This is a genomic window from Reyranella sp., assembly GCF_965229815.1.
In the GTDB taxonomy this organism is placed as follows: Bacteria; Pseudomonadota; Alphaproteobacteria; order Reyranellales; family Reyranellaceae; genus Reyranella.
In genome coordinates this window covers 339,282-395,169 of sequence record NZ_CBDDJN010000008.1, presented here as the reverse complement: position 1 = coordinate 395,169, position 55,888 = coordinate 339,282, and the positions used below count along the sequence as shown (strand labels likewise).

General features: G+C 68.8%; 55 protein-coding genes and 1 tRNA gene (2 of these 56 only partly in view). 28 read left to right on the top strand and 28 right to left on the bottom strand.

The features are described from left to right. The 3 genes in view from ACO073_RS29385 to ACO073_RS29375 are tightly spaced (at most 4 nt apart) and all read left to right on the top strand, a layout consistent with a single transcriptional unit that may run on beyond the window. Window positions 1-97: the end of an ABC transporter substrate-binding protein gene (locus ACO073_RS29385; RefSeq protein ID WP_422002865.1), read on the top strand. The gene continues 1,421 nt to the left of window position 1, outside the view; only the last 97 of its 1,518 coding nucleotides appear in the window; the start codon falls outside the window, past its left edge; it ends in the stop codon at window positions 95-97. Between the two features lie 4 nt (window positions 98-101). Continuing rightward, entirely contained in the window at window positions 102-1,043 is a 942-nt protein-coding gene (locus ACO073_RS29380) for an ABC transporter permease (RefSeq protein ID WP_422002864.1), read from the top strand. Then, entirely contained in the window at window positions 1,040-1,924 is an 885-nt protein-coding gene (locus ACO073_RS29375; protein ID WP_422002862.1) for an ABC transporter permease, read from the top strand. The genes ACO073_RS29380 and ACO073_RS29375 overlap by 4 nt, the downstream gene beginning before the upstream one ends. A gap of 56 nt (window positions 1,925-1,980) precedes the next feature. On the opposite strand, the gene ACO073_RS29370 is transcribed toward ACO073_RS29375, so the two are convergent. From ACO073_RS29370 to ACO073_RS29355, 4 genes are all read right to left on the bottom strand, one after another. Continuing rightward, window positions 1,981-2,232, bottom strand: coding sequence for a hypothetical protein (locus ACO073_RS29370; RefSeq protein WP_422002861.1), 252 nt, complete (start codon window positions 2,230-2,232; stop codon window positions 1,981-1,983). A 132-nt stretch (window positions 2,233-2,364) separates the two neighbouring features. Further along, window positions 2,365-2,928, bottom strand: a complete 564-nt coding sequence (locus ACO073_RS29365) for a GNAT family N-acetyltransferase (protein ID WP_422002859.1) — start codon at window positions 2,926-2,928, stop codon at window positions 2,365-2,367. Between the two features lie 13 nt (window positions 2,929-2,941). Then, window positions 2,942-3,562, bottom strand: coding sequence for a GNAT family N-acetyltransferase (locus tag ACO073_RS29360; RefSeq protein ID WP_422002858.1), 621 nt, complete (start codon window positions 3,560-3,562; stop codon window positions 2,942-2,944). 2 nt (window positions 3,563-3,564) lie between these two features. Next, a complete protein-coding gene (locus tag ACO073_RS29355) occupies window positions 3,565-4,824 on the bottom strand; it encodes an adenylyltransferase/cytidyltransferase family protein (RefSeq protein ID WP_422002856.1) in 1,260 nt (419 codons plus the stop codon). Between the two features lie 300 nt (window positions 4,825-5,124). Here ACO073_RS29355 and ACO073_RS29350 point away from each other — a divergent pair, with 300 nt between their 5' ends. Continuing rightward, a complete protein-coding gene (locus ACO073_RS29350; RefSeq protein WP_422002854.1) occupies window positions 5,125-6,054 on the top strand; it encodes a LysR family transcriptional regulator in 930 nt (309 codons plus the stop codon). On the opposite strand, the gene ACO073_RS29345 is transcribed toward ACO073_RS29350, so the two are convergent. The 6 genes from ACO073_RS29345 to ACO073_RS29320 form a co-directional block, all read right to left on the bottom strand. Next, window positions 6,051-6,476: an HIT family protein gene (locus tag ACO073_RS29345; RefSeq protein ID WP_422002853.1), complete on the bottom strand. Its 426-nt coding sequence runs from the start codon at window positions 6,474-6,476 to the stop codon at window positions 6,051-6,053. The genes ACO073_RS29350 and ACO073_RS29345 overlap by 4 nt on opposite strands. Further along, complete coding sequence (locus ACO073_RS29340) at window positions 6,473-7,417, bottom strand: ArgK/MeaB family GTPase (protein WP_422002851.1); 945 nt, start codon at window positions 7,415-7,417, stop codon at window positions 6,473-6,475. Before ACO073_RS29340 ends, ACO073_RS29345 begins: the two co-directional genes overlap by 4 nt. After that, window positions 7,414-10,089, bottom strand: coding sequence for a pyruvate, phosphate dikinase (ppdK, locus tag ACO073_RS29335; protein WP_422002849.1), 2,676 nt, complete (start codon window positions 10,087-10,089; stop codon window positions 7,414-7,416). Before ppdK ends, ACO073_RS29340 begins: the two co-directional genes overlap by 4 nt. A 2-nt stretch (window positions 10,090-10,091) precedes the next feature. Beyond that, window positions 10,092-12,143, bottom strand: coding sequence for a glycine--tRNA ligase subunit beta (gene glyS / locus ACO073_RS29330; RefSeq protein WP_422002847.1), 2,052 nt, complete (start codon window positions 12,141-12,143; stop codon window positions 10,092-10,094). Between the two features lies 1 nt (window position 12,144). Beyond that, window positions 12,145-13,041: a glycine--tRNA ligase subunit alpha gene (locus ACO073_RS29325; protein ID WP_422002845.1), complete on the bottom strand. Its 897-nt coding sequence runs from the start codon at window positions 13,039-13,041 to the stop codon at window positions 12,145-12,147. A 109-nt stretch (window positions 13,042-13,150) separates the two neighbouring features. Then, entirely contained in the window at window positions 13,151-13,444 is a 294-nt protein-coding gene (locus ACO073_RS29320; protein ID WP_422002843.1) for a hypothetical protein, read from the bottom strand. 53 nt (window positions 13,445-13,497) lie between these two features. Between ACO073_RS29320 and glpD the strand changes: the two genes are divergently transcribed. Continuing rightward, on the top strand, window positions 13,498-15,033 hold the full coding sequence (gene glpD, locus ACO073_RS29315; RefSeq protein WP_422002841.1) for a glycerol-3-phosphate dehydrogenase: 1,536 nt from the start codon (window positions 13,498-13,500) through the stop codon (window positions 15,031-15,033). A 95-nt stretch (window positions 15,034-15,128) separates the two neighbouring features. Continuing rightward, complete coding sequence (locus ACO073_RS29310; protein WP_422002839.1) at window positions 15,129-15,689, top strand: Spy/CpxP family protein refolding chaperone; 561 nt, start codon at window positions 15,129-15,131, stop codon at window positions 15,687-15,689. Window positions 15,690-15,762: 73 nt separating this feature from the next. Here the strand turns inward: ACO073_RS29310 and ACO073_RS29305 are convergent, their stop codons facing one another. Then, window positions 15,763-16,587: an aspartate dehydrogenase gene (locus tag ACO073_RS29305; protein WP_422002838.1), complete on the bottom strand. Its 825-nt coding sequence runs from the start codon at window positions 16,585-16,587 to the stop codon at window positions 15,763-15,765. A gap of 114 nt (window positions 16,588-16,701) precedes the next feature. Here ACO073_RS29305 and ACO073_RS29300 point away from each other — a divergent pair. The 6 genes from ACO073_RS29300 to ACO073_RS29275 all read left to right on the top strand — a co-directional run bounded on the left by ACO073_RS29300 (window position 16,702) and on the right by ACO073_RS29275 (window position 22,652). Continuing rightward, window positions 16,702-16,778: transfer RNA gene (locus ACO073_RS29300), tRNA-Pro, on the top strand. Between the two features lie 430 nt (window positions 16,779-17,208). Continuing rightward, complete coding sequence (locus ACO073_RS29295; protein WP_422002836.1) at window positions 17,209-18,660, top strand: ABC transporter substrate-binding protein; 1,452 nt, start codon at window positions 17,209-17,211, stop codon at window positions 18,658-18,660. Between the two features lie 105 nt (window positions 18,661-18,765). After that, the gene (locus ACO073_RS29290) at window positions 18,766-19,716 is read left to right on the top strand and encodes an ABC transporter permease (protein WP_422002834.1); all 951 of its coding nucleotides are present in this window, start codon (window positions 18,766-18,768) and stop codon (window positions 19,714-19,716) included. Window positions 19,717-19,726: 10 nt separating this feature from the next. After that, on the top strand, window positions 19,727-20,671 hold the full coding sequence (locus ACO073_RS29285) for an ABC transporter permease (RefSeq protein ID WP_422002833.1): 945 nt from the start codon (window positions 19,727-19,729) through the stop codon (window positions 20,669-20,671). 2 nt (window positions 20,672-20,673) lie between these two features. Further along, window positions 20,674-21,654, top strand: coding sequence for an ABC transporter ATP-binding protein (locus tag ACO073_RS29280; protein ID WP_422002831.1), 981 nt, complete (start codon window positions 20,674-20,676; stop codon window positions 21,652-21,654). Further along, window positions 21,651-22,652, top strand: a complete 1,002-nt coding sequence (locus ACO073_RS29275; protein ID WP_422002830.1) for an ABC transporter ATP-binding protein — start codon at window positions 21,651-21,653, stop codon at window positions 22,650-22,652. Before ACO073_RS29280 ends, ACO073_RS29275 begins: the two co-directional genes overlap by 4 nt. Window positions 22,653-22,662: 10 nt before the next feature. Here the strand turns inward: ACO073_RS29275 and ACO073_RS29270 are convergent, their stop codons facing one another. The 6 genes from ACO073_RS29270 to ACO073_RS29245 form a co-directional block, all read right to left on the bottom strand. Then, on the bottom strand, window positions 22,663-22,971 hold the full coding sequence (locus ACO073_RS29270) for a hypothetical protein (RefSeq protein WP_422002828.1): 309 nt from the start codon (window positions 22,969-22,971) through the stop codon (window positions 22,663-22,665). 106 nt (window positions 22,972-23,077) lie between these two features. Continuing rightward, window positions 23,078-23,842 carry a sulfite exporter TauE/SafE family protein gene (locus ACO073_RS29265; protein WP_422002826.1) on the bottom strand — a complete coding sequence of 255 codons (765 nt, stop codon included), beginning with the start codon at window positions 23,840-23,842 and terminating at the stop codon, window positions 23,078-23,080. Between the two features lie 154 nt (window positions 23,843-23,996). Continuing rightward, the gene (locus tag ACO073_RS29260; protein WP_422002824.1) at window positions 23,997-24,584 is read right to left on the bottom strand and encodes a DsbA family protein; all 588 of its coding nucleotides are present in this window, start codon (window positions 24,582-24,584) and stop codon (window positions 23,997-23,999) included. Next, a complete protein-coding gene (locus ACO073_RS29255) occupies window positions 24,581-25,360 on the bottom strand; it encodes an SDR family oxidoreductase (protein ID WP_422002822.1) in 780 nt (259 codons plus the stop codon). Before ACO073_RS29255 ends, ACO073_RS29260 begins: the two co-directional genes overlap by 4 nt. After that, window positions 25,357-26,505, bottom strand: a complete 1,149-nt coding sequence (locus tag ACO073_RS29250; RefSeq protein ID WP_422002820.1) for an iron-containing alcohol dehydrogenase — start codon at window positions 26,503-26,505, stop codon at window positions 25,357-25,359. The genes ACO073_RS29255 and ACO073_RS29250 overlap by 4 nt, the downstream gene beginning before the upstream one ends. 10 nt (window positions 26,506-26,515) lie before the next feature. After that, on the bottom strand, window positions 26,516-27,349 hold the full coding sequence (locus tag ACO073_RS29245) for a TauD/TfdA dioxygenase family protein (RefSeq protein WP_422002819.1): 834 nt from the start codon (window positions 27,347-27,349) through the stop codon (window positions 26,516-26,518). A 44-nt stretch (window positions 27,350-27,393) separates the two neighbouring features. On the opposite strand from ACO073_RS29245, the gene ACO073_RS29240 reads away from it, so the two are divergent. Then, on the top strand, window positions 27,394-27,873 hold the full coding sequence (locus ACO073_RS29240) for a GNAT family N-acetyltransferase (RefSeq protein ID WP_422002818.1): 480 nt from the start codon (window positions 27,394-27,396) through the stop codon (window positions 27,871-27,873). Window positions 27,874-28,015: 142 nt separating this feature from the next. Next, window positions 28,016-29,095, top strand: a complete 1,080-nt coding sequence (locus tag ACO073_RS29235; RefSeq protein WP_422002816.1) for a TauD/TfdA family dioxygenase — start codon at window positions 28,016-28,018, stop codon at window positions 29,093-29,095. Between the two features lie 172 nt (window positions 29,096-29,267). On the opposite strand, the gene ACO073_RS29230 is transcribed toward ACO073_RS29235, so the two are convergent. Next, the gene (locus tag ACO073_RS29230) at window positions 29,268-30,167 is read right to left on the bottom strand and encodes a LysR family transcriptional regulator (RefSeq protein WP_422002815.1); all 900 of its coding nucleotides are present in this window, start codon (window positions 30,165-30,167) and stop codon (window positions 29,268-29,270) included. A 73-nt stretch (window positions 30,168-30,240) separates the two neighbouring features. On the opposite strand from ACO073_RS29230, the gene ACO073_RS29225 reads away from it, so the two are divergent. From ACO073_RS29225 to ACO073_RS29200, 6 genes are all read left to right on the top strand, one after another. Further along, window positions 30,241-33,822 carry an ABC transporter ATP-binding protein gene (locus ACO073_RS29225; RefSeq protein ID WP_422002813.1) on the top strand — a complete coding sequence of 1,194 codons (3,582 nt, stop codon included), beginning with the start codon at window positions 30,241-30,243 and terminating at the stop codon, window positions 33,820-33,822. A gap of 16 nt (window positions 33,823-33,838) precedes the next feature. Next, window positions 33,839-34,231 carry a VOC family protein gene (locus ACO073_RS29220; RefSeq protein WP_422002811.1) on the top strand — a complete coding sequence of 131 codons (393 nt, stop codon included), beginning with the start codon at window positions 33,839-33,841 and terminating at the stop codon, window positions 34,229-34,231. A gap of 123 nt (window positions 34,232-34,354) precedes the next feature. Continuing rightward, the gene (locus ACO073_RS29215; RefSeq protein ID WP_422003185.1) at window positions 34,355-35,059 is read left to right on the top strand and encodes a glutaredoxin domain-containing protein; all 705 of its coding nucleotides are present in this window, start codon (window positions 34,355-34,357) and stop codon (window positions 35,057-35,059) included. A 32-nt stretch (window positions 35,060-35,091) separates the two neighbouring features. After that, the gene (locus ACO073_RS29210; RefSeq protein WP_422002809.1) at window positions 35,092-35,718 is read left to right on the top strand and encodes a D-sedoheptulose-7-phosphate isomerase; all 627 of its coding nucleotides are present in this window, start codon (window positions 35,092-35,094) and stop codon (window positions 35,716-35,718) included. 69 nt (window positions 35,719-35,787) lie between these two features. Continuing rightward, window positions 35,788-36,114 (top strand): hypothetical protein, encoded by a 327-nt coding sequence (locus ACO073_RS29205; protein WP_422002808.1) that lies wholly within the window; start codon window positions 35,788-35,790, stop codon window positions 36,112-36,114. A gap of 43 nt (window positions 36,115-36,157) precedes the next feature. After that, window positions 36,158-36,427 (top strand): hypothetical protein, encoded by a 270-nt coding sequence (locus ACO073_RS29200; protein WP_422002807.1) that lies wholly within the window; start codon window positions 36,158-36,160, stop codon window positions 36,425-36,427. Here the strand turns inward: ACO073_RS29200 and ACO073_RS29195 are convergent. Then, window positions 36,388-37,608 carry an AI-2E family transporter gene (locus ACO073_RS29195; protein ID WP_422002805.1) on the bottom strand — a complete coding sequence of 407 codons (1,221 nt, stop codon included), beginning with the start codon at window positions 37,606-37,608 and terminating at the stop codon, window positions 36,388-36,390. The genes ACO073_RS29200 and ACO073_RS29195 overlap by 40 nt on opposite strands. A gap of 122 nt (window positions 37,609-37,730) precedes the next feature. On the opposite strand from ACO073_RS29195, the gene ACO073_RS29190 reads away from it, so the two are divergent. Next, a complete protein-coding gene (locus ACO073_RS29190; protein WP_422002803.1) occupies window positions 37,731-38,474 on the top strand; it encodes an alpha/beta fold hydrolase in 744 nt (247 codons plus the stop codon). Continuing rightward, window positions 38,471-38,836 (top strand): DUF4189 domain-containing protein, encoded by a 366-nt coding sequence (locus ACO073_RS29185; RefSeq protein WP_422002802.1) that lies wholly within the window; start codon window positions 38,471-38,473, stop codon window positions 38,834-38,836. Before ACO073_RS29190 ends, ACO073_RS29185 begins: the two co-directional genes overlap by 4 nt. Window positions 38,837-38,871: 35 nt before the next feature. On the opposite strand, the gene ACO073_RS29180 is transcribed toward ACO073_RS29185, so the two are convergent. Beyond that, entirely contained in the window at window positions 38,872-39,258 is a 387-nt protein-coding gene (locus tag ACO073_RS29180; protein ID WP_422002800.1) for a hypothetical protein, read from the bottom strand. Window positions 39,259-39,419: 161 nt separating this feature from the next. On the opposite strand from ACO073_RS29180, the gene ACO073_RS29175 reads away from it, so the two are divergent. After that, complete coding sequence (locus ACO073_RS29175; RefSeq protein ID WP_422002798.1) at window positions 39,420-39,872, top strand: SRPBCC family protein; 453 nt, start codon at window positions 39,420-39,422, stop codon at window positions 39,870-39,872. Further along, a complete protein-coding gene (locus tag ACO073_RS29170) occupies window positions 39,865-40,197 on the top strand; it encodes an ArsR/SmtB family transcription factor (protein ID WP_422002797.1) in 333 nt (110 codons plus the stop codon). The genes ACO073_RS29175 and ACO073_RS29170 overlap by 8 nt, the downstream gene beginning before the upstream one ends. Here ACO073_RS29170 and ACO073_RS29165 read toward each other — a convergent pair. The 4 genes from ACO073_RS29165 to ACO073_RS29150 form a co-directional block, all read right to left on the bottom strand. After that, entirely contained in the window at window positions 40,172-41,371 is a 1,200-nt protein-coding gene (locus ACO073_RS29165) for a hypothetical protein (RefSeq protein WP_422002795.1), read from the bottom strand. The genes ACO073_RS29170 and ACO073_RS29165 overlap by 26 nt on opposite strands. A 565-nt stretch (window positions 41,372-41,936) precedes the next feature. After that, window positions 41,937-43,163, bottom strand: coding sequence for a Zn-dependent hydrolase (locus ACO073_RS29160; protein ID WP_422002794.1), 1,227 nt, complete (start codon window positions 43,161-43,163; stop codon window positions 41,937-41,939). Window positions 43,164-43,173: 10 nt separating this feature from the next. After that, on the bottom strand, window positions 43,174-44,442 hold the full coding sequence (locus ACO073_RS29155; RefSeq protein ID WP_422002792.1) for an amidase: 1,269 nt from the start codon (window positions 44,440-44,442) through the stop codon (window positions 43,174-43,176). After that, window positions 44,439-45,719 (bottom strand): amidase, encoded by a 1,281-nt coding sequence (locus tag ACO073_RS29150; protein ID WP_422002790.1) that lies wholly within the window; start codon window positions 45,717-45,719, stop codon window positions 44,439-44,441. Before ACO073_RS29150 ends, ACO073_RS29155 begins: the two co-directional genes overlap by 4 nt. Before the next feature lie 114 nt (window positions 45,720-45,833). Here ACO073_RS29150 and ACO073_RS29145 point away from each other — a divergent pair, with 114 nt between their 5' ends. Beyond that, complete coding sequence (locus ACO073_RS29145) at window positions 45,834-47,432, top strand: ABC transporter substrate-binding protein (protein ID WP_422002788.1); 1,599 nt, start codon at window positions 45,834-45,836, stop codon at window positions 47,430-47,432. A gap of 4 nt (window positions 47,433-47,436) precedes the next feature. Here ACO073_RS29145 and ACO073_RS29140 read toward each other — a convergent pair whose 3' ends face one another. Further along, the gene (locus ACO073_RS29140; RefSeq protein WP_422002786.1) at window positions 47,437-48,318 is read right to left on the bottom strand and encodes a DMT family transporter; all 882 of its coding nucleotides are present in this window, start codon (window positions 48,316-48,318) and stop codon (window positions 47,437-47,439) included. After that, window positions 48,315-50,639 carry a xanthine dehydrogenase family protein molybdopterin-binding subunit gene (locus ACO073_RS29135; RefSeq protein ID WP_422002784.1) on the bottom strand — a complete coding sequence of 775 codons (2,325 nt, stop codon included), beginning with the start codon at window positions 50,637-50,639 and terminating at the stop codon, window positions 48,315-48,317. The genes ACO073_RS29140 and ACO073_RS29135 overlap by 4 nt, the downstream gene beginning before the upstream one ends. A gap of 47 nt (window positions 50,640-50,686) precedes the next feature. On the opposite strand from ACO073_RS29135, the gene ACO073_RS29130 reads away from it, so the two are divergent. Then, window positions 50,687-51,412, top strand: coding sequence for a glutathione binding-like protein (locus ACO073_RS29130; protein ID WP_422002782.1), 726 nt, complete (start codon window positions 50,687-50,689; stop codon window positions 51,410-51,412). 14 nt (window positions 51,413-51,426) lie between these two features. Here the strand turns inward: ACO073_RS29130 and ACO073_RS29125 are convergent, their stop codons facing one another. Then, the gene (locus tag ACO073_RS29125) at window positions 51,427-52,254 is read right to left on the bottom strand and encodes a metallophosphoesterase family protein (protein WP_422002781.1); all 828 of its coding nucleotides are present in this window, start codon (window positions 52,252-52,254) and stop codon (window positions 51,427-51,429) included. A 25-nt stretch (window positions 52,255-52,279) separates the two neighbouring features. Continuing rightward, the gene (locus ACO073_RS29120) at window positions 52,280-53,731 is read right to left on the bottom strand and encodes an MFS transporter (RefSeq protein WP_422002779.1); all 1,452 of its coding nucleotides are present in this window, start codon (window positions 53,729-53,731) and stop codon (window positions 52,280-52,282) included. Window positions 53,732-53,840: 109 nt separating this feature from the next. Here ACO073_RS29120 and ACO073_RS29115 point away from each other — a divergent pair, with 109 nt between their 5' ends. Both ACO073_RS29115 and ACO073_RS29110 read left to right on the top strand, forming a co-directional pair. Continuing rightward, complete coding sequence (locus tag ACO073_RS29115) at window positions 53,841-55,118, top strand: MFS transporter (RefSeq protein ID WP_422002778.1); 1,278 nt, start codon at window positions 53,841-53,843, stop codon at window positions 55,116-55,118. A gap of 85 nt (window positions 55,119-55,203) precedes the next feature. Beyond that, window positions 55,204-55,888: the beginning of an amidohydrolase family protein gene (locus tag ACO073_RS29110; RefSeq protein ID WP_422002777.1), read on the top strand. 707 nt of this gene lie beyond the right edge of the window; the window shows 685 of its 1,392 coding nt (coding positions 1-685); it begins with the start codon at window positions 55,204-55,206; its stop codon lies beyond the right edge, outside the window.

The window sequence follows — 55,888 nt, the reverse complement described above, 5'->3', positions numbered from 1 at the left end:
CCACACGCAGGTGCTGGTCGCCCTGTCCGACAAGGTCGAGGGCTACAAGCAGATGCCCGACGGCCTCATCCGCGTGGTCGGCGTCAAGCTGAAGTAGGGCCTTGCTCGCCTTCCTGACCCGGCGGCTGCTGCAGGTCGTGCCGACGCTCGTCCTCGTGTCGATGCTGATCTTCGGCCTGCAGCAGCTCCTGCCCGGCGACCCGGCCCTGATCATGGCGGGCGAGGAACGCGATCCGCAGGTTCTCGAGGAGATTCGCCAGCAGTACCGGCTGAACGAGCCGATCCCCGTGCAGTACTTCTACTGGATCAAGGGCGTGCTGTCGGGGAACCTGGGCGAATCGATGCGGCTCAAGGCGTCGGTCTCGTCGCTGGTCGCCGAGAAGCTGCCGGTGACGCTCCAGCTCGCCGCCATGGCCATCGTCGTGGCGCTGGGCGTCGGCATCCCCGCCGGGATCGTCTCGGCGGTGAAGAAGGACACGGCCTGGGACTACGGCGCCAACATCTTCGCGCTGTGGGGCATCAGCACGCCCAACTTCTGGCTGGGCATCCTGATGATCTTCCTGTTCTCGGTGACGCTGGGCTGGCTGCCCGCCTCGGGCTACGTCCGGCTGGGAGAGGACTGGCGGGCGAGCCTCGCCACCACCGTGATGCCGGCCTTCGTGCTGGGCAATGCCATCGCCGCCATCCTGATGCGCCACACCCGCAGCGCCATGCTGCAGGCCATGGGCGCGGACTACGTGCGCACGGCCCGCGCCAAGGGCCTCTACGAACGCCGCGTCGTCCTGAAGCACGCGCTGCGCAACGCGCTCACGCCGGTGATCACGCTGGGCGCGCTCGAGTTCGGCACGCTGCTCTCGGGCGCGGTGCTGACCGAGCAGATCTTCACCATCCCGGGCTTCGGCAAGCTGATCGTCGATGCCGTCTTCAATCGTGACTATGCGGTCGTGCAGGGCGTCGTGCTGGTGACGGCGACGACCTACATCGTGCTGAACCTGCTGGCCGACGTGGCCTACGTCCTGGTCAATCCGAGGCTGCGGGCATGACCGCGGCCACCCTGCCCGAGGCCGCGGGGGCGGACGCCCGCGAGGACAATCCCTGGCGCCGGGCGTGGCGACGCCTGCGCCGCCGCAAGGGCGCCATGGCCGGTCTGGCGGTGGTCGCGCTGTTCCTGCTGGTCGCGGTGCTCGCGCCCTGGACCGCGCCCTACGATCCGACGGCGACGAGCTGGAGCCTCGTCCGCAAGCCGCCCTCCTGGGCCCACTGGATGGGAACCGACGAGGTCGGCCGCGACGTCCTCAGCCGCGTCATCTGGGGCGCGCGGGCCTCGCTCAGCGCGGGTCTGATCTCGGTGGGCATCGCGCTCGGCCTCGGGGTCCCGCTCGGCCTGCTCGCCGGCTATGCGGGCGGATGGATCGACGCCGTTCTGTCGCGCATCGTCGACGCCATGCTCGCCATCCCGTTCCTCATCCTGGCCATCGCGCTCGCGGCTTTCCTCGGTCCCAGCCTGACCAACGCCATGATCGCCATCGGCGTCACGGCGACGCCGATCTTCGTGCGGCTGACGCGCGGCCAGACGCTGGCCGCCAAGGTCGAGGACTATGTCGAGGCGGCCCGTGCCGTAGGCAATCCCCACTGGCGCATCGCGCTGCGCCATGTGCTGCCCAACATCGTGCCTCCGCTGCTGGTCCAGGCTTCGCTCGCCGTCGCCGGCGCCATCATCGCCGAGGCCGCGCTGTCGTTCCTCGGGCTCGGCCAGCAGCCCCCCGCCCCCTCGTGGGGCAGCATGCTGAATTCGTCCCAGCGCTTCCTCGCCCAGGCGCCGTGGATGGCGTTCTGGCCGGGCTTCGCCATCTTCTTCGCTGTCCTGTCGTTCAACCTGCTGGGCGACGGCCTGCGCGACGCGCTCGACCCGCGTCACAGATAGGCCCGACATCCGGCGCCGACGGGGTCGCGGCTCGGCCGAGGCCGCCGCGGGGCATGTCAGTTGGGCAGGCTGGTGTCGAGCTGCTCGAAAGCCGAGACTCCCGAGGTGAGACCGCTGGCCCGTTCCTCGACCAGGAGCTGGGCCACGGCAAGGAAGTGAACGAGCTCGCTGTCGCCCAGCTTCTCCGCTTCCTGCATCAGGTCGCGGACGCCGTGCCATACCCGGAAGAGCGCCGCGGCCTTCTTCTTGCCGGACAGGGCCCGGCGCGTACGGCGCCGGACGTTCGGCTCCAGAACGATGTCGTCCACCGCAGTCCCCTTCATAGCAACGCCACGTCCCCGACCCGCCATCAGGCAGCCACACTCGGTGCAGAGGTGGCTGCCTGCGGGTCATTCTACATGACGCGAAGGGAGTGTCCCGCCCCGTTTCGGGGCGGCGCCTCAGGGCGTCGCGCTGCCGATGGGAACGCCGGCAGAGTCCAGCGGCGTTTCGCGGGACAGAACGACGGCCTCCGGCGCATCGACGTCGGCCAGCGGCTTGCTGGGATCGACGGGGCGCACCATCGCCACCACGCGCCGCTCGCCTTCCTCGTCCTCCGATGCGAGACGCCGCCAGCCCTGCTTCTCCCAGTACTTCACGTCGGCCGGCAGGGCCTGGACGTAGAGCATGTTGCAGCCGCGGCCTTCCGCCACCGCACGGCAGCGCTCGAGCAGGAGCTGGCCGATGTTGAGGCCCCGGAAGCGCTGGATGACGGCCAGCCGCTCTGGCATGGCGAACGACTTGAACCAGCGCACGCGGACGGTGCCGACGGGCTCCTCGCCGGCATAGGCGATCACGTGGGTGGCGCCATAGTCATGGCCGTCGAACTCTTCCGAGTACGGAACGTCGAGTTCGCCGATGAAGCAGGCGGCGCGGACGGCGAAGGCCTGCAGGGAGTCCTCCATACGCATGGCCAGGCGGGTGGTGACGGTGTGGCCGTCGATCATGGGTGCATTGATGGTCATGGCTGTGTCCTTTCTAATTCGCGCGCCGTTCGGTCCATTCCGCGTGCGGATTGGACGCCCCTCGCGTCGCCGAGTCCTCGAGAATGCCGGGCATGTCGAGCCGGTCTTCCGGCCGGTTCAGGATCATGGGGTCGGTGGTGACCGTCGGCATCGTCTCGGGATCGACCTCGAGGTCGCAGGCGAAGGCGCCGTACTCGTGGTCCGAGAATTTGAAGATCTTGTCGTCGACCTTGCGGAAGCCCATCCGCTCGAAGATCGGCCACAGGCGATGCTGGGCGTGCAGGTAGGCCTTGCTGTAGCCCTTGCGGCGGCAGAAATCGCGCGCCCAGGTCACGAACGGGATGAACAGCCCGTAGGACCGGTAGCGCTTCAGGATGATCGCCCGCTCGAGCTTGGCGAAGGTCGCGAACCAGCGGATGCGCATCGACGCCGCCGGCTCGCCGTCGACGTAGAGCATGAGGTGAGTCGCGGTGTAGTCGTTGCCGTCGAACTCCTCCCAGTACGGGCAGTGCTGCTCGCCCATGAAGACGGCGGCCCGCAGCATGTAGCACTGCATGAGCTCGTCGGACGTCGACGCCAGCTTGATGGTGACGACAGGTCGGTTGGATGTGTTGTCGGTTTCGATATTCGTCATGCTCAGGTCCCCTCGGTGAGTACTCCGTTGTCGTTCCGGAAGCGGCGTCCCCCTGCCGTCACTACCGGAAGATTGGCTGTCAATTGTTCCAGGACGTCGGTCACGACGGTCGCCGTCATGCCCGTGGCGCCGCGACGGATTGCCGTTGCCGAGACGCGGTCGCGGCGCAGGATGCGCCAGGGGTAGATCCAGCCGCACTCGTCGGAGATCTGGCGGACCAGCATGCCGCCGAAGTCCGTGCCGTGCAGCGTGTGCAGCCGCTGGCCGGGATGACGCCGGCGGATCTCGGCGATGACGCCCTGGAAGCCCTTGGTGTTGTAGATTTCCGGGTAGAAGGCGACCTCGACCCGGTTGGAAAGCCCCGCCTCGGCCAGCGCCAGCTCGATCAGGGCCTTGCGCGTCTCGGGCGGCAGGAACTTGTTGCCGGTCGGAAAGTAGTCGACGGCAACGTCCGCCTTCTCGGTCTTCTCGTAGATCTGGAAGCCCTGCTCCAGCCGGGCGACCCTGATCTCTTCCCGGCGGAAGGCGTCGGCGTGGAGCCGCGGCACCAGGGTCGGGTGGATGACGATCCTGTCCAGGTCCCGCTCCTCGAGGGCGCGGCGCACCATCTCGAGATGGGTATTGTGGAAGGGGTTGAAGGTCCCGAAGAACATGCCGACCCCGCCCCGGGGCGCCGCCAGGGAGCGCAGGTCCGACATCAGGCCCAGGCCGAAGAACAGGGCGCCGAAGACCACGCCGCTCGCCAGGAAGGCTTCCCGGGCTCCCGGCACCCCCGCCGTCCCCAGGGCCGCCAGGACGAGGTTGACGGAGACCGCGACCAGCACGTTCCGGTTGGCGTCACCGAAGCCGCGCTGGAAAACGTACAGGGCGCCGTACTGGGCCCCCTGGGAGGCGAGCGTCGTCACGAGGGCCGCTACCGCCACGCCGCCCACCGATTCGATCCCCGTTGCTTTGAGCGCCCCACCCCACTGCATGATCCAGAAAGCCGCCAGATTGAATACGTACTGCGGGACAAATCGACCAAGCCGCCCGCACGTCACGAAGCCGAACTGGTTGTTCGCCCAGAGCTCGGCCTTGTTGCTGAGCTTGGCGTAGCTTGGAAGAAACAGCCCCACAAAGACTGACACGCCAATCAGCGTGGGGTTAGCCCAACTGCCGTGCGCGAATGCATAGCTCAGATAGAAAATGAGTCCGACGAGGGCGGCCGTCCGGGTCGATGTGGAGCGCGCCCAGCGCCGAATCCTGCCGGCGAGCGCCGGCACGCTACCCGTTCTCCCGCCGGAGCCGTTCGCAGCCACCGTCCAAGGCCCCCCGTCCGCATGGTCAATCGACCGACAACTAGGAATTGATTGACTAACGAATCCGAGGACTAAATAGACGTTGCCACAGGCCCCGTCAGCGCGGATAAAAGTCGCCTAGTGGCCTACGAATGACACAGAAAACGACAATTCCTCGATAATCGTGTAAGATAAACCACGCCGCTATAATCAAGTAAACTTCTGCTTACCAAACTTACTGTATCGATTGTTGCGATGGTCACGACTTCTCCACGGAAAGCGAAAGTGCCCAATATCCTCGGGGATTGGGACGATGTTCGTTTTTTCCTCGCGGTAGCAAAAACCGGCAGCTTCAGCGCGGCTGCAACCCAGCTGAACACGAAGCAGACGACGGTCGGCCGCCGCATCCAGGCGCTCGAGCGCCGGCTGGGCGCCAAGCTGTTCGACCGCCACCGTCACGGCATGGAAGTGACCCCGGCCGCCCGCGGGGTGCTGGTCCAGGCCGAATCCATGATGGCCAACGCCACCTCGATCGAGCGCCACCTGGCCGGGCTGGACCGCGAGATGGCGGGAATCGTGCGGATCGCGGCCACCGAAGGCATCGCCGCCCACTGGCTGGTGCCGCGGCTGGGGCAGCTCCGCACCACCCATCCCGACATCATCGTCCAGGTGATCGCCTCGGATCAGGTGCTCGACCTCGCGACCCGCCAGGCCGACCTCGCCATCCGCTTCTTCCGGCCGACTTCCAACCAGCTCGTCGCCGCCCGGGTCGGCCAGGTCAATTTCTCCATCTTCGCCGCGCCCTCCTACATCGAGCGCTTCGGCATGCCGCAGAGGCTCGACGACCTGCGCGAGCACCACATCGTCGACCACACGACCCTGCACAGCCTGCCGGCCATGAAGCCGTGGAGCGAGGTCGTCGAGCGCAGCCCCTCGGTCGTGCTGCGCACCAACTCCTCCTATGCCGCCGTCGAGGCCGTCCAGGTGGGCTACGGCATCTCGGTTTTCCCGGACTACGTGACCAAGTCCTCGAACCTCGTGCCGGCCCCGATCGACCTCAAGATCGTGCGCGACATCTGGCTGGTCAGCCACGAGGAGACCAACAAGGGCGCGCGCATCCGCACCGTCATCGACTACGTGCGCGAACGCTTCCGCCAGGACGAGCGCGAGTGGTTCTCCAGCGCGCTGCGCAGCCCGCCGATGGCGGCCGCCTAGAGAACCGCCTTCAGCCGTCTGTAGACTGCCTCGATCTCGGCCCGGTCGCCGGGCACATAGTCCCAGTTGAGCGCCACGGCGTCGCCCGGCCGGCGCGGCATGACGTGGATGTGGAGGTGCGGCACGCTCTGGCCGGCGCCAGGCCCGTTGGCCTGCAGCAGGTTGACCCCGCCGGGCTCGAGCGCCGTGATCACCGCCTTGGCGACCCTCTGGGCCGTCGCCGCGACCGCCCCCAGCACCTCGGTCGGGATGACGTCGACGGTCGGCCAGTGGCCCTTGGCCACCGCCAGGGCATGGCCCGGGTTCACCGGGTTGATGTCCATGAAGGCGATCGTGCGCTCGTCCTCCAGGAGCTTGAAGCACGGGATCTGGCCCGCGACGATCTTGCAGAAGATGCAGTCGGCATCGGTCGGATGGCTCATCGTCGGTCCTGCTGCTCGTTCCAGGAAAGGGCTGCCCCCAGGGCGCGCATCCGCTCGAACGGCTGCGCGCCGGCAGGAAGGGCCAGATCGAAGCCGAGGCGGCCGAGCCGGGCAAGTCCCTCGCGCCCGTAGCGGTCGCGCAGGGATTCCGACACCCAGCCCTCGCTCTGGCGATGGCGGGCGACGGCCAGCCTTCCGTCGATCGCCAGGTGGGCACGGTGCGCCTCCAGCGCCGCCATCAGCGCGTCGATGCCGGCACCGTTGCGCGACGAAACGGCAAGGGTACGGACCGGCCACTCGGCACCGGCGCTGGCGAGCGACAGGGCGCCCGCGACGTCGGCCCGCGCCCGCTCGGCCGCCGCCCCGAGGTCGGCCTTGGTGACCACGATCAGATGCGGGATCTCGACGATGCCGGCCTTCATGAACTGCAGGGAATCGCCCGAGCCCGGCTGGACGCAGAACACCACCGTGTCGGCGACGCCGGCGACGTCGGTCTCGGACTGCCCCACCCCCACGGTCTCGATCAGCACCCGGTCGAACAGGGCGCGCATCAGGACGGCGGCCGCCAGCGTCTGGTCGGCCAGCCCGCCCAGCCGGTCGCGCGCCGCCATCGATCGCACGAAGGAACCTTCGTCCGAGGCGTCCTGGACGATGCGGACGCGGTCGCCGAGCAGGGCGCCGCCGGTCGACCGGGACGAGGGATCGACCGCGATCACGCCCACGGTCATTCCGGCCCGGCGCCAGGCCGCCACGAGGGCCGCGCACAGCGACGACTTGCCGACCCCCGGCGGGCCGGTCACGCCCACGACATGGGCACGCGGAGCCCGCCAGGCGGCGTCGAGCAGCGCCCGGGCCGCCTCGCCTTCCGGGTCGCGCTCCAGTGCGGCCAGCGCCGCCGCCAGCGCGCGCTTGCCGCCGGCCCGGAGCGCCGCCAGCGTCATTCCGTCTTGAGCGGTCCGCCCAGCGCCGCCTGCGCGGCGGCCAGCCGCGCGATCGGCACGCGGAAGGGCGAGCAGGAGACGTAGTCGAGGCCGGCCTTTTCGCAGAAGAAGACCGAGGCCGGATCGCCGCCATGCTCGCCGCAGATGCCGAGCTTCAGGTTGTTGCGGACCCGGCGGCCGCGCTCGCGGGCGATCTCGATCAGCTCGCCGACGCCCTCGACGTCGAGAGAGGCGAAGGGATCGTGCTCGAAGATGCCCTTCTGCTGGTATTTCTCGAGGAAGGAGGCGGAATCGTCCCGGCTCAGGCCGAAGGTGGTCTGCGTCAGGTCGTTGGTGCCGAAGCTGAAGAAGTCGGCGGTCTCGGCGATCTCGCCGGCGCGCAGGGCCGCCCGCGGCAGCTCGATCATGGTGCCGACGAGGTATTCGAGCTTCTGCCCCGAGAGCTGGCCCACCTCGGCGGCGACCTGGTCGACCACGGCCTTCATGAGGTCGAGCTCCTTCCGCGTGGCGACCAGCGGGATCATGATCTCGGGGATCACGGTCTCGCCGCCCTTCTTCTGGACCTCGGCCACGGCCTCGAAGATGGCGCGGGCCTGCATCTCGTAGATTTCCGGGTACGAGATGCCGAGCCGCACCCCGCGATGGCCGAGCATGGGATTGAACTCGTGCAGCTTGTTGGCGCGCGCCTCGACCTCTTCGGGGGACACCTTGAGGTCCTTCGCCACCTGGTCCATGTCGGCCTGCGTCTTGGGCAGGAACTCGTGGAGCGGCGGGTCGAGCAGGCGGATCGTCACGGGCAGCCCGGCCATGATCTCGAACAGCTCGACGAAGTCCTTGCGCTGCATCGGCTGGATCTTCGCCAGCGCCGCCCGGCGGGTCTTCTCGTCATCGGCCAGGATCATCTCGCGGACGGCGACGATGCGGTCACCCTCGAAGAACATGTGCTCGGTGCGGCAGAGGCCGATCCCCTCGGCGCCGAACTTGCGCGCGGTCGCGGCGTCCGTCGGCGTCTCGGCGTTGGCCCGGACGCCCAGCCGGCGGAACTCGTCGGCCCAGCCCATCAGCTCCGCGAAATCGCCGGACAGCGCCGGCTGCACGGTCGGCACGACGCCCAGCATGATCTCGCCCGTGCCGCCGTCCAGGGTGATGAACTCGCCCGCCTTCACGGTGGTGCCCCGCACCGAGAGCGTTCCGGCCTTGCCGTCGATGCGCACGTCGCCCGCGCCGGCTACGCAGGGCTTGCCCATGCCGCGCGCCACCACCGCCGCGTGGCTGGTCATGCCGCCGGTCGAGGTCAGGATGCCCTCGGCGGCGTGCATGCCGTGGATGTCCTCGGGGCTGGTCTCGCGCCGCACCAGGATCACCTTCTCGCCGCCGCGCGCCTGCCGCTCGGCCTCGTCGGCGGTGAAGACGAGCTTTCCCGAGGCCGCGCCGGGGGATGCCGGCAGGCCCTTGGCGATCACCTTGCGCGACGCCTTGGGGTCGAGCGTCGGATGCAGGAGCTGGTCGAGGGACGCCGGCACGATGCGCGCCACGGCCTCCTTCTTGTCGATCAGGCCCTCGCGGACCATGTCGACGGCGATCCTCAGCGCCGCCTTGGCGGTGCGCTTCCCGTTGCGCGTCTGCAGCATGTAGAGCTTGCCGCGCTGGACGGTGAACTCGATGTCCTGCATGTCGAGATAGTGCTGCTCCAGCGCCTGGCGCACGCCGACGAGTTGCTTGAACACCTCGGGCATGACCTCTTCCATGGCCGGCGCATCCGACTTCTGCGCCTCCTTGCCCTGGATCGTGAGCAGCTGCGGCGTGCGGATGCCGGCGACCACGTCCTCGCCCTGGGCGTTCACGAGATACTCGCCGTAGAACAGGTTCTCGCCGGTCGAGGGGTCGCGCGTGAAGGCGACGCCCGTCGCGCAGTCGTCGCCCATGTTGCCGAACACCATGGCCTGGACGTTGACGGCGGTTCCCCAGCTCTCGGGGATCGAGTGCAGGCGACGGTAGGTGATGGCGCGCTGGTTCATCCACGAGCCGAACACCGCGCCGATCGCGCCCCAGAGCTGCTCGCGCGGATCCTGGGGGAACGGATTGCCGGTCCGCTTCTCGACGATCTTCTTGTACTCGGCGACGACGGCGCGCCAGTCGTCGGCCTTGAGGTCGGTGTCCATCTGGACGCCGAGATCCTCCTTCTTCAGCTCGAGCGCTTCCTCGAAATAGTGGTGGCCGACGTCCAGGACCACATTGCAGTACATCTGGATGAAGCGACGGTAGCTGTCCCACGCGAAGCGCTCATCGCCCGAGGACTGGCCGAGGCCCAGCACCGTGCGGTCGTTCAGGCCGAGATTGAGGACCGTGTCCATCATCCCGGGCATCGAGGCGCGCGCGCCCGAGCGTACGGACACGAGGAGCGGATTGTTGGCGTCGCCGAAGCGCGCGCCGACGGTCTTCTCGACCGACGCGAGGGCGCGCTCGACCTCGTCCTTGAGCTCTGGCGGATAGGTGTTCTTGTTCTCGTAGTAGTAGGTGCAGACCTCGGTGGTGATGGTGAAGCCCGGCGGCACCGGCAGGCCGAGGCTCGACATCTCGGCGAGATTGGCACCCTTGCCGCCCAGCAGGTTGCGCATGTCGGCGCGGCCCTCGGCCTTGCCATCTCCGAAACTGTAGACCCACTTGGCCATCGTCAGCCCTCGATCCTGGAGAAGTCCGCCACGGAGTCCATGGTGGCCTTGATCTGGTTGAGCAACTTCAACCTGTTGAGACGCATTTCCGGCCGGTCGCCGACATTCACCGTCACCTTGTCGAAGAACGCGTCGATGGGGACGCGCAGGCTGGCGAGGGCAGCCATCACACCGGCAAAATCCTCGCGCCGCAAGGCGGGCTTCACCAACGCCTCGGCCTGAGACAAGGCAGAAGCAACGGCCTTCTCCTCGGCTTGTTCCATGCGTGCGACATCGGGCGCAGTGGCGATCTGCGTCGAAAGGGCCTTGTCCTTCTTCTCTTCCGCCCGGACGATATTGGCGGCGCGACCGTAGGCGGTGAGCAGGTTGCGACCTGCCTCGCTGCCGAGGAAGCTCTGCACCGCCTCGACCCGGGCCAGCAGGCGCACCATGTCGTCCTCGTCGCCCAGCGCGAACACAGCGTCGAGCACGTCGTGGCGCATGCCCTTCTCGCGCATCTGCACCTTCAGCCGTTCGGCGAAGAAGGCCATCAGGTCATCGGCAGCGAAGAAGCGGCGAAGCGGCAGCCGGATCCGGTTCTCGACGACGATGCGGATGATGCCGAGCGCGGCGCGGCGCAGCGCGTAGGGATCGCGGGAGCCCGTCGGCTTCTCGCCGATCTTCCAGAAGCTCGTGAGCGTGTCGAGCTTGTCGGCCAGGGCAACGACGATCGAGAGCGGCGCCGACGGGCAGCGGTCGCTCGGCCCGGCCGGCGCATAATGATCGCCGATCGCCTCCGCGACGGCAGGCGGAAGCTTCTCCTCGAGCGCGTAGTAGCGCCCCATGATGCCCTGCAGCTCGGGGAACTCCCCCACCATCCCGCTCACCAGGTCGGCCTTGCACAGGCGCGCGGCGAGTACGGCCTCGGCAACGTCGGCCCCCGGCACGAACGCGGCGATCTCCTGCGCCAGGGTCTCGATGCGCATCACGCGGTCGGCCTGGCTGCCGAGCTTGGCGTGGAACACGATGCCCCTGAGGACCTCCAGACGTTCCTCGAGCCGCACCTTGCGGTCCTGATCCCAGAAGAACTTGGCATCCGACAGGCGGGCGCGCAGCACGCGCTCGTTGCCGTCGACGATCGTGGCGCCGCCATCGCGCGCGATGTTGTTGGCGACCAGGACGAAGCGGTTGGCCAGCGCGCCGTCCTTGCGGATGGTCGCGAAGTAGCGCTGGTGCGTCTTCATCGAGACGATCAGCACCTCGGGCGGCACGTCCATGAACTGCGCGTCGATCGTCCCCAGGAGCGGCACCGGCCATTCGACCAGGCCAGCGACCTCGTCGAGCAGGCCGTCGTCCTGGCGCAGGGCGACCTGCGCCTCGGCGCAGAGCTTTTCTGCCCCCTCCACCACGACCTTCTTGCGCTCGGCCGGATCGAGCATGACATGGGCGGACCGGAGCTTGCTCACATAGTCGTCGAAGCCGCTCACCTCGATCGGACCCGCGCCCAGGAACCGGTGGCCGCGCGTCCGGTTGCCGAACGGCACCGGCGCCATGCCGCCGCCGGGCGCGATCTCGCCGGCCAGCACCTGGCCGTCGAACAGCGCCACGATCGAGTGCAGCGGCCGCACCCAGGTCATGGTGCTGCTGCCCCACTTCATCGACTTGGGCCAGGGCAGCGCCTTCATCGCGGCCTCGACGATGCCGGGCAGCGCGGCCGCGGTCGGCCCGCCCTTGCGTGTGACCACGGCGAACCAGAACTCGCCCTTGCCGGTGTCGCGCTTCTCCGCCTGGTCGAGCGAGGCGAGGCCCGTGGCCTTGAGGAAGCCTTGCACGGCCTGGTCGGGCGCACCGACGCGCGGTCCGCGCCGCTCCTCGCTGACATCGGCGCGCGCCGTCGGCAGGCCGTCGACCACCAGCGCCAGCCGCCGCGGCGTCGCGAAGGCGCGCGCGCTCTGGAACGCCAGCCCGGCGGCCTTGAGGCCCTCGCACACGAGTCGCTTGAGGTCGTCGGCCGCGCGCGCCTGCATGCGCGCCGGGATTTCCTCGCTCAGGAGCTCGAGAAGCAGCTCGGCCATGTCAAGCCGCCGCCTTCTGGGTGACGAGCCATGCCTCGCAGCAAGCCTTGGCGAGGTCGCGCACCCGCAGGATGTAACTCTGGCGCTCGGTCACGCTGATCACGCCGCGCGCGTCCAGCAGGTTGAAGCAGTGCGAGGCCTTGATGCACTGCTCGTAGGCCGGCAGCGGCAGCTTGCGCTCGATCATGCGGCCGCATTCCTTCTCCGAGTCGGCGAAGTGGCGGAACAGCATCTCGGTGTCGGCATGCTCGAAATTGTAGGCCGACTGCTCCTGCTCGTTCTGCAGGAAGACGTCGCCGTAGGTCAGCGGCACTTCCGCATCGGCGCGGTTGAACGGCAGCTCGTACACGGTCTTCTTGTCGAACAGGTACATGGCCAGCCGCTCGAGACCGTAGGTGATCTCGCCCGAGACGAGGTCGACCTCGATGCCGCCGACCTGCTGGAAGTAGGTGAACTGCGTGATCTCCATGCCGTCGCACCAGACTTCCCAGCCCAGGCCCCAGGCGCCGAGCGTCGGGCTTTCCCAGTCGTCCTCCACGAACCGGATGTCGTGCAGCGTCGTGTCGATGCCGATCGCCTCCAGCGAGCCGAGATAGCGCTCCAGGATGTCGGTCGGCGACGGCTTCAGGATCGCCTGGAACTGATAGTAGTGCTGCATCCGGTTGGGGTTTTCGCCATAGCGCCCGTCCTTGGGCCGGCGCGACGGCTGCACGTAGGCGGCGCGCCACGGCCTCGGCCCGAGCGCGCGCAGCGTCGTCGCCGTGTGGAACGTGCCGGCGCCCATCTCCATGTCGTAGGGCTGCAGGATCACGCAACCCTGGCGTGCCCAGTAGTCCTGCAAGGTGAGGATGAGTTCCTGGAAGCACGTCGGCTTGACGCGTGCTGACGGGTCGGACACCAGTATTCCCCGAAAGGTCGGAAGGCCTTTTGTTTCCGCTACTTAGGCCGTTTTTGCGGTGCGGCAAAATAGGTGCCACCCCCACCCCGGTCAAGCGCGCCGACCGGGGTCATCCGCCGCTGCGGCCTTGTGGCAGCGGGCGGCCACACTGGCTGCAAAATGGCACGCTGGCGGCCGCGTAGGCGCCGCAGCCGGCGCACTGGACGGCGTCTTCCACCGTCGCCCGCCGGCTCGCCATCGGCGCGGGGGCCGGAGGGGCCTGCGGCGCCGACGGCGGGACGGGAGGCGGTGCGGCCGTGGGGCCGCCGACGAACCTGTCCCACAGGCCTTTCCAGCGGGAAAAGGTCTTCCAGGCGGCGTACACGGCAACGCCGAACAGGACGATCTTCAGCAGAAAACCCATCCGGCCATTTGAGATGCCTGTATCGGCCGGTCAAGCGCGCTATATGGAGCGCCATGGATGGAAGCGTGGAGACGCCGCTCGACCTGTTTGTCGTCGGCGGCGGCATCAATGGTGCGGGTATCGCCTGCGATGCGACGGGACGGGCCCTCAAGGTCGGCCTTTGCGAGATGCACGACTTCGCCGGCGCGACCTCGTCGGCCTCGACCAAGCTCATCCACGGCGGCCTGCGCTATCTCGAGCACTACGAGTTCCGACTGGTTCGCGAAGCGCTGCAGGAACGCGAGGTCCTGCTGGCCAAGGCGCCGCACCTGTCGTTTCCGATGCGCTTCGTGCTGCCGCACGAGCCGCATCTGCGGCCCCGCTGGATGCTGCGGCTGGGCCTGTTCCTCTACGACCATCTCGACTGGCACATGACCCTGCCCAAGTCGATCGCCGTCGACCTCCCGGCATCGCCGTTCGGCCGTGGCCTCCAGCCCTCGTTCCACAACGGCTTCGTCTACTCCGACGCCTGGGTCGACGACGCGAGGCTGGTGATCGCCAACCTCCAGTCGGCGCGCGACATGGGGGCCCGCATCTTCGCCCGCCACCGCTGCGTCGCCGCCCGTCGCAGCGCCGACGGCAGGCTATGGGACATCGAGCTGGCAGGCCCCGCCGGCGAGGCGGTGCCGTTGCGCGCCCGCGGGCTGGTCAACGCCACCGGTCCCTGGGTGAAGCAGTTCCTCGACGACCAGACCCACATCAGGACCACCAAGCGCGTCCGCCTGGTCAAGGGCAGCCACATCGTCGTGCCGCGGCTCTACGAGGGCGACCATGCCTTCATCCTGCAGAACAGCGACCAGCGCATCGTCTTCGTCATTCCCTACGAGCGTTCCTTCTCGGTGATCGGCACGACCGACATTCCGGTCGAGGACGGCGAAAGACCGGTCTGCACGCCGGAGGAGATCGACTATCTCTGCGGCATCGCCAGCCACTACATGGTCAAGCCCGTGCGGCCGGCCGACGTCGTGTGGACCTATTCCGGCGTGCGGCCCCTGTTCGACGACGGCGACGACAATCCGTCCGCCGTGACGCGCGACTATCACCTCGAGGTCGACGGCGCGCCCGGCACGGCCCCACTCCTGTCGGTGTTCGGCGGGAAGATCACGACCTACCGCCGCCTCGCCGAGCATGCGCTGCGCGATCTCGCTCCCCACTATCCGCACATGGGCGCGCCCTGGACGACGACCCGACCGGTCTCCGGCGGCGATTTCGCCGACGCGCCGACCTTCGCCGAGGCCTTCGATCTCTTCGCCAACGGCGCGGCGGCCGCCAAGCCGGCACTGCCGGCCGAGCTGGTGCGGATCCTCGTCCGCCGCCACGGCACGGCGATCGACGATCTCCTGGACGGCGTGTCGACCGTCGCCGACCTCGGCCGCCACTTCGGCGGCTGCCTCTACGAGCACGAGGTCCGCTACCTGGTCCGCGAGGAATGGGCGGTGGAAGCCGACGACGTGCTGTGGCGCCGGACCAAGGAAGGCCTGCACATGACGGCTTCGGAACGCGACGCGTTCGCCCGCTGGCTGGCCGAGCTTCGGCCGAACTTTACATAACTTAACCTCCGGGACGGGCACGTTGCCCGCAGACCCGCCGTACTACCGGGCACAGCTCGTTTCACTCGGTGAGGTTCTCGATGTCCCGGTTCTCGATGTCCCTTCGTCCCCTGCTCATGGTCGCCCCGGCCGCCTTCGCCGCCGGACTCCTGCTGGCCGCGCCCGCCTTCTCGCTCGACAGGGCCACCGACGGCGACCTGCTGGAGCTCGCCCAGGCGGCTCCCGCCACGCCCGCGCCGCCGCCCGCCGCCGGGCCCGAGCGCCACGCTCGCCCGGCCTTCAATCCGAAGTCCTTCTGCCTCGACCGCATCGCCAAGCGGGCGGGCAACCGCACCTTCCTGAAGATCAAGCTCGACCTGAAGGCCGACCAGATGGCGGCGTGGGATGCCTTCGCCAAGGCCTCCGACACCGCCGACGCCAAGGACACGGAGCGCTGCAACGCGCTGCCGACCGAGATGAAGGAGCGTCCGAGCTACGTCGACCGCCTCACCATGGAGGAGACCATGATGAAGGCCCGCATCGAGCGGATCGAGGCGGTCAAGCCGACCCTGGTCGCCTTCTACGACAAGCTGTCGCCCGAGCAGAAGGCCGTCCTCGACCGGCCGCAGCGGATGGGCATGAAGGGTGGGCACCATCGCGGCCACGGCCCGCGCTAGTCCCGCCCCCGGGGACCGAACGGAACGAGGGACCTTCCTGCAAGGGAAGGTCCCTCTTTTCATGCCCGGTGCGTCACCAGTCGCTGGCGCGCACGATCTTCATGAGGTCGTCGGCCATGGTCAGCGCCGTCAGCACGCCGGTCTTGGGATTGTCCGGCATGGCGCGGCCCAGCCGCTCCAGGCGCAGCTCGCCCGAATCGGCCACGACCTCGAGCCGGCTGGCATTGGTGCCGGGCGGCAGGGTCGGGTCGGCCACCAGCTCGATGTCCGTGTGTTCGAGGCCCGCGCCGCACAGCGCGACGGTGACCGCGAGGTTGGCGTTCTTCGGGTAGAGGCGACCGGCGTCGGCCGGCTTGCCGCGGAAGATGACGGTCGGCTCCTTGATCGACGGCAGGTCGAAGTCGGTCTCGGCCGGCGTGCCCGTCCAGGCGTGCGGCGGCTTGATCGACACGTATTTCACCCGCTCGAGCGTGCCGAGCCGCATCGCCAGCAGCCCGTCCAGCCCGGCGATGGCGCCGGAGGGCAGGCGCAGGCGGGCGCCGCTCTTCTCGGCCGCCTTGATGTGCCTGCGGTAGAGCTTGGGGTCGCCGTAGGCGCCGGTGGCGATGACCATGAGGTCGATGCCCTTCGCCAGGATCTCCTCGCCCCAGTCGCGCACCGCTTGCTGGCTCGCCGCCTCGACCACGACGTCCGGCTTGAGCTTGAGCAGGGCCTTCAGCGATTCGACGACGGCGACCTTGCGGCCGACTTTCTTCTGGGTGTCCTTGCCCCGGCCCGGCCGTACCAGCACGCCGACGATATCGATGGGGGGCTTCTTCTCGCGAAAGAGGTCGAACAAGGTCTGGCTGATGGCCCCGTAGCCGATCAAGGCGATCTTCAGCCGCTTCTTCCCTGCCATGCTTCCCCCGCACCGTCGCGAAAGGCCGCACTATAACGACCAGCCGCGGCCCTTGCGACCGCAAGGGGGCGCGGCTATAACCCCGCCGCCCGAGCGGGGTGACTCCGCGTCTGACGGAGTGTAGCTCAGCCTGGTAGAGCACTAGCTTCGGGAGCTAGGGGCCGGAGGTTCGAATCCTCTCACTCCGACCAATCGGGACAAACGGCGCGCAGCGATGCGCGCCGTTTGCTTTGGGGCGACCGCCGCGGGTCCGTCGACGACGGTTTTCTTGGCGTTGACCTGCAGTCCGAATGACGGCAGGCTATTTCGCATCGCGCATGTGAGTGAACGGGCCGGTTCTGCCGTCTCCGTCGGCAGCGCGACCAGCAAGGAGGCTGCGATCGAGTAAGCGTTTCATCAAATCAAGCCAGTTTCGGCCCGAACAAACCTATCTGGGAGGCGACGTCCATGACCGACGAAGCAAACAAGAAGGGTCCCGAAAGTACACGGCGTAACTTCCTTACCGCGACGACCGCCCTCGCAGGCGCCGCGCTCGCGGGAGTGTCCGTCCCTGCCCGGGCGGAGCGAAAGCGCAATCCCAAGCGCGGCGGCACGGTGCGATTCGGCACGCGTGACGACTCCGTGGGTCTCGATACCCACCGCAACTTCATCTACTTCGTGTCCCATCCCCTGGCCGGCATGACCGGCGGCCTGCTCGACTTCGATGCCGAGATGGAAATCGTCCCCGGCGTGGCGAAGGAATGGGACGTCTCCAACGACCTCAAGACCTGGACCTTCAAGCTGCGGTCCGGCGCCGAGTTCCACAACGGCCAGACGATCGACGCCGCCGCGGTGAAGTGGAACCTCGAGCGGATCATGGATCCCAAGATCGGCCACTCCTTCACCCGTTCGGCCCTGGCCGGCGTCGAGCGCGTGGTCGTCGACGACAAGTTCGTCGTCCAGGTCCATCTCAAGGCCCCGAGCGCGGCGTTCGACTCGAACGTCGTCTACTACCCGGTGAACCTGATGTCGCCCGGAGCCGTCGACCAGGCGGACAACCATCCCGTGGGCTGCGGTCCCTTCAAGTTCAAGTCGTGGAAGCGTCACGACGTCTGCGAGCTGGTTCGGTTCGAGAACTTCTGGGAGACCGACGCGGAGGGCAACGCCTTGCCCTATCTCGACGCCATGATCGGCAAGCCCAAGAAGGAGGACCGCGTCCGCCTCACCGCCCTGCGCACTGGCGAGGTCGATCTCGTCGACAACGTGTCGTACGCGGACGCGCCGAGCTTCAAGAAGGACTACCGCGACACCTTCGACACCTGGGAGGTGCCGCAAGTCGGCACGGCCTTCATCGCCTTCAACCTCAAGAACGGTCCGTTCTCGGACCGCGACAATCCGGATGCGCGGATGCTGCGGACCGCCGCCGCTCACGCGATCGACCATGAGGGCATCCACCAGGCGATCTTCAACGACCAGGGCCAGATCGCCAAGGGCTTCTACAGCAAGTCGAGCCCCTGGCACGCCAAGGATGTCGTGTCCTGGCCGGAGTACGATCCGGACAAGGCCAAGGCGCTGCGCAAGAAGGCCAAGGACGGCGATGCGCGGGTGCTCCTGATCGCCAACGACACCTATCCCTACATGCATCAGTCGGGCGAGCTGGTGCACTCCATGCTGAAGGACGCCGGCTTCAACGTCAGCTTCGAAATCCATCCGACGCCGGTGATCCAGGACAAGTACAACAAGGGAGCCTTCGACATCGACTCGTCGGCCAACAGCTACCGGCTCGATCCGGACGGCTGGTTCTCGCGGTCGATCCTGTCGACGGCCCCGGAAACGCGGCGCCGGCACGGCTACGTCAACGAGAAGGTCGACCAGCTCATCCTCGCCGCGCGGGTCGAGCGCGACAAGGCGAAGCGGCGCCAGATGTATGGCGACGTCGAATCGCTGATCAACCAGGACCTGCCGCTGATCTACACGCACTACGTGTCGCTGCTGCAGGCCGGCGTGAAGAAGATCCACGGCTACAAGCCGGCCTTCACCGGGCCGTTCCAGTACGCCGGCGGCGGCCTGCGTACCGCCTGGATCGACAGCTAGCGCCCGCGGCGCTTCCAGCGCCCGCGACGCTGAGATCGCCGTCCGCCGGCCGTGGCCCCGAGCCCGGCCGGCGGGTCCCGACAATCCGATCGACGGTCCCTGCCGATGCTCGCCTATCTGCTTCGCCGCATCGCCCAACTCGTGCCGGTGCTGCTCGTCCTGACGGTGGTGGTCTTCGCCTTCGTCGAGATGCTGCCGGGAAACATCATCGACACGCTGATCGGCACCGAGGGCAACGACGATCCCGAGGTCAGGAAGATCCTCGAGAAGGAGTACGGGCTCGACCAGCCGATCTACGTCCGCTACGGCAAGTGGCTGGTCCGCGCCGTGCAGGGCGACTTCGGCAACTCGCTGGTCACGCGCCGGCCGGTGTCGCTCGAGCTGATCTCGCGCATCCCGGCGACGGTCTATCTCGCCGTCGTCGGCATCTCGCTCTCGATCCTGATCGCCGTGCCGCTGGGCACGATCGCGGCGGTCCGGCGCAACACGCCGATCGACTACACGGCGCAGGTCACGTCGCTGATCGGCATCTCCATCCCCGAATTCTGGTTCGCGATCCTCTGCGTGCTGTTCTTCTCGCTCTACCTCGGCTGGCTGCCCTCGTCGGGCTTCGCCAATCCCTTCGAGGACCCGTGGGCCAGCCTGACATACCTCATCCTGCCGGCGGCGGCGGTCGGATTCCGCCAGGCCGCCTTCACCACGCGGCTGACGCGGTCCAGCATGCTCGACGAGATGAACAAGGAGTATGTCGACACCGCCCGCTCGCTCGGCCTCAGCGAACGCAAGGTCATCTTCAAGTACACGCTGCGCAATGCGCTGATCCCGACCATCACGATCAGCGGCCTTCAGCTCGCGAACCTGCTGGGCGGCACCGTCGTCCTCGAATCCATCTTCGCCTGGCCCGGCATCGGACGGGCGATCTTCGAAGCCATCCTCCAGCGCGACTATCCGCTGGTGCAGGCCGGAGTCCTGGTGCTGGGCGTGATCGTCGTCACCATGAACCTGCTGGTCGACCTCACCTACAAGTTCCTCAACCCCCGAGTCACCCTGGCCTAGGCGGCGCGCCATGACCGAAATCGAAGCGACCAAGCTTGCCGACCTCGCCCCCGTCCGCGGAGGCGCGGCGACGAGCCGCCTGGCGCGCTGGCGGGCGATCCTGGCCAACGCCTGGCACGAGCTGCGCAAGAGCCGCACCGCGTCGATCGGTGCCGTGATGCTGGTGCTGCTGTTCGGCGCCTGCATCGGCACGCCCTGGCTCGCCACCCAGAGCCCGATCAAGACGAACTACCGGGAGCGGCTGCAGCCGCCGAGCGAGGAGCACCTGCTGGGCACCGACCGGATGGGTCGCGACATCTACTCCCGCCTCCTGTGGGGCGGCCGGCGGCTGGTCGCGATCGCCGTGCTCGCGGTCGTGTTCGGCCTGGCGATCGGCATTCCCTACGGCGTGCTCTCGGGATACTTCGGCGGGACCACCGACACGATCGCCATGCGCCTGGTCGACGGCCTGCTGGCCTTTCCCGGCCTGCTTCTCTACCTGCTGATCGTCACCCTGGCCCGCGAGTGGAAGCTCGAGGGCATCTATAACGACCTCGTCCTGATCTTCGCCCTGGGATTCGCCTTCATGCCCGAGGTCGCCCGCCTGGCGCGAGGCTCCGTCCTGGCCGAGAAGCAGAAGGAATATGTCGAGGCCTCGCGCGCCATCGGCGACGGCAGCCTGAGCGTCGCGCTGCGCCAGATCCTTCCCAACATCGTCTCGCCGCTGATCGTTACCGCGACGGTCCGGCTGGGCTACGTGATCCTGATCATCGCCGCCCTGTCGTTCCTCGGCCTCGGCACGCCGCCGCCGACGCCCGACTGGGGATCCGACCTCAGCGCGGCGCGCGACTACATGGAGACGGCGCCGCTCATCGCCGCCTTCCCGGGACTCGCCATCTGCTACACGGTGCTGGCCTTCAACCTGTTCGGCGACGGCCTGCGCGACATCCTCGACCCCCGTCTCGCGGAGCGTTGATCATGGCCGATACCGTTCTGGCGCTCGACGACCTCACCGTGCGCTTCCGGCTGCGCCGCGGCGACCTGACCGCGGTCGACGGAGTCTCATTCTCGATCGGGCGCGGCCAGACCTTCGGCCTGGTCGGGGAGTCCGGCTCGGGCAAGTCGGTGACGGCGCGCGCGATCATGCGGCTGATCCCCCATCCGCCCGGAGAGATCGAGCGCGGGCGCATCCTGTTCGAGGGCGACGACATACTGGGCAAGAGCGACGGCGAGATGCGCGCCCTGCGCGGCCGTCGCATCGCCATGGTCTTCCAGGAGCCGATGAGCGCCCTCAACCCCGTGTTCACCGTCTGCGAGCAGATCTCCGACGCGCTGCGCAACAATCTCGGCCTCTCCCGAGCCGAAGCGCGCGAGCGCGTGATCGAGCTGCTGTCGATGGTCGGCATCCCCTCGCCGCAGCGCCGGGTCGATTCCTACGTCCACGAATTCTCCGGCGGCATGCGCCAGCGCGTGATGCTGGCGATGGCGCTGAGCTGCGATCCGAGGTTCCTCATCGCCGACGAGCCGACGACGGCGCTCGACGTGACCATCCAGGCGACGATCCTCGAGCTGATCACCGGCATGATCGAGCGCTTCGGCATGTCGCTGCTGTTCATCACGCACAATCTCGGCGTCGTGGCCCATGCCTGCGACAGGGTCGGCGTGATGTACGCCTCGCACATCGTCGAGCTCGCCGACCGGCGGGAGATCTTCGCGCGGCCACAGCACCCCTACACGGTGGGGCTGCTGAACTCGATCCCGCGGCTCGACGGCCAGGCGAGGACCCTGACGCCGATCGCCGGATCGGTCTGCAACATGATGCGACCGCCCGGCGGCTGCAAGTTCCACCCCCGATGCAGCCACGCGATGGACGTCTGCCGCCGCGAGGTCCCGGCATTGAAGGAGATCGCGCCCGGCCACTTCGCCGCCTGCCATCTGCACGAGAGGGCGGCGGCATGAGCGCCGGGCACGCCGCGGCCGGCGAGGCGCTCCTCGAGGTCCGGGGCCTCACCAAGCATTTCACCCTGCACGGCGACATCTACTCCAAGCTGGCCGGCGAGCGGACGCAGGTGCTGAAGGCGGTCGATGGAATCGACTTCCACATCCGCCGCGGCGAGACGCTCGGCCTCGTGGGCGAGAGCGGCTGCGGCAAGTCGACGACCGCGCGGCTGGTGACCCGCCTCATCGAGCCGTCCGGCGGCGAGATCAGGCTGAAGGAGCGCGACCTGCTCAGCCTGCCGCCGGGGCGCATGAAGGACGTGCGGAAGTCGGTGCAGCTCGTCTTCCAGGACCCCTACAGCTCCCTCAATCCGCGCAAGACGATCATGCACATCCTGAGCCGGCCGATGGAGATCCACGGCCTCGCCCGCTCGTGGAGCGAGAAGCGCGAAAGAGTCCTCGACCTGCTGCGGCGGGTCGGCCTCGGCCTCGAGCATGTCGACCGCTATCCGCACGAGTTCTCGGGCGGCCAGCGGCAGCGCATCGCCATCGCCCGCGCGCTCGCCGTCGATCCCGAGCTGGTGATCGGCGACGAGCCGGTATCGGCGCTCGACGTGTCGATCCAGGCCCAGATCCTGAACCTGTTCCGCGAGCTCCAGGAGGATCTCGGGCTCACCTACCTCTTCATTGCCCACGATCTCAGCGTCATCCGCCACATCAGCGATCGGGTCGCGGTGATGTATGTCGGCAAGATCGTGGAGGCCGGCCCGGCCGCCGCCCTCTTCGAGAAGCCGCTCCATCCCTACACCCAGGCCCTGCTGGCGGCCGTGCCGGAGGTCGATCCCGACAAGCCGCCGCCCCGCCTCTCGCTCAGGGGAGAGGTGTCGACCCCGATCGATCCGCCGCCCGGTTGCCGGCTGTGCGGACGCTGCCCGCGCCAGCTGCCGATCTGCGCCGAGGTCGAGCCGCCGCTGGTCGCGGTCGGCGACGACCGCGAGGTGGCCTGTCACAATCTGTGAGGGACGCCGATCAGTCCGTGCAGTCGGCCTGCGCCAGCACCACCGCGTCGAGCCCGAGCATCTGCGCCTGGGTCAGATTGGACGGATCGAGCAGATTGCCGCCCGGCTCCATGGCCTTGTTGGAGCGGCGCAGTCCCTCGAGCGCATCCTGCCGCTTGTCGGCGGGAATCTTCGAGGAGATGCATTCGCAGGTCTTCTGCGGTGTCGTCGCCATGCAGACCTTCACGAACTCGTCGTTCTGGGCAAGCGCCGCTCCCCCCGTGACGAGGGCGAACGACAGGGCGAGGCCGGTGCCGAAGGCAGGGAAATCGAGACGCATGGATCCTCTCCGGGAAGACGCTTGATGATAGCAGATGCCCGGCGCGGCGTACCTGTGCCAGCACCGAAATCGACAGGCCGGGCTTGGCGGGTCCGGGATCGCCTCCTCAGACGACCACCCACCCGCGCAGCAGACCGAACAGACCCGTGAACAGCAGGACCGACAAGGCGAAATTGCGGTACAGCCTGTCGCTCGCAAGACCGTGGAAGGCCCGGCCGCCGATCCAGGCGCCCAGAATCATGACGGGAAACAGCAGCGCCGCGCGGGCCAGCGCCACCCAGCCGGCCACGCCGGTCGCGAGCACGATCACGATCAGCAGGAACTGGGTCAGGAAATAGTAGGTGACGATGTTGGCGCGGCTGACGTGCGGCGGATCGTTGCCCGACAGCAGGTACAGAAGCACGGGAGGACCGCCGACGCTGGTGGTGGCCATCATCGCCCCCGACACGGCGCCGACCGCGACCGTTGCGGCCGTCGACCGCCGGCCGGTGTACTTCCAGCCGCTCCACATCAGCACGACGAAGGCGACGATCACCGCCGACACCGCCGTCACGATGGTGTTCTTGTCCACGCTCGCCAGCAGCCACACGCCGAGCGGCATGGCGGCGCAGGCGGCGATGCTCATCGGCGTCAGCACCTGCCAGTCGGCCTGCCGCCGGACCTGCGGGAAGAGCTGCAGCGAGACGACCAGCTCGATCGCCACGACGGTCACGACCATGTCGGCCGAGCCGAACAGGATGGCGAAGATCGGCGCCATCAGCATCGCGGAACCGAATCCCGCGAAGCCGCGCATCAACCCCGCGACGAAGGTGACGCCGAACGCGGCCCACAGGCCGACGCCATCGAACAGGGACGCAAGGAAGGGGATCATTGAGCGACTCTCGACCGGTTGGACACGCGCGCCTGACGATCCGCGGTCCGGCCTCGGCCGGAGCGGGATCAGCGTGTAAGTCGAAGGGTCCGCAGTCGCTTCATGCGACGCGGACCTTGGTCGATCCGCCGCGTCGCGTCAAACGGAAAGGCCTTCAGCCCGCGAGCTTGCCCCGCACGAAGTCGATGCGATCCTGGCCCCAGAACAGCTCGCCCTCGACCACGAAGGTCGGCACGGCGAAGACGCCCTGCGCCTCGGCTTCCCGCTGGTGGCCGTCGAGCTCCGCCGGCCCCTCGCCTGCCGCATAGGCGTCGAAGCCCGCGGCGTCGACACCGGCATCCTGCAGCAGGCCCACGATCGCGGCGCGGTCCTCGTAGTCGAGCTCGCGCTTGAAGAAGCGCGGGAAGGCGAGGTCGATCAGGGCGCGATCGTGGCCGGTCCTCGCGGCATAGAGCCAGGCGAGGTGCACCAGCTTCTGGTCGAAGATCTTCTTCGGCCCCAGCAGCGTGATGCCGCGCGGCTTGGCGAACCGCCTGGCGTCGGCATAGAGGTACTTGATCTTGCGCATCCCGCGCGCGAGCGACGCGGGGTCCCCGAGCTGGGCTGCGCTCGCGATCTCGAGCGAGAACGGACGCAGGACCAGCTCGACGCCGAACTCCGCTTCCAGCGCATAGGCCGGATCCTTCGCGAGGAAGGAGTACGGGCTGCGCAGGTCGATCCAGAGGTCGACGCGACGGGTCATGCGCGGCCCGCCTGGCCCTCGCCGGTCTTGTCGCGCAGGCGGCGCATGCCGCGCAGCCAGCGGTCGCGGTCGAGCTTGCGCGCCATGTAGTCCTTCACCTCGGGATGGGTCAGGATGAGGAAGCGCTCCTCGTCCATCGCCTCGATCACCGTCCGGGCGACGGCGTCCGTGTTGAGCACCCCATCGACCGAGGCGGCCGTGGCGCCCGCCATGCGCAGCATGTCGGTGTCGACGGCCTGCGGGCAGAGGACGGAGACGGCGATGCCGCGGTCGCCGTACTGGATCGCCAGGTGCTCCGCCAGCGCCACCGCCGCGTGCTTGGTGACGCCGTAGGGCGCCGAGCCCATCGAGGCGAGCAGGCCCGCCGCGCTCGCGGTGTTGAGCAGGTAGCCCGACTTCCGCGCCAGCATGCCGGGCACCAGCGCGCGCGCGGCGTAGACGTGGGCCATGACGTGGATCGCCCAGCTGTCGGCCCAGTCCTGATCGCTGGCATCCTCATGCCCGCCGCGCCCGATGCCGGCATTGGAGAAAAAGACGTCGACCGGGCCGAAGTGGCGCTCCGCCTCAGAGACGAGGTGGCGGATGTCGGCCTCGCGCGCGACGTCGCAGGCGACGGCCAGCCCCTTGATGTCGTTGGCGACCGCCTGCAGCCGGCCGGCATCGCGGTCGGCGACGACGACGCCGCGCGCGCCTTCGCTCGCATAGCGTCGCGCGATCGCCTCGCCGATGCCGCCCGCCGCGCCGGTGACGACGCAGACCTTGTCCTTGACCTTCATCCCCACGACTCCTCGATCAACTGCACGTACTGCTCCCGGGTCGGCTGCCGGGGCGTCGACTGATGGCAGTGATCGCCGAGCGCGCCGTCGGCGATCTTCTCGACCGTGTCCGGCGCCAGCCCCATCGCCGACAGGCCCTTGGGGATGCCCAGCCGCTCGTTGAGCGCGGCGACGGCGTTGGCGACGCCCTGCGCGTTGCCTTCGCTCTCGGGCAGGCCCATCACCTGCGCCACCTTGCGGAACTTGTCGCCGACCGCCGGCTCGTTGAAGCGCAGCACGGCCGGCAGGTAGATCGCGTTCAGCGTGCCGTGGTGCAGCCGGTAGCCCTTCAGCCCGCCGGTCGGATGGCTGAGCGCATGCACGGCGCCCAGTCCCTTCTGGAACACCATGGCGCCTTCCATGGCGGCCATCGCCATGTTGTACCGCGCCTCGCGGTCCGACCCGTCCCTGGTCGCGCGCTCGACGTACGTCCAGGCCTTCTCCAGCCCGTCGAGGGCGATGGAATCGGCCGGCGGATTGAAGACGTTCGCCAGGAAGCATTCGATGTTGTGCGTGAAGGCGTCCATGCCGGTGCCGGCCGTGAGATGCGGCGGCAGGCCGAGCGTCAACTCGGGATCGATCAGCGCCAGCCGGGGGATCAGGTGGGGGCTGCCGATCGCCAGCTTGCGGCCGGAGTCCATGATGATGACGCCGCCGCGGCTCACCTCGCTGCCGGTGCCCGAGGTCGTCGGGATGGCGACGATGGGCGCGACCGCCGCGGTGATCTTGCCGGCACCGCCCTCGACGAACGAATAGGGCTGCAGCGACGGGCCGGGATGGGTGGCCATCAGTCCGACCGCCTTGGCGAGGTCCATCGGCGAGCCGCCGCCGATGGCGATGATGCCGTCGCAGCCCTCCTCCTTGTACATCTTGAGGGCGTCGCGCATGGCCGCCTCGGTCGGGTTCTCGGGCGTGCCGTCGTACAGCGTGATCGGCATGTTGCCCGGGAGCTGATCCTTCACCCGGGCCCACAGGCCGGCGGCGATGACGCCCTTGTCGGTGACGATCAGCGGACGGCGGATGCCCAGGAGCTGCAGCTCGGCCTCCAGGAGCTTCAGCGCACCGAAGTCGAACTGGATGCGCGTGAGATAGGTGATGAGCGCCATTGTCCCTTTCCTATGAACGATAGAAGGGCCTGTCGCCCTTGACGGTAACCCGGTAGCCCAGCCGCCGGTGGGGAAAATAGTCCCACATCGCATGATGCATGGCCGCCCGGTTGTCCCAGAAGGCCATCGAGTTGGGTTGCCAGGCGAAGCGGCACTGGAATTCCGGAGTCTCGCCGTGCTGGAACAGCATCTGCAGCAGCGCGTCGCTCTCCGTCCGGCTGAGGCCGACGATACGGGTGGTGAAGTTGCGGTTCACGTAGAGGGCCTTGCGGCCGGTGACGGGATGGGTCCGCACCACCGGATGCTCGCTGCGCGGGAAGCCGCCCTCCTTCGGCTTGAGACCGAAGCGGCCGCCATAGACCTGGGCGCCGTCATGGACCGCGGTCAGCCCCTCGCACAGGCGCTGGATCGGCGGCGAGAGCGTGTCGAAGGCGCGATACATGTTGGCGAACAGCGTGTCGCCGCCGCCGTCCGGCGGCACTTCCTTCATGTAGAGGATGCTGCCCATCGGCGGCTCGGCCTCGCAGGACACGTCGGAGTGCCATTCCTCGCCGGCCACGTAGCGCGAGGTCTCGTCGGCCTTGATGGTCAGGACCTCGGGATGGTCGCGGGCCGTGTTGATCGAGGTCGGATGGATGTGCAGCTCGCCGAAGCGGCGGCCGAACGCCTTCTGCTGCTCGTGGCTGAGCTCCTGGTCGCGGAAGAAGACGACGAGGTTCTCCATCAGCGCGTCGTGGACCTCCTGGAAGGCCTGGTTGCCGAGCGGTCGGGCGAGGTCCAGCCCGGAGATCACCGCGCCGATCGCCGGCGTCAGCTTGCGAACCTCGATGGTCGAGTAGCCCATTGCCTTTCCTCGCTTTTGCCGCGAGCCTACGCGAGAAAGCCACAATGAGCGACACCGTTGTCCTTCGCGCCGCGACCGTCGCCGATGCCGCCGGCATCGCCGAAACCATTGCGGCGGCCTTCGAGGAGTATCGCGGCAAGCTGGTGCCCGAGTCGGGCGCCTTCCGCGAGACTGCCGGGGCGATCGCCGACGAGCTGTCGCGCGATTCCGGCGCCATCGTCGCGGAGCGGAACGGCCGGATCGTCGGCTGCGTCATGGTCAAGCTGATGGAGGGAGATCTCTATCTCGGCCGCCTGTCGGTCGTGCCGGCGCTGCGCGGCACCGGCCTTGCGCGGCGGCTGGTCGAGGCGGTCGAGGACGAAGCGCGCCGCCGCGATCTCGCGGGCGTACGGCTGGGCGTGCGCGTCGTGCTGACGGGGAACCAGCGGCTGTTCGCCTCGCTGGGCTATGCCGAGATCGGCCGCGAGGCTCACGCGGGCTTCGACCACCCGACCTCGATCAACATGCGCAAGGCGCTGCGCTGAGCGGCGGCTGGGGCCGCGTCGCGACCGACAAGAAATGTCTGTATCGGCAGAAAGGCGCCGGCAGTCGTTGGGTTGGCCCGGAGCGTGCGCCGTCTCGGCGCTCCCCTTGCGCACGGCAAGGCGAAGGCTCATGAGTCGGACCATGAGCAACCGACTGCCGCTGACCGGTCCCGTCGTCTGGACCGGCGACGAGATCAGGAACTCGACCCGCTGGATCCGCAATTTCCCTGCCTCCGGTACCGCCGCCCTCGACAACGCCCTGGCCGCGGTGAACAAGGCCGGCCTCGCCTGGTCACAGATCACCCGCGAGACGTTTCCACTCAGCGGCTTCGACGATCTGCTCGCGGACATCCGCGACGAGCTGGAGAATGGCGTCGGGATCCTGAAGCTGCGCGGCTTCCCCGTGGACCGCTACTCCGAGGACGATCTCCGGAAGCTCTACTTCGGCCTGGGCACGCATCTCGGCACGCCGGTCTTCCAGAACCGGACCGGCGAGCTGATGCGCGCCATCCGCGACGAAGGCGCCCATGTCGGCCGCACCTACGGCCAGACACGCGACCAGTCGGGCACCACGTTCCTCTCGTCCTATGCCCGCACGCTCACCAGCGGCGGGCTGCGCTTCCACACCGACCGCACCGACGTGGTCGGCCTGCTGTGCGTGCGCCAGGCGCGCAAGGGCGGCGTCAGCACGCTGGCCTCGACGCCGGCGATCCACAACGCGATCCTGGCGCGGCGGCCCGACCTGCTCGATGCGCTGTTCACGGACTACTGGCGCAGCCGCTTCGGCGAGGAAGGCACCGGCAAGGACGGCGCCGCCACGACCCGCGCGACGGCCTATCCGCTGCCGATCTTCGGCGTGCGCGACGGCAAGTTCACCTCGCACTACTCGCTCACCTTCATCGAGGCGGCGCAGATGGCGCCCGACGTGCCCAGGCTCACGCCGGCGCAGAAGGAAGCGATCGACGTGCTGATGGCGACGGCGCAGGAACTCTGCTTCGAGATGACCCTGGAGCCGGGCGACCTGCAGCTCATCAACAGCCACGTCACCTATCACGGCCGCACGCCGTTCGAGGACGATGCCGCGAGCGGCCACGACCGCCTGCTGCTGCGCCTCTGGCTCACCATGCCCAACAACCGGCCGCTGCCCGCCGGCCACGAGGTCCTGTGGCAGAGCATCGCCGCCGGCCAGCCGCGCGGCGGCATCCGGCAGGTCGCGATCTGAAGCGCACGAATGTTTGCAGTTCCTCCCCAACGACGTTGGGGAGGTGGCGCCGTCATACGGCGTCGGAGGGGTCGGGAGCTCACTCGGGGTCGTGATCCCTCCGGCCCTTCGGCCCACCTCCCCATCTGGCGACGGGGAGGCAGTGAGATAGGCAGCACGAGCCGCGAGCGGCTCATCGCCCTCTGCCGTGGCCACGCCCCTCCAGGAGGGAGCGATGGATCTGGAACAGCTCGACCAGCGCGTCCATGACCGCCCGCACCCGCGGCAGGGCGCGGAGGTCGCGATGGACCAGCAGCCACTGCTCGGTGGTGATCTCCGGCAACACGCGGCCGACGCGCCGCAGTCGCGGGTCCTGGTCGGCGAGGTAGCAAGGGAGCACGCCAAGGCCCGCTCCGGAGCGCACCGCATCGTGAAGGACGAGCCAGTTGTTGACCCGCATCTCGGGCCGCCGGCCGATCTGCTCCTGTATCCAGCGCTGGCCCGGCATGTAGCCGTGGTCGTCGTCGAAACCGATCCAGGGCAGGTCGACCAGCGCCGGCATCTCGGTACGCTTCAACTCGAGACGGTCCCCCGCATAGACCGCGTAGGCGACATGGCAGAGCTTGCGGGTGACGATGCCGGCAACCTCCGGCACCTGCTCGCGGATCAGGAGATCGGCCTCGCGGCGCGAGAGGTTGGCGAGCGTGTGGCTCGCAATCACCTCGAACTCGATGTGCTGCAGCTTGGCGCGCAACAACGGCAGATGGCGCGCGACCAGAACGGCCATCGCCTCGCCGGCCGATAGCCGCACCACGCCGCTCACCGTGTCGCTGAGGCCGGCGCTACGGCGCTGGATCGACAGGGCCGCCTGCTCCATCGCCTCGGTATCGGCCAGGAGTTCTTCGCCGGCCGAAGTCGGCACGAAGCGGTCGGGCAGGCGCTCGAACAGGCGCGCGCCGATCTGCTGCTCCAGCGCCTGCACGCGGCGCGACACGGTGGGATGGCTGACGCCCAGGGCCTTGGCCGCCGTGCTGAGCGTGCCCTCGCGGGCCAGGGTCAGGAAAACGCGGAGATCGTCCCAGTTCGCATCCATGTTCAAAAATGTACACGGGTTCTTCCAATTTGTGGACTGACGAATATGAATGTTCGGCCGTAGAATGCTTCTCATGCACATCGAACCGCGCCTCCTGGCCTTCACCAAGGGCGTGCGCTGGCGGATCGCCGGCGCCGTCGGAATCGGGCTTCTCGCCGTCGGCCTGGGCATCGCCCGGCTCGGCCTGCTGGGCTGGCTGATCGGCCAGGTCTTCGCCGGCCGGCCGATCTCGGAACTGGTGCCCTCGGTCCTGCTGATCGCGCTGGTCATGGTCCTGCGCGGCTGGGCCGAGCACTGGCGCGCGGTCGTCGCGCACGGCACCGCGGCGCGGGTGCAGAAGGTCCTGCGCCGCACGCTCTACGACAAAGTTGCCTCGCTCGGGCCGGGCACGGTCGGCCGCCAGCGCTCGGGCGGCCTCACCCTGTCGATGATCGACGGCGTCGAGCAACTCGAGACCTATTTCGGCCAGTTCCTGCCGCAGTTCCTGATCGCGATGCTGTCGCCCGTCCTGATCTTCGCGGTCATCGCCTTCGTCGACCTGCCGGTCGCGCTGGTCATGCTGGGCTTCGCCCTGGTGGCGCTGTTCGCGCCGGCACTGTGGCACAAGTGGGACGTCCGCAACTCCCTGCGGCGGCAGAACGCCTATGCCTCGTTCGCCGCAGAATTCCTCGATTCCATCCAGGGCCTGGCCACGCTCAAGGCGTTCGGCCAGGGCAAGGCGCGCGCCGACAAGCTCGAGGTCGAGGCGCGCGACCTGTTCCGCCGCACGATGTGGGTGCTGGGCACCAACTCGCTGGCGCGCGGCATCACCGACGCCTCGATCGCCGGCGGCGCGGCCGCCGCGCTGATCTACGGCGCGGCGCGCGTCGAGGCCGGCGCCATGTCGCTCGGCGCCCTGCTGATCATCATGATGCTGGGCATCGAGATCTTCCGGCCGATGCGCGAGCTGCGCTCGGTGCTGCACCAGGGCATGGTCGGCCTCTCCGCCGCGCAGGGCATCTACCGCATCCTCGACGACAGGCCGACCGTCGCCGACGCCCCGCCGGCCCGGCTCGACAAGGCGCTGGCGCCGACCATCGAGTTCGAGAATGTGCGCTTCGCCTATCCCGGGACGCGGCGCACCGTGCACGAGGCGCTGTCGTTCCGCGCCGAGGCCGGCGAGCGGCTCGGCCTGGTCGGCCCGTCGGGCGGCGGCAAGTCCTCGATCGTGCGCCTGCTGCTGCGCTTCTACGATCCCGACCAGGGCCGCATCATGCTGGGCGGTCATGACCTGCGCACGCTGCCCTTCGCCGAGATCCGCTCGCTCATCTCGGTCGTGAACCAGGACACGTTCCTGTTCCATGGCACGGTCGAGGAGAACATCCGGCTGGGCCGCCCGCAGGCGACGCAGCAGGAGCTCGAGGAGGCCACGCGCGCCGCCAATATCCACGACTTCATCCTGAGCCTGCCGCAGGGCTACGCGACGGTGATCGGCGAGAAGGGCATCAAGCTCTCGGGCGGCCAGCGCCAGCGCGTCGCCATCGCCCGCGCGCTGCTGCGCGACACGCCGATCCTGGTGCTCGACGAGGCGCTGTCGGCCGTCGACGCCGAGAATGAGGCCGTGATCCAGGAGGCGCTCGACCGCCTGATGCGGGGCCGCACCACGCTGATCCTGGCCCATCGCCTGTCGAGCGTGATCGACTGCGACCGCATCCTCGTGCTCGACGGCGGCAAGGTGGCGGAACAGGGCCGCCACGACGCGCTGATGGCCAGGGGCGGAGTCTATGCCGGCCTGATGGCCGAGCAGGCGCGCGAGCAGCAGACGCCGGGCGCTCTCGAAACGATCGCCGAACCGCAGAAGGTCGAGTCCGTCGCCGACACGCCGGGCGGCGCCGCCAAGGTCGTCACCGAGGGCATCATCAAGGCCGAGGGCCTGACCTGGTACCAGGTCGTGATCGCCCTGATGAAGGTGATCCTGCCCTGGAAGGGCAAGCTCACCGCCACCTTCCTGTTCGGCGTGCTGCGTGTCATCTCCTTCATCGGCGTCGGCGTACTGTCGGCGCTGATCGTGCTGGCGCTGAAGAACGACCAGCCCTGGGCCGGTTATGCCATCGCGCTCGCCATCGTGGCGCCGCTGTCGGGCATCCTGCACTGGTTCGAATCGTGGCTGGCGCACGACATGGCCTTCCGTCTGCTGGCCGAGATGCGCATCGACGCCTTCCGCAAGCTCGACGCGCTCGCGCCCGCCTACCTGGTGCGCCGGCGAACGGGCGACCTGATGGCGCTCGCCACCCACGACATCGAGCTGGTCGAGTACTTCTTCGCCCACACCGTGGCGCCGGCCTTCGTCGCCATCCTGGTGCCGGCAGCGGTGGTCGCCGTGCTGGCCTGGGCCAATGGCTGGCTGGCCCTGGCGCTGCTGCCGTTCCTGCTCGCGGTCGGCTTGAGCCCGTTCCTGATGCGCAAGCGCGTCGACCGGCTGGGCAGCCAGGCCCGCGAGGCGGCGGGCGAGCTCGGCGCCTTCGCCGTCGATTCGGTGCAGGGGCTGGGCGAGATCGTGGCCTTCCAGCAGGAGGACGCGCGCGGCGCCAGGCTCGACCAGCTGTCGCAGCGCCACATCGCGCTCCGCCTGCCGTTCTTCAGCGAGCTGACCCTGCAGCACGCAATCCTGGAGATGCTGACGGGCCTGGGCGGACTCGCCGTCGTCGTGGCCGGAGCGCTGCTCGCGCAGCGCGGCACGATCGATAGCGGCCTGCTGCCCCTGCTCACCGTCCTCGCCATGGCGGCCTTCCTGCCGGTGTCGGAGATCGCCCAGATCGGGCGGCAACTGGCCGACACGCTGGGCGCGACGCGGCGCGTCTATGCGCTGGCCAACGAGCCGATCCCCGTGCGCGACGGCCCGGGCGTGCCGCCGCGCGACGGCGCCGCCGCGCTCGCGCTCGAGAAGGTGAGCTTCATCTATCCCGGCCAGACCCGCCGGGCGCTGAGCGACGTCAGCTTCGAGATCCCGGCCGGCAAGACCGTCGCCCTGGTCGGCACGTCGGGCGCCGGCAAGACCACCACGGCGCAGCTCCTGATGCGCTTCTGGGATCCCGATGCGGGGCGCATCACCCTGAATGGCGCCGACCTGCGCGACTACCGGCTGGACGACCTGCGCCGCCTGATCGCGCTGGTCGCCCAGGACACCTACCTGTTCAACGACACGCTGCGCGCCAACATCATGATCGCCCGCCCCGAGGCTTCCGAGGCCGATCTGCAGGCCGCGATCCGCCATGCCTCGCTCGGCGACCTCGTCGCCGCCCTGCCCGACGGACTCGAATCGCCGGTCGGCGAGCGGGGCACGTCGCTGTCGGGCGGCCAGCGCCAGCGCGTGGCGATCGCCCGCGCCTTCCTCAAGGACGCGCCGATCCTGGTGCTCGACGAGGCGACCTCGCATCTCGACGCGGTGAACGAGCAGGCCGTGCGGCGCGCGCTCTCCCTCCTGCAGGCCGACCGCACCACCATCGTCATCGCCCACCGGCTGTCGACGGTGCGCGACGCCGACCTCATCGTGGTGCTCGACGAGGGGCGCGTCGCCGAGACCGGCACGCATGCCTCGCTGCTGGCGCGCGGCGGCCTCTATGCCCGGCTGGTGTCGCGCCAGCTCGCCTCGGTCTATGCTCCGGCTGCATCGTGAGGCGGAGAGACCGACCATGTTCAGCCACGTCACCATCGGCAGCAACGACGTCGCGCGTGCCGGTGCCTTCTACGACGGCGTGTGCAAGGCGCTGGGGCTGGAACGACTGGCCGACTATCCGAGCGCCATCGCCTACGGCCCCCCCGGCGGGCGGCCCCAGCTCTGGATCCTGCACCCCGCCGACGGCCGGCCGGCCAATGTCGGCAACGGCATCACCGTGGCGCTCGAGGCGCCGAGCCGCGCCGCGGTCGATTCCGCCTTCGGCGCCGGCGTGGAGGCCGGCGGCAAGGAAGAGGGCGCGCCCGGCCTGCGCGCCCACTATCATCCCAACTACTATGGCGCCTATCTGCGCGATCCCGACGGCCACAAGATCTGCATCGTCTGTCATGGATCAACGCCCTCGACCTGACGGTCGCCGGCGCGGACCTTGACAGGATGGACACCAAGGCGGCCAATTGAGCTCTTGAAAATGGAGTTGTCCGGCATGAACGAGCCGCTGAAGGTCTTCTGGCAGCCTGGTTGAACCAGCTGTCTGAGACTCAAGGAGTTTCTATCGGTCCGTGGGATCGACTTCGTATCGGTGAACGTGCTCGAGGACCCGACCGGAATGGCGGAGCTGCAGAAGCTCGGCGTCCGTTCGGTGCCGGTCCTGTCGCGCGGTGACAAGTACACGTTCGGCCAGAGCACCAAGCAGATCGTCGACTTCCTCGGCCTCTCCGAGAAGTCGGGGCCCGAGCTCTCGACCGCCGAGCTGGCGGGGCGTGTCGACAAGTTCATGACCGCGGCCCTGCTGCTCATCCCGCTGATGCCCCACGACCGGCTCGACATCCATGTGCCGGGACGGCCGCGCAGCTACCGCACCCTCGCCTTCCACCTCTTCCGGGTGGTCGATGCCTTCCTCGACGCCAACGAGGGCACCCAGCTCGTGCAGGCGATGTTCCGCGAGGAGCCCGCGCCGGACGCCACGACCGCGGCGCTGGTCGCCTATGGCGAGCGGGTCCGCGAACGCTTCCGCGCCTGGTGGGCCGGCGGCGACACCGCCGCGACCCGCACGCTGCCCACCTACTACGGCCCGCAGAGCCTGCACGAGCTGATGGAGCGCACCACGTGGCACTGCGGCCAGCATGTCCGGCAATACATGATGCTGCTCGACAAGGAAGGCGTCGCCCATCCGACGCCGCTGGCGGCGCCCGATTTCGCCCGCCTCCCGATGCCCCAGAACGTATGGGACGGTTGACGGCGCACGGGGCACCCACTAGGGACGGCGGAATGGCTGAAAGATTTCCCCGTCGCGCGTACGCCGAAGCCGGCGCCTTCCTCTCGGACTATGCCGGCCAGGTCGCGGCAGCGTTCCGGTCAGTCCGGGACAGCGAGCTCGAACGGGCCATCACGACACTGCGCCAGGCCATCCGTGACGACAGGATCATCTTCGCCTGCGGCAACGGCGGCTCCGCGGCCATCGCGAACCACCTGACCTGCGACTGTTCCAAGGGCATCGCGACGGATACGAACCTGCGGCCGCGGGTGGCGAGCCTGTCCGCGACCGTCGAGCTGATCACCGCGGTGGCCAACGACATGGAGTATGCCGAGGTCTTCGCCTACCAGCTCAGGAATGCCGCCCGGCCGGGCGACGTGCTCATCACCATCTCTTCCTCGGGCGATTCCGAGAATATCGTGAGGGCCCTGGCCTGGGCGGCAGAGAACGGGGTCGTGACCATCGCCATGTCCGGCTTTTCCGGGGGCCGCAGCGCCGCCATGGCCGATGTCAGCCTGCATGTCGATGCCGCGAACTACGGCGTCGTCGAGGACGTCCACCAGTCGCTGATGCACATCCTGGCGCAATATATGCGCATGGCCGAGCTTCCCGACGACAAGATCGGCGTTTCGCGTTTCTGACGACGCACTGGGAACCCTGACGGATTTCCTGCGTTCATCCGCAGGACCCCGCCAGCCCAGGAGCATGAAATGCGAGCCACCCATTCCGGCAAAGATCTGGCGCGCGAGATCGCGCTTTTGAAGGAGCAGCTCGAGGAGCTGTCGTCCACCATGAACGGCACCGGCCATTCGATGGTCGAGCGCGGCGAGGCCGCGATCGAGGATACGCTGCGCTCGGCGCGCTCGCTGATCGGTCGCTACGGCGACACCGCGAAGTCGATCGCCGAGGACACCGTCAAGCTGAAGGACAAGGCGACCGACACGCTGATCGAGCATACCGAGGCGCGGCCGCTGACCACCCTGGCGGCGATCGTCGGGATCGGCTTCCTCGCAGGCTGGCTTTGTCGTCGCTCCTGAGCGGCGGCGAACCCCAAGGCCCGCGAGCAAGACAGCGCCTTCGATGATCGGCCCCCTCCTGCGCGTGGCGGCGACCGCCGCCGCCGCGCGCACCCTGCGCACCGCCGCCCATGATGCGGCGATGCGCGCCATGCTTGCCCTCGGGGCCGCCCTCGCCGTCGGCGTTGGCGCCCTCTGTCTTACCTGCTCCGCCTATATCGTGCTCGCCCGCAGCCTCGACCCGGCCGCCGCGTGGGCGATCGTCGGCGCCTTTTGGGGCGTGATCGGCCTGCTCTACTTCCTGTCCGTCGCCAACCGCCGCCGCCGCGGCTGACGGACCCGCACCGGCGGGCGAGTCACCGAGGCGAGAGACGGCTTGCGCGCCACGCGCGGGCTGACCGGCCTGTCGTCGCCCAGGATGATCTCCAGCCAGTGGAGCGACGGCAGGTGCGCGGCGATGGTGCTCAGAAGGATCAGCAGCGGCACGGCGACGATGGCGCCGACGGCACCCCACATCCATCCCAGCAGCGCGATCGACATGAATACCGCCACGGTATTGAGCGCGCAGCGGCGGCTCAGGAATACCGGCGTGATGAGCTGCGATTCGACGAAGTGAATGATCACCAGCACGGCCGGCACGGCAGCGATGCGCACCCAGTCTTCGAAGCTCAGCAGCGCCACCAGCGCCACCGCCCCGATCGCCGCCGGCGGGCCGATGAAGGGCACGAAGGAGGCGAGCCCCATCACGATGCCCCACATGACGGCGTTGGGAAATCCCAGGAGAGCGAGGGCAATGGCCGACACGACCGCGACGCAGGAATAGATCGCCGCGAGAGTGAACAGGTAGTGGCCGACGCGATCGTTGATGTCGCGCATGACGCGCGCGAGGCGCACGCGCGTTCCCCAGTTCCCGGGGATGCGCAGGATCTGCCTCTTGTAGTTGCTGCGATGGGCCAGCAGCATGAAGGCCAGAACGCCGGCATAGCCCAGCTGGATGAGCACGCCCGGCGTGGTGCTGGCGATCTCCGCCAGCAGCGACTTGTCGCGGACCACGACCTTCTCCGGCGGCTTGGCGGCCGGGCCCGCCGGCGTGTTCGTCACCTGCTCGACCTGCTCCGAGACGCGCTTGACGATGGCGAGAGAGGAGCGCAGCCCCTCGAGCTTGCGCTCCAACGTATAGGTCAGATAGGGCGCCTGTGCCGCCCATGACGAGATCGACGGGATGGCGATGGCGAGGAGGCCCGCGACCATCAGGGTCAGGAGGAACACCGACGCGCCGGCGGCCGGCGTGGGCGGCACATGGATCCGCTCGAGGGCCTTGGCGACCGGCGTCAGCATCAGCGCCAGGACGACGGCCGCCGCCGTCGGGATCAGGAAGTCGCGCGCCAGATAGCTCACGACGGCAACCGCGCAGATCGCGAGCAGGATGAGGGGACGGCGGATTGCCGACCCGCGATGCATGCGCACGACGGGCAGGAGGTCTTTGCGTTCCTCGTCCACCGTCAGGATGTCCACCCGCGTCTTCTCCCGTCAGAAGACGGTGAAACGAGTCGGGAGGGACACGGGTTGCCAGCCGGCAGGACGATGCGGCCGGGCTTCGTGTATAAGCCCGGCGGGAGTTGCAATCAGGGGGATCCATGCCGTTTCTGAAGCGGCCCGATGCCGACATCCATTACGAGGTTCATGGCGCGGGCTTCCCCGTCCTGCTGTTCGCTCCCGGCGGCCTCAGGTCGCGGGCCGAGATGTGGGACCAGTCGGCCAACCCCAACGGCGCGTCCTGGATGGATCCCCGCACCGCGCTCACCGACCGGTTCACCGTCGTCGCCATGGACCAGCGCAATGCCGGCCGCTCGGTCGCCGACGTCAGGCCGGACCATGGCTGGCATACCTTCGCCGCCGATCACTTCGCGCTGATGGACCATCTCGGCTTCGAGCGTTTTCACGTCATGGGCGGCTGCATCGGCGGCAGCTACTGCTTCGAGGCGATCGAGCAGGCACCCGCCCGGATCGCGGCCGCCGTGCTGCAAAACCCGATCGGCCTGTGGGAGAACCGCGACACCTGGGACGAGGCCGTGAGGGGCTACGGCGAGACGGTGCGCCAGCGCGATCCGTCGATCAGCCAGGAGACGATCGAGGCCTTCGGCCACAACATGTTCGGAGGCGACTTCGTCTTCTCGGTCAGCCGGGACTTCGTGCGGAACTGCCGGACTCCGTTCCTGCTGCAGCCGGGCACCGACAAGCCCCACCCCGCCCAGACCAGCGCCGAGATCGCCGTGCTCGCCCCCGACGTCGAGGTCCAGAAGGACTGGCGGGGACCCACCCACCTGGCGGAGTCGATCCGCCGGGTCCATGCATTTCTCGAAAGGAACACCCCGCAATGACGAGATCGGCTATCGCCCTCGCCCTCATGGCCACGCTGTGCCTCGCCGGAACGGCGCCGGCGCAGACCCCGACCTGGACCGCCGTGGCGAGCGACGGGGCGGGCCTCTGGGGCGTCGCAGCGGGCATGACGACCCGGCCCGCGGCCGAGCAGTCGGCCCTCGAGCAATGCGGCATCTACTGCAAGCTCAAGTTCACGGCTGAGGCGCGCTGCGTCGCCTATGCCTTCAGCAACACCGGCCGTGCCGAGGGTTTCGGCGCAGGGCCGAGCAAGGCCGACGTCGAGCAGCAGGCCTGGGCCGAGTGCAACGCCAACGTGCCGGCCAACTCCTGCACGGTGCGCGCCGCCCGCTGCTTCGAGTAGAAGCCTTCTTCGGCCCGGCGGAAGAAGCGAAGGCCTCAGCCGCGCAATGAGATGCCGGACTGCTCGTCCAGCCACCTGCGGGCTTCGTGGAGGCTGGTGAACACGGCGACCGGGCGTTCGCCCGCCTCGTTCATGGCCGCGACCTCGCGCACGATGTCGCCGCGCCTGGCGTCGATGACGAAGGCCAGCGGCCCGCGCTCGGCCGATCCCGGGACGCTGCGCATATAGGTGACGAGCGCCTTGATGCGCGAGAAGTCGGCATCCGTGTTGGCGGCGGCCACGTCGACGAGCTTGCGATAGTGAAGGGCTCCCGACGTCGAGAACTCCACGACGGCCTTCTGGAACTCTTCGGCGGTGATGGTCCCGTGCCCGACGGCGATCGCAAGTCGGTCGGTATGAGAGATGCGAACGTGTACGGGCATGACTGGCGGCGCGGATGATACCGGGTCGACGCCGGGCGAGCCACGCGAAGCGTCACTAACCGCATTTTCTATGCAGTTTTACGATAGCGCCCGAATATGCAACCCCAGTGTTGCATTTTCGATGCGGAGGCCTCAAACAACTGGCAACCCAGGAGTTGCCAATGTCCGACCGAATTGAAAAGTCCATCGAGCTCAACGCGCCGCCGGCGCGGGTCTGGAAGGCGCTGACCGATCATCGCGAATTCGGGACGTGGTTCAGGGTCTCGCTCGAAGGGCCGTTCGCGCCGGGTCAGGTGGCGCGCGGTCGCGTCACCTATCCCGGCTACGAGCACCTTCTGTGGGAGGCCGTCGTGCAGAAGATGGAGACCGAGCGACTGTTCTCCTTCACCTGGCATCCCTATTCCGTGGAGCCCGGGACGAACTACAGCCAGGAGGTCCCGACGCTGGTGGAATTTTCCCTGGAGGCGATCGCGACAGGCACGCGGCTCAAGGTGGTGGAATCCGGCTTCGACAAGCTGCCGGCACACCGCCGCGACACCGCCTTCCTGCGCAACGGCGAGGGCTGGGCGATCCAGATGCAGAACATTGCGCACCACTTGGGACAGCATGCCTAGCGCCGCCGCCCTGCGCAGCCGGGCGGCGGTCTTCGCGGCCCTCGGCGACCAGACCCGGCTCGGCCTGCTCGACCGGCTAACGAGCGGCGAGCCCCAATCCATTGCACGGCTCACCGCCGGCACCAGCCTGACGCGCCAGGCCGTGACCAAGCACCTTCGGGTGCTGGAAGGGGTCGGAATCGTCCGCTCCGAGAAGGCCGGCCGCGAGAACCTGTTCACCCTCGATCCCCAGCCCATCGTCGGGGTTCAGACCTACCTCGAGCATGTCTCGCGCCAATGGGATGAGGCGCTGGCGCGTCTCAAGGCGCTGGTCGAAGTGCCTTGAAGGATTCTCCGCTGGCCGCTGCCGCGGCCCGCTTGTGCAGGCGGAAGGGGCGCTTGCCCATGGTGCCATCGGGCCGTGGCACGTCGAAGGTGACGTCGAGTTCGGTCGCGCTCTCGAGCCGTGCCGTCAGCACACGCACCCCCTCGTCGGTCACATAGGAAAGCGACCCGTCCTCCTCGAGCCTGAACCTCAGCACGAAGGGAGGTTCCGGCGGACCGTAGCGCGCGGATTCCGCCCATCCGATGCCGAAGCGCAGCCCATCCCCGTCGACCGAGAGCGCTTCAAGGATGAAGTAGGCGCCCCACTCGTCGTCGCCTTCCCAGCGACCAAAGTAGCGAACCAGCGACGGCTCCGCACCGTCAGGCGGCGGCTCGATGGAAGCTGGCGTGCGATAGCCGATCTCCGCGCCTACGGCATAGCCGCTCGCCAGCGGACAGGAGATGGGGCCCGCGGCCAATCCCTCCGTCTCTGCCAGCCGCAGGAGGCAGTCGCGGTACCGACGGGCCAGGCGCCCGCTGGTCATCGAGGCGGCACCCGTCCCATCCGGCGAGCGATCGACGATGACGAAGCTCGCCCCGCGCTGCATCAGGGCGCGCCGAAGCGGACCCGTCCGCACATCCTCCCTGTCGTCCAGCGGATCGCGGTCGAGGAGGAAAACGGCAACACGTTTGGCCTCGGCTCGGGCCAACCGTTCCGGAAGGACGTCGGGCGTCCGTACCGACACCGGCCGCTGCGGCGCCACGCCGATCGCCGCATCGACGCCCGGGAGGGCAGCCGCCAGAAGGGCAAGCCGGCCGCCGCGCCATCCGCCTCCGACGACGATGCGCTGGTAGCCCTCCTCGCGCAGCAGCGCCACGCGCTCAGCGACGACCGCCAATATGTCGTCGTCCCACGGTTCGCAGTCGAAGACGGACGCCCGGCTGATCCGCAGGATGTCCCAGTTCGCCGCGCCGGCCAGTTCGACAAAGAGCGGGATGATCGGCTCACCTTTCGCCGTGGGCCGCACCGCACCGTCGAAGTACACCAGCACGCCACGGGCGCGCGACGGGCCCTGACGCTCCGTCGCGCCTTCTTCCCAGGTCGAGCGCACCAGGCCGAAATCGTAGGCGCGGGCAACCGCGGACAGCGAGAGCATGGTTGCGAAGGCAGCAAGGGCGAGGACGATCGCTTTCATCTGGCCTCCTGACCTTTAGGACGGATCGCGGTTGGATTTCTGAGTCACACGAGATGCGGCACGCGCAGCGACGTGCCTGCGTTCATTCGAGAGCGTCGAATGCTACCTCCGCGGTGGCCAGAGATAGGGTGACCGCGGGACTTTCGGTGCGGTGGGCGGCCGCCTCTGCCGAAATATCGGCGGTAGATATTCGGGCTCGGGCAGCGAGTACTTTGGCGGATGGGGAACACATTCCAAGGGAAATCCCGGCGCAAACTGTCGCCATTCACAAATGTCCAGCCCCGGACTTGTATCGGGGCTGATCCTGGGCAAAGGCACTTGCGGTTCGTACGCGACAGGCGTCGCTTGAGTCGACGACCGCAAGGAACCATCAGGATTCAGCCGGAAACCCGGGATGTCATCGCCATTGCCGACAGGAAACATCGGAGTGTCGTCGATATGACGCTGGGGCATCCTTGTCCTCCGCGTTAGGCAATCCCAGAAGGGCGCGGAGAAATACTAGTCCCCAATACACGCGATGTAAATAACCCAAGTCATTTATCAATGCAGTCAATGACTACAGCTTTTAGTTGCTCTTGAGAATCCTGGCGGCCGCGTCGGCGAAGACCTGACAGCCCAGGACGATGTCGGCGTCGGCGGTGTTCTCGGTGAAGTGATGGCTGATGCCGCCGATCGAGGGCACGAACATCATGGCCGCCGGCAGGCGCTGCGCCAGGATCTGCGCGTCGTGGCCGGCGCCGGACGGCATGCGCATGTGATCGCCGGGCGCGTTCTTCTCCGCCGCGTCGTCGAACGCCTCCAGCAGCCGCTCCTCCATGGGCGCCGGCATGGTGCGGCTGAGATTGACGCATTCGACCGTGCAGGGACCGCGCTCTCGGTGCGCGGCGACGATCTCGTCGAGGCAGGCTTCGAGACGCTGCAGCACGGCCGGATCGGCGTCGCGGAATTGCAGGATCATCTCGGCCTTGCCGGGGATGATCGCGGGCGCCCCCGGCTCGACCGACAGGCGGCCGACCGTCCAGACGCTGCGCGGCCCGGCCAGCGCCGGGAAGCGCTCCATGATGTCGTGGTAGAGCCGCATCATGGCGACGCCGGCGTCCTTGCGGATCGGCATCGGCGTCGTGCCGGCGTGGTTCTGGACGCCGCCGAAGGTCAGGCGGTACTGGTAGATGCCGACGATCGCCGTGACGACGCCGATGCGCTTGCCGGTATGCTCGAGCACGCCGCCCTGCTCGATATGGGCCTCGAGGTAGCAGCGGTAGCGCCCCTCCTCCAGCTCCAGGCGAGGTTCCTTGTCGAGGCCGGCCGCCTTCAGCGCCTCGCGCATGGGCGTGCCTTCGTCGCGGTGCCGGGCGGCGTCGATGTCGGCCTCGGTGAGCCGGCCGATGAAGCTCTTGGAGCCCAGCATCTGGCCCCAATGGCCTTCCTCGTCGGCCCACGAGGCCACGTCGACCGCGAGATGGGCCGTGTCGGGATCCTCGGCCAGCGCGCGCGCCACCTCGAGCCCGTAGATCACGCCCATCACGCCGTCGAGCCAGCCGCCGCGCGGCTGGGTGTCGGAGTGCGAGCCCATCAAGAGGCGCGGGCCGGACTTGGGGCTGCGGCCGATCACGTTGCCGATGCCGTCGATCACCGGCTCGAGTCCCGCCTCCTTCATGCGGCCGGCCAGCCAGCGCCGGCTCTCGACGTCCTGCGGCGACAGGTGCGGACGATGCACCCCGGTCTGGTAGCGGCCGAAGTCGGCGATGCGGCGCAGGTCGGCCAGGAGTCGTTCGCCGTTGATGCGGGGCATGGAGCGAGCCTCAGTTGAGATGAGCCGCGACCCAGGCGGCGGTGGACAGCAGGCGGTCGTCGGCATGGCGCAGCCCGACGAGCTGGATGCCGAGCGGGAGGCCCTTGGCGCCCGTGCCGGCCGGCAAGGTGACGCAGGGCGTTCCCGCCAGCGTCCAGATCGAATTGAAGCGCGGATCGCCGGTGAACTCGATGCCTGCCGGCGCCTCGCCCGGGGCGCTCGGGCAGAGCAGCGCATCGACCTTGTCGAACAGCGAATCGACATGAGCGCGGAACTTCGTCGCCTTGCGCTGGGCCGCCGCGTAGCGCTCGAGCGGAACGTCCAGCCCGCGCGTCAGGCTGGCCTCCCACAGTTCCCGGCTCACCAGGTCGGGATGGCGCAGGCGCTCGTCGGCATAGTTGCGGGTGCATTCCCAGGCCATGATGGCGCCGTGGTCATCGAGGATGTCGGCGAAGTCGGGGGTGAAGGCGACGTCGATGACCGCCGCGCCCTTGTCGGCCAGGGTGGTCGCCGTGGCCTCGATCAGCGCCCGCGTCTCGTCGGACGCATCGTCCCAGACCGGCGTGCGGCAAAGACCGATGCGCGGGCGCGGGATGCCGCGGTCGATGGCGACGGGCGGCAGCTTGAGCATGGCGCCGCGGAACAGGGCGATGTCGTCCAGGGTGCGCGCCATCAGGCCCAGCGTGTCGAGCGAATGGCACTGCATCTTGATGCCGACGCGGCTGAAGTCGCCGAAGGTCGGCTTGTAGCCCACCACGCCGCAATAGGCGGCGGGCCGGATCACCGATCCGCCGGTCTGGGTGCCGAAGGCGAGCGGCACGTGGCCGTCGGCGACAGCCGCGGCCGAGCCCGAGGACGAGCCACCGGGCGTATGCGCCGGGTCGTGCGGGTTGGTCGTCGCGCCGGGATGGCGGTTGGCGAACTCCGTCGTCACCGTCTTGCCCATGATGACGGCATTTGCCGTCCGGCAGAGGGCCACGCAGGCGGCGTCGCCGAAGGTCGACTTGCCCGCGAAGATCGGCGAGTTGTGGCCGGTGGGCATGTCGTACGTGTCGATGATGTCCTTCACGCCGATCGGCACGCCGCGCAGCACCCCGCCGCCGATTCCGTCGGCGGCACGGGCCTGCGCGATCGCCAGGCCGGGGTCGAGATGGGCCCAGGCCTTCACCACCGGCTCCCGCTCGGCGACGCGGTCGAGGCAGGCGCGCACCACCGCCTCCGCGGTCAGGTTTCCGGCCTCGATGCCGGCGACGATCTCGGTGGCGCTGAGCGGCTTCATGCCAGCGCTCCCCGCACCCAGGCCGCGATGTCCAGCAGGGTCGCATCCTCGTGGCAACGACCGACCAGCTGGATGCCGACGGGAAGCCCGCTCGGCCCCTTGGCGAACGGCAGCGTGATGCAGGGCATCCAGAGGTAGGTCCAGAGCAGGTTGAAGGTGGCCTTGCCCGTGGTCTCGAGACCGGGCGGCGCCTCGCCGGGCGCCGGCGCGGTCAGGATCACGTCGATGTCGTCGAACAGCGCGTCGACCGCGGCACGGCCCGCCTCGCCGAGCCTGCGGGCCGCGGCCCAGGTCGCGTAGTCGATGCGGGCGCCGGCCGCGAGCTTGTCCTTCTTCAGGCTCTCGCTCAGCAGCTCGCGGAACCGCCGCGATTCATCGGCATGCGCGCGCGGTCCGTCGAAGGCGCTGAGCGTGCGCTGGCCCTCGGTCATGTCGCGTACCGGCCCCGGCAGCTCGATCTCCGTCACGGCCGCGCCCGCCTTCCTCAGTCCGGCGGCGGCGTCCTCGACCGCCTTGAGGCCCTCGGCCGACAGTTCCGGCTTGTGGTGCGTGTAGCAGACCGCGACGCGCGGCGGACGGCCGAGCGGGCGCAGCGGCGCGTACGGGATCGCCATCAGGGCCGCCCGGAACAGGGCGATGTCCTCGATGCTGCGCCCATAGGCGCCGATCGTGTCCAGCCACTCGGTGTTGGCCTTCATGCCGGCCGGCGCGAAATGGCCGTAGGTCGGCTTGTAGGCAACGATGCCGCAGAAGGCGCCGGGGCGGATCACGGAGCCGCCGGTCTGCGTCCCGGTGCCCAGGACCACCTGGAAGTCGGCGACCGCGGCGGCGGAGCCCGACGAGGAGCCGCCCGGCGTATGGGCCGGGTTGTGCGGATTCTTCGTCGGCCCGGGAAAGCGGTTGGCGAACTCGGTGGTCACCGTCTTGCCGAGCAGGATGGCGCCTTCGGCCCGGGCCATCGCCACGGTCGCGGCGTCGGCCAGCGGCTGGTGAGTCCTGTAGATCGGCGAGCCGTAGCCGGTCGGCTGGTCGAAGGAATCGATGATGTCCTTCACGCCCATCGGGATGCCGTGGAGCAGCCCCTGGCGTGGGCCGCGATCGAGCACCCTGGCGCGCGCCAGGGCAGCGTCGCGGGCGAGATGGGCCCAGGCGAGCACGTCGGCGTCGCGCTGGTCGATGCGTTCGAGATGCGACTGCACGATGGCTTCGGCCGTGGCCGAACCGGAGTCGATCTTCGTTGCGAGCTCCGTCGCGGTGAGCGTGTTCAGCGCAGCCATGGTCGCGCATCAAGCAGCAAGAAACGTGCCTCGTCCATCGCTGGCTGCAGTGGTCATCGTGCAAAGCGGGTGGCGCAGTTCATGCTTCGTCTCGGGCAGCCACGGAGGTTCCCCTTGCTTACACGTCGTGCCGCGCTCGCCGCCGGTGCCGCCCTTCCCTTCGCCCGTTCGGTCCAGGCGCAGCAGCCCTCGACCCTGCGCATCGCCATGACGCTCGCCGACATCCCGGTGACCGACGGCGCGCCCGACCAAGGCACCGAGGGTATCCGCTTCATGGGCTACACCATGTACGACCCGCTGGTGATGTGGGACCTGAGCTCGGCGACCGAGCCCGCCAGGCTGGTCCCCGGTCTCGCCACCAAGTGGTACCAGGACCCGTCCGATCCGACGAAGTGGATCTTCGAGCTGCGCCAGGGCGTGAAGTTCCACCACGGCGCGCCGTTCACCGCCGACGACGTGATCTTCAGCCTCGACCGCACCCTGAACGACAAGTCGCCCGCCTTCGACCGGCTGGGCCGCAGCGTGCTGATCGCCGCCGTCTGGCCGATCGTCAGCTACCGCAAGATCGACGACCACAAGATCGAGCTGCAGACGCGCGGCGTCGACACGGTGATGCCGTCCCTGCTCAACCGCTTCAACATCGCAAGCGCCGACAATTTCGAGAAGGTCGGCCGCGACTGGCAGGCCTACCGCAAGTCGCCGTCGGGCACCGGCCCGTGGAAGATGAAGGGCTGGACCCCGCGCGAGCGGGCCGAGCTCGAGCGCAACACCGAGTACTGGAACAAGGACCGCGTGCCCAAGACCGAGCGCATGGTGCTGCTGCCCATCCCCGACGTCTCGACCCGTTCGGCGGCGCTGCTGTCGGGCCGGGTCGACTGGATCGAGGCGCCGGCGCCCGATTCGCTCGACAAGCTCCGGTCGGCGGGCTGCAAGATCGAGACGAACGCCATCCCGCACATGTGGCCCTATACGCTCAGCATGCTGCCCGGCGCGCCGACGGCCGACATCCGGGTGCGCAAGGCGATGAACCTCGCGATCGACCGCGACGCCATCGTGAAGGTGCTGAACGGGCTCGCGGTGCCGGCGGTCGGCTGCGTGCCGCCCGACCATCCGTGGTTCGGCACGCCCAGCTTCAAGATCAAGTACGACCCGGCCGAGGCCAGGAAGCTGCTGGCCGAGGCGGGCTACGGCCCGTCGAAGAAGCTCAGGACCAAGATCGCGATCTCGACCTCCGGCTCGGGCCAGATGTACCCGCTGATCATGAACGAGGCGATCCAGCAGCAATGGGCCGAGGTCGGCATCGACGTCGAGTTCCAGGTGATGGACTGGAACGCGCTCCTGAACCTGATGCGCCAGGGCGCCAAGTCGCCCGAGGGCCAGCAGTTCGGCGCCATCAACGTGAGCTGGAACACGATGGACCCGCACAACGCCTTCATGCGCTTCGTCGACAGCCAGCAGGTGCCGCCCAAGGGCTCCAACTGGGGCTACATCAACGACGCCGAATACGACAAGCTCGCCAACGAGGCCCGCAGCACCGCCGACCCGGCGGCGCTCGACAAGGTGCTGGCCAGGATCAACACCAAGATGGTCGACGATGCCGTCTTCGTCTGGGTGGTGCACGACGTGTGGCCCAACGCCATCTCGGGCAAGGTGAAGGGCTACGTGCACCCCAAGAGCTGGTACGTCGACTTCTCGCCGGTGACGGTGGGGTGACGCCCTACCGCCGCCGCTGCGACCAGCCGATGTAGAGGCCCGCCGCGACGATGACGGCGGCGCCGATCCAGCCGTACACGTCGGGGAAGTTGTCGAAGAAGAAGTAGCCGACCGCGACCGAGCCGAGGAGCTGCATGTACTGGAACGGCGAGACGATGTTGGCCGGCGCGTAGTTCATGGCGCGGGCGACGCAATAGTGGCCGAGCGCGCCCAGCACGCCGAGGCTGCAGAAGAGCGCGACGTCGCGCAGGCCGTGCGGTGTCTTCCAGACGAAGGGCAGGACCAGAATCAGGCCGAAGCCGCCGATCAGCGAGCTGTAGATCGCCGAGGTTTCCGGCGTATCGATGCTCGCGATGCGCCGCGTCAGGATCTGGTAGAGCGCGTAGCAGACAGCGCTCCACACCACGAACAGCGACGCCCACTGGAAGAGCTCGGTGCCCGGCCGGATGACGATCACGACGCCGAGGAAACCCACGCCGAGCGCGATCGAGCGGCCGATCGTCGTGCGCTCGCCCAGCATCGGCCAGGCGAGCAGCGCCACGACCAGCGGCGCCGTCAGGCTGATCGTCGCCGCCTTGGCGATCGGAATGAAGACGATGGCGAAGAAATAGGAAAGGTTGGAGGCGATCAGCAGCGCCGAGCGGAAAAGCTGGATGCCGAGCCGGCGGGTCCGGAGCATGCCGAGCCCATGGCGTGGAAAGAAGGCGATCATCATGAACAGGAGATGGCCGAACGCGCGGGCCCAGGAGACCTGCAGCGAGTCGTAGCCCTCCTCGCCGAGGATCTTGGCGAAGCCGCCCATGATGGGGAACAGGATGCCCGCGCCACACATGAACACGATGCCGGCAAAGATACGCTGGCCGGCGGGTACTCTTTCCTCGGTCAACGCGCAATGCCTGCCTTCGCGATGGCCTGCCAGACGCGCTCCGGAGTCGCAGGCATGTCGAGGGCCTCGACGCCGGCCGCTCGCAGCGCGTCGAGGATGGCGGCCATCACCGTCTGCGGCGCGGCGATGCAGCCCGCCTGGCCCGACCCCTTGACGCCGAGCGGATTGGCCGCGGTCGGCCGCTCGACCAGCTCGATGTCGAAGAGCGGCAGGTCGTCCGCGCGCGGCATCGCGTAGTCCATCAGCGAGCCGCTGAGGAGCTGCCCGGACGCGGGATCGTAGACCGTGTGCTCGAGCATCGCCTGGCCGATGCCCTGCGCCACGCCGCCCTGGACCTGCCCTTCGGTCAGCAGCGGGTTGATCAGCCGGCCGTAGTCGTCGACGGCGGTGTAGCGCGCCAGCTCGACCGCGCCCGTCTCCGGATCGATCTCGACCTCCGCGACGTGGCAGCCGCTGGGGAAGGTGAAGACGTCGGTCATGTTCATCACGTGCACGCCAAGACCTTTCGTCATGCCGTCCGGCAGGTTCGCCGGATCGTCCGCGCTCCTCGCCAGCGTCGCCAGCGACACGGTCCGGTCGCTGCCCCGCACGACGAAACGGCCGTCGGCGAAGACCAGCTCGTCCTCCGATGCCTGCAAAAGGTGGGCCGCGAGCTCCCGCGCTTTCGCAAGCGTTGCATCGATCGCCTTCACCACCGCCGCGCCGCCCATGTGCATGGACCGCGCGCCGCCGTGGCCGGCGCCGCTCTTCACCTCGCGCGTATCGGCCTGGACGTAGCGCACGGCGGAGACGGCAACGCCCAGGCGGTCGGCGGCGATCTGGGCGAAGGCCGTCTCGTGGCCCTGGCCGTTCGATTCGGTGCCGACCGCCACCGTCACCGAGCCGTCCGCCGCGACCCGCACCTCGGCGCCCTCGTTGGGCGCGCCGCGCGAGGTCTCGAGGAAGCAGGCGACACCGATGCCGCGCAGGCGGCCCTGCGCCTCGGCCAACCGCCGCCGCGCCGGGAAGCCTGCCGTGTCGGCCCGCTCGACCGCGGCGTCGAGATTGGCGACGAAGCCGCCGGAATCGATCGCCATGCCCATCGCCGTGCGATGCGGGAAGACGGCGATCAGGTTCTGGCGGCGCAGGTCGGCGGGATCGCGGCCGAGCTGGCGCGCCGCCGCCTCGATGCAGCGCTCGACGATGTAGTTGGCCTCGGGCTTGCCGGCGCCGCGATAGGCGTCGACCGGCACCGTGTTGGTGAGGGCGCCGCGCACGTCGACGGCGATCGCCGGGATGTCGTAGACCCCGCCCTGGGCGGTCGAGGCCGCGACCACCGACGCGCCCGGCCCGTTGCCCGAGAGATAGGCGCCGAGATTGGCGACCATGGCCACGTCCAGCGCGAGGAAGCGGCCCGACCCGTCGAGCGCGAGCCGCGCCCGGGCGGCGATGTCGCGACCCTGCGTGCCGGCGACGAACTCCTCGCCGCGGTCGGCGGTCCAGCGCACCGGCTGCCCGAGCGCGCGCGCCGCGTACAGGAGCAGGATCCACTCGGGATAGAGAAAGTTCTTCATGCCGAAGCCGCCGCCCACGTCCGGCGCATGGAGCCGGATGCGTTCGGGCGGCATCCTGAAGATGAACTCGGCGAGCTGGCGGCGGATGCCGTGCAGTCCCTGTCCCGTCAGCTCGAGGTCGAAACTGTCGCTCGCCGCGTCGTGCCGGGCGATGGCCGCGCGCGGCTCGAGCGGCGCCACCACGACTCGGTTGTTCATCACCTCGACCTCGACGACGTGCGCGGCGCGGGCGAATGCCTCGGCCACGGCGCCGGCATCGCCGCGCTTCACGTGGAAGGCGAGATTGCCCGGCGCCTCCGCCCAGATCGCCGGCGCCCCCGCCGCCAGCGCGGCCTCGCCGTCGACGACGGCGTCGAGGATCCCGTAGTCCACGGCGATGCGCTCGGCCGCCTCGCGGGCGAGCGACGGGTCGTCGGCGACGACGAAGGCCACCGGGTCGCCGACATGGCGCACGCGTTCGCGGGCAAGCGCGGGGCGCGGCGGCACGATGAGCGGCGTCACGGCGGCCATGCAGGGCATGTCGCCAAGCCCGGCGGCCGCCAGGTCGGCATGGGTATAGGCGGCCCGCACGCCTGCCAGCGCCATCGCCGGTGCGATGTCGATGGCCTTGATGACGGCATGGGCATGCGGCGAGCGCAGCACGAAGCCGTGGAGGCTGCCGGGCGCGCCGACGTCGTCGACATAGCGCCCATGGCCGGTGAGGAACCGCCCGTCCTCGAGACGCCGCAGCGGCCGGCCGATCATCGTCTCGCGATCGCTATTGCCCATGTCGCCTCGCCCGATAAGCTCCCGTCCGACCCGAGGAGGATCGTCCCATGATCGACCTGCATTATTGGCCCACGCCGAACGGAAAGAAGGTCACCATCCTGCTGGAGGAATGCGGCCTGCCCTACAAGATCGTCCCCGTCAACATCGGGCGCGGCGACCAGTTCACGAACGAATTCCTGGAGATGAATCCCAACCACCGGATGCCGGTGATGGTCGACCACGAACCCAAGGACGGCGGCAAGCCGATCACCCTTTTCGAATCCGGCGCGATCATGATGTACGTCGCCGAGAAGGCCGGGAAGTTCTATCCGCAGGACCTGCGCACGCGCTACGACGTGAACCAGTGGCTGATCTGGCAGATGGCCAACCAGGGGCCGAAGAGCGGCGAGTGCGGCCATTTCCGCCGCGTCGACCAGAAGGAGCATGGCGACCAGACCTACGCCATCACCCGCTTCACCGACGAGGTGAACCGCCTCTACGGCGTGCTCAACAACCAGCTCTACAAGCACAGGTACCTGGCCGGCGACCAGTACACGATCGCCGACATGATCTGCTATCCGTGGACGCTGAACTGGAAGTTCCAGGGCCAGGACATCGAGGAGTTCAAGCACTTCAAGCGCTGGTTCGAGGAGCTGGGCGCCCGCCCGGCGGTGCAGAAGGGCATGGCGGTGGGCGCCGACCTCTCGGTCGACAACACCAAGCTGCCGCCCGAGGAACAGGCCCGCATCCGCAAGATGCTCTACAACCAGCGCGCCCGGCCGGTCCCGGCCTGACGCAAGGCGAAGCGCTACACCGGCCCGTAGGCGCCGGGGAAATCCGCGATGTCGAGCGTCGGCGCGCCGCCGACGCGCACCAGGCTGTGGGCATGGGTGCCGTCCGGCGCGAACCGGTGCTCGACATAGCCCACCTCCTTCAGCCCGTAGCGCGGCTGGCGCCGGTCGGGAATGACGAAGGCGGTCGAAGTCCCCCACACGTGGCGCGCCGGGCCGGCATGCGTTTCGCGATACTGGTGGACGTGGCCGCAGACCACGACGGCCGGCCCGCCGCCGGACAGGGCGGCCAGCAAGCCGTGGCGGGGCGCGGGATTGACGAAGCGGCCGGTGATCTCGGTCTCGCCGGCCTCGCGGTCGAACAGCGGCTTGTGCAGGAAGAGCGCGAGCCGCCTCGAACCGAGATCGGCGACGGTTTCGGCCACGAAGGCCAGCTGCTCTTCGGCCGCCGGCAGGTCGCTGCCCAGGAGCTGGGCGTCGACGCCCAGCATGCGCCAGCCCGGCACGTCGAACCGCCACCAGTCGGGGCCGAAGTGCCGGAGATAGCGGTCGCGCCGCGCCGCATCGATCGATCCCTCGCCGTGCGCCGGCGCATCCGGGCTGTCGCCGAGATCGTGGTTGCCCGGCAGGAAGCGGACAGGGAGGCTGAGCCCGTCGTGCAGCGCCCGGGCGGCCACGAGATCGTCCTCGACCGAGGCGCCATCGAGCGAGATGTCGCCCGTGTTGACGACGAGGTCGGGCGCACTGTCGTGCAGCGCGCCGACGATGCTGCGGAAATTGTCGACGAAGAACGGCTTTTCCGCGCTGAGATGGGTGTCCGAGATCTGGGCGATGCGGAAGGTCATGCCGCCAGCCTGAACCCTCTTTGTTTCAGGCCTCTGACGGTCCGCCGCGGTGGGCCGACAAGGGCGGGGCCACCTCCTCCAGCGGCCGGCGCTCGGCGCTGATGCCGAGCTTCCGGGTCGTCAGGCCGGCCACGATCATCAGGACGGCGCCCAGCGCGTAGCCCAGCACGATCTCGCGCGGGCTCTCGCTCGCGATCAGCACGCCGAACAGCCATGGTCCGCCCACGCCGCCCAGCAGGGTCCCGAAGGCGTAGAACAGCGCGATGGTGAGGGCGCGAATCTCGAGCGGGAACGATTCGCCCACCGTCAGGTAGGCGGCGCTGGCCGCCGCCGAGGCGAAGAAGAAGACGATGCTCCACATCACGGTCTGGGTGGTGGCGTCGAGCATTCCGAGATCGAACAGCAGCGCGGTGATGCCGAGCAGGATCCCCGACAGCGTGTAGGTGCCGAAGATCATGGTCTTGCGCCCGATCGAATCGAACAGGGGGCCGAGCAGCAGCGGGCCGAGGAAGTTGCCGGCGGCGAAGGGCAGGATGTACCAGCCGACATCGTCGGCGGCCACGCCGTAGAACCGGGTCAGGACCAGCGCGTAGGTGAAGAAGATGGCGTTGTAGATGAACGCCTGCGCCGCCATCAGGATCAGGCCGAAGGCCGTGCGGCCGGGATAGTCGCGCAGCAGCGTGCGGGCCACCGAGACGAGCGTGGTGCGGTGCGTATTGCCGAGCACAAGGTTCGCCTTGACCGGCGTCAGCGTCACGCCCTCGCTGGCCTCGATTTCCGCCTCGATCCGGTCGACGACGCGCGAGGCTTCGCCCGGCTGGCCGTGCAGCATGAGCCAGCGCGGACTCTCGGGCAGGAAGCGGCGCAGGTAGAGGATGACCAGACCCAGCACGGCGCCGGTGGCGAAGGCCAGTCGCCATCCGAGCTCGGGGCCGAGCACGTTGGGATCGAGCAGCCAGACCGACAGGATGGCGCCGCCGGCCGCGCCGACCCAGAAGCTGCCGTTGATGGCGAGGTCGATGCGGCCGCGCAGGCGGGCGGGGATCAGCTCCTGGATCGCCGAGTTGATGGCCGAATACTCGCCGCCGATGCCCGCGCCGGTCAGGAAGCGGAACAGCAGGAAACTGTAGAAGTCCCACGAGAAGGCCGTGGCGGCCGTCGCCACCAGGTAGACCCCCAGGGTGATGTTGAAGAGCTTCTTGCGGCCCAGCCGATCGGTGAGGTGGCCGAAGAACAGCGCGCCCAGCACGGCGCCGGCCAGGTAGGCGCTGCCGGTCAGTCCCACCTGCTCCGGCGTGAGCTGCAGCCGCGGGCTGGTCTGCAGCGCGGCGGCGACGGAGCCGGCCAGCGTCACCTCCAGACCGTCGAGGATCCACGTGATGCCGAGCGCGATCACGACCAGACGGTGGAAGCGGCTCCAGGGCAGCCGGTCGAGACGGGCCGGCACGTCGGTGAGGATGCGGGGTTCGGTGGCCATCGCTTACAGAGGGGGTGAAACGGTCGGGCCGGGCTGCACGTTCCCATGCAACCCTGATGTGCGCCGGCGCGAGGCTGGCGGCCGGACGACCGCCTGCTATTGTTTGTCGATGTCCGACAATACGATGGCCGCCACCGCGATACCAGCGCAGGTCCCGGCCCCGGCATCCGCCGCCCCCTCGGTGGACGCGACCAACAGCACGACCTTCGCCGTCATCCTCTCCCTCAGCTTCTGCCATCTGCTGAACGACATGATGCAGTCGCTGGTCCCGGCGCTCTATCCGATCCTCAAGGACTCCTATGCGCTGACCTTCGGGCAGGTCGGCCTGATCACGCTGGCCTTCCAGTGCACCGCGTCGATGCTGCAGCCGGTGGTCGGCTTCTATACCGACAGGAAGCCGCAGCCCTACTCCCTCATGATCGGCATGGGCTTCACGCTTGTCGGCCTGCTGCTGATGTCACGCGCGGCATCCTATCCCATGATCCTCCTGGCGGCCGCGCTGATCGGCATGGGCTCGTCGGTCTTCCATCCCGAGGCCTCGCGCGTCGCCCGCATGGCCGCCGGCGGCCGCTACGGCCTCGCCCAGTCGCTGTTCCAGGTGGGCGGCAACATGGGCTCCGCGGCCGGCCCGCTGCTCGCCGCCTTCATCGTCGTGCCGCACGGCCAGCACAGCATCATATGGTTCTCCGGCGCCGCGCTGCTGGCGATGTTCGTGCTGTTCCAGGTCGGCAGCTGGTACGCGCGCCATCGCGCCGCCCGCAAGCCGGTCGCGCGCGGCAAGGCCGCCGCCAGCACCGCCACCCTGCAGCCCCTGTCGCGCGGCCGCGTCGCCATTGCGGTCGCGGTCCTCGTGGCGCTGCTGTTCTCCAAGAACGTCTACAGCGCCAGCCTCGGCTCGTACTTCACCTTCTACCTGATCGCGAAGTTCGACGTCAGCGTCCAGACCGCCCAGTTCTATCTCTTCGCCTTCCTGGTCGGCATCGTCGCGGGCACGCTGGCCGGCGGCGCGATCGGCGACCGGGTCGGTCGCATCCCGGTCATGTGGTTCTCGATCCTGGGCGCCCTGCCCTTCGCCCTGATGCTGCCCTACGCCAACCTCTTCTGGACCGGCGTCCTCGCGGTGACCGTGGCCATGATCATGGCCTCGGCCTTCTCGGCCATCCTGGTCTATGCCCAGGACCTGATGCCGGGCCGGGTCGGCCTGGTGGCCGGCATGTTCTTCGGCTTCTCCTTCGGCCTGGGCGGCCTCGGGGCGGCGGCGCTGGGCGAGCTCGCCGACGTCACCAGCATCGAGACGGTCTACAAGCTCACGCCGTTCCTGCTGCTGCTGGGCGTGCTGACGGCCTTCCTGCCGCGCCATCCCGGCGGCGCACCGAAGGTCGCCTGACGGACGGCCCGGCCCCGCGCCGGGCACCATCCTTGCTTCCGCCCTCGCGACGTCCTGTGATGGAAGGGACAAGGGGGAGGAAGCCATGAGCATCGTGATCCACAATGCCGCGATCGCGACCGTCGACGATCGCGACACCGTCCACTACGGCGCCGCCATCGCGATCGACCGCGACCGCGTCGTCGAGATCGGTCCCAGTGCCGAGGTGCTGGCCCGCCATCCGGCGGCCGAGCGGGTGGACGGGACAGGCAAGCTGGTGATGCCGGGCTTCGCCAACATCCACACCCATCTCACCATGACCCTGGCGCGCGGGGTGTTCGAGGACCTGTCGCCGTCGCACAAGCCGCCCTTCTCCGGCGGCCTGTCGCCCATTCCGCTGCCCGACATGACGCCGGAGGAGCGGCGCAGCATGGCGCTGCTCGGCGCACTGGAGGCGCTGCGCAGCGGCACGACGCTGCTGCTCGAGGATTCCAACGACGTCGACCACTATGCCGGCGCGCTGGCCGACACCGGCCTGCGCTTCCTGCTGGGCGAGCGCGCCTACGACCGGACCGGCACCTCGATCGGCGATCCCGCACCGTTCCAGCTCGACCGCGCGATGGGCCAGCGCCACCTCGCGACCATCGAGCGCAACTTCCGCGACTGGAACGGCAAGGCCGACGGCCGCCTGCGGATCGCGATCTCGGCCTGGGCGCCCGACATGTGCTCGCCCGAGCTGCTGCAGGACGTGAGCGCCCTGCAGAAGCAGCTCGGCACCTGGGTGACCATCC

Coding starts and splice junctions, on each gene's coding strand:
- ACO073_RS29375 (WP_422002862.1), top strand. CDS start 1,040: ATGACCGCGGCCACCCTGCCCGAGGCCGCGGGGGCGGACGCCCGCGAG.
- ACO073_RS29365 (WP_422002859.1), bottom strand. CDS start 2,928: ATGACCATCAATGCACCCATGATCGACGGCCACACCGTCACCACCCGC.
- ACO073_RS29360 (WP_422002858.1), bottom strand. CDS start 3,562: ATGACGAATATCGAAACCGACAACACATCCAACCGACCTGTCGTCACC.
- ACO073_RS29345 (WP_422002853.1), bottom strand. CDS start 6,476: ATGAGCCATCCGACCGATGCCGACTGCATCTTCTGCAAGATCGTCGCG.
- ACO073_RS29340 (WP_422002851.1), bottom strand. CDS start 7,417: ATGACGCTGGCGGCGCTCCGGGCCGGCGGCAAGCGCGCGCTGGCGGCG.
- ppdK (WP_422002849.1), bottom strand. CDS start 10,089: ATGGCCAAGTGGGTCTACAGTTTCGGAGATGGCAAGGCCGAGGGCCGC.
- glyS (WP_422002847.1), bottom strand. CDS start 12,143: ATGGCCGAGCTGCTTCTCGAGCTCCTGAGCGAGGAAATCCCGGCGCGC.
- ACO073_RS29320 (WP_422002843.1), bottom strand. CDS start 13,444: ATGGGTTTTCTGCTGAAGATCGTCCTGTTCGGCGTTGCCGTGTACGCC.
- glpD (WP_422002841.1), top strand. CDS start 13,498: ATGGATGGAAGCGTGGAGACGCCGCTCGACCTGTTTGTCGTCGGCGGC.
- ACO073_RS29310 (WP_422002839.1), top strand. CDS start 15,129: ATGTCCCTTCGTCCCCTGCTCATGGTCGCCCCGGCCGCCTTCGCCGCC.
- ACO073_RS29305 (WP_422002838.1), bottom strand. CDS start 16,587: ATGGCAGGGAAGAAGCGGCTGAAGATCGCCTTGATCGGCTACGGGGCC.
- ACO073_RS29290 (WP_422002834.1), top strand. CDS start 18,766: ATGCTCGCCTATCTGCTTCGCCGCATCGCCCAACTCGTGCCGGTGCTG.
- ACO073_RS29285 (WP_422002833.1), top strand. CDS start 19,727: ATGACCGAAATCGAAGCGACCAAGCTTGCCGACCTCGCCCCCGTCCGC.
- ACO073_RS29280 (WP_422002831.1), top strand. CDS start 20,674: ATGGCCGATACCGTTCTGGCGCTCGACGACCTCACCGTGCGCTTCCGG.
- ACO073_RS29275 (WP_422002830.1), top strand. CDS start 21,651: ATGAGCGCCGGGCACGCCGCGGCCGGCGAGGCGCTCCTCGAGGTCCGG.
- ACO073_RS29270 (WP_422002828.1), bottom strand. CDS start 22,971: ATGCGTCTCGATTTCCCTGCCTTCGGCACCGGCCTCGCCCTGTCGTTC.
- ACO073_RS29265 (WP_422002826.1), bottom strand. CDS start 23,842: ATGATCCCCTTCCTTGCGTCCCTGTTCGATGGCGTCGGCCTGTGGGCC.
- ACO073_RS29260 (WP_422002824.1), bottom strand. CDS start 24,584: ATGACCCGTCGCGTCGACCTCTGGATCGACCTGCGCAGCCCGTACTCC.
- ACO073_RS29255 (WP_422002822.1), bottom strand. CDS start 25,360: ATGAAGGTCAAGGACAAGGTCTGCGTCGTCACCGGCGCGGCGGGCGGC.
- ACO073_RS29250 (WP_422002820.1), bottom strand. CDS start 26,505: ATGGCGCTCATCACCTATCTCACGCGCATCCAGTTCGACTTCGGTGCG.
- ACO073_RS29245 (WP_422002819.1), bottom strand. CDS start 27,349: ATGGGCTACTCGACCATCGAGGTTCGCAAGCTGACGCCGGCGATCGGC.
- ACO073_RS29240 (WP_422002818.1), top strand. CDS start 27,394: ATGAGCGACACCGTTGTCCTTCGCGCCGCGACCGTCGCCGATGCCGCC.
- ACO073_RS29235 (WP_422002816.1), top strand. CDS start 28,016: ATGAGCAACCGACTGCCGCTGACCGGTCCCGTCGTCTGGACCGGCGAC.
- ACO073_RS29230 (WP_422002815.1), bottom strand. CDS start 30,167: ATGGATGCGAACTGGGACGATCTCCGCGTTTTCCTGACCCTGGCCCGC.
- ACO073_RS29225 (WP_422002813.1), top strand. CDS start 30,241: ATGCACATCGAACCGCGCCTCCTGGCCTTCACCAAGGGCGTGCGCTGG.
- ACO073_RS29220 (WP_422002811.1), top strand. CDS start 33,839: ATGTTCAGCCACGTCACCATCGGCAGCAACGACGTCGCGCGTGCCGGT.
- ACO073_RS29210 (WP_422002809.1), top strand. CDS start 35,092: ATGGCTGAAAGATTTCCCCGTCGCGCGTACGCCGAAGCCGGCGCCTTC.
- ACO073_RS29205 (WP_422002808.1), top strand. CDS start 35,788: ATGCGAGCCACCCATTCCGGCAAAGATCTGGCGCGCGAGATCGCGCTT.
- ACO073_RS29200 (WP_422002807.1), top strand. CDS start 36,158: ATGATCGGCCCCCTCCTGCGCGTGGCGGCGACCGCCGCCGCCGCGCGC.
- ACO073_RS29190 (WP_422002803.1), top strand. CDS start 37,731: ATGCCGTTTCTGAAGCGGCCCGATGCCGACATCCATTACGAGGTTCAT.
- ACO073_RS29185 (WP_422002802.1), top strand. CDS start 38,471: ATGACGAGATCGGCTATCGCCCTCGCCCTCATGGCCACGCTGTGCCTC.
- ACO073_RS29180 (WP_422002800.1), bottom strand. CDS start 39,258: ATGCCCGTACACGTTCGCATCTCTCATACCGACCGACTTGCGATCGCC.
- ACO073_RS29175 (WP_422002798.1), top strand. CDS start 39,420: ATGTCCGACCGAATTGAAAAGTCCATCGAGCTCAACGCGCCGCCGGCG.
- ACO073_RS29170 (WP_422002797.1), top strand. CDS start 39,865: ATGCCTAGCGCCGCCGCCCTGCGCAGCCGGGCGGCGGTCTTCGCGGCC.
- ACO073_RS29165 (WP_422002795.1), bottom strand. CDS start 41,371: ATGAAAGCGATCGTCCTCGCCCTTGCTGCCTTCGCAACCATGCTCTCG.
- ACO073_RS29160 (WP_422002794.1), bottom strand. CDS start 43,163: ATGCCCCGCATCAACGGCGAACGACTCCTGGCCGACCTGCGCCGCATC.
- ACO073_RS29155 (WP_422002792.1), bottom strand. CDS start 44,442: ATGAAGCCGCTCAGCGCCACCGAGATCGTCGCCGGCATCGAGGCCGGA.
- ACO073_RS29150 (WP_422002790.1), bottom strand. CDS start 45,719: ATGGCTGCGCTGAACACGCTCACCGCGACGGAGCTCGCAACGAAGATC.
- ACO073_RS29135 (WP_422002784.1), bottom strand. CDS start 50,639: ATGGGCAATAGCGATCGCGAGACGATGATCGGCCGGCCGCTGCGGCGT.
- ACO073_RS29130 (WP_422002782.1), top strand. CDS start 50,687: ATGATCGACCTGCATTATTGGCCCACGCCGAACGGAAAGAAGGTCACC.
- ACO073_RS29125 (WP_422002781.1), bottom strand. CDS start 52,254: ATGACCTTCCGCATCGCCCAGATCTCGGACACCCATCTCAGCGCGGAA.
- ACO073_RS29120 (WP_422002779.1), bottom strand. CDS start 53,731: ATGGCCACCGAACCCCGCATCCTCACCGACGTGCCGGCCCGTCTCGAC.
- ACO073_RS29115 (WP_422002778.1), top strand. CDS start 53,841: ATGTCCGACAATACGATGGCCGCCACCGCGATACCAGCGCAGGTCCCG.